This is a genomic window from Janthinobacterium sp. YR213, assembly GCF_900099875.1.
Classification (GTDB): Bacteria; Pseudomonadota; Gammaproteobacteria; order Burkholderiales; family Burkholderiaceae_D; genus Janthinobacterium; species Janthinobacterium lividum.
This window is the reverse complement of sequence record NZ_FNDA01000006.1, coordinates 168237-223154: the sequence shown is the minus strand read 5'-3', so window position 1 is coordinate 223154 and position 54918 is coordinate 168237. Positions and strand designations below refer to the sequence as shown.

Here is a 54918-nt window from a genome sequence, read left to right as displayed (position 1 = left end):
GCTGACGGTGGCGATGATGCCCAGCGCCATGCCACGCGCATTGACATGCAGCGGCAAACGCAAGGATGAGTCTGACTGCTCCGCGGGCGCGCCGGGAGGTGGCCCGGCAGGCTCGGTGGAGGCAGCCGCCACCGGCTCGGGCGGGGTATCTGTAGGCTGGATATGCATGCGATTCCCGCGACGGTCGGTGGAGGGCCGCAGGGCCAGCCCTGGGGCTGGCCCTGCGGCAGGTCAGGCCATTACTTGACGCGGATGTCGTTTTTCACGGACTTCACGCCCTTGACGCCACGGGTGATTTCACCCGCTTTGGCGGCATCGGCTGGCTGGGCCACGAAGCCGCTCAGCTGAACCACGCCCTTGAAGGTTTCAACGTTGATTTCCGTCGATTTCAGGGTAGGCTCGTTGAAGATGCTGGCTTTAACTTTGGTGGTGATGGCCGCGTCGTCGATGTACTCGCCCGTGCCTTCCTTGGTTGGGGTCGAAGCGCAACCTGCAACAGCGAACAGGGAAGCGACGAAAAGGCCAGTAGCGATAGATTTGGTGAATTTCATGGTTTTTTCCTTAGGAGTGGTCAATCAATGTGCTCACAATGAGCTTCTTATACCAGTTTGGTGACTGCGCGCCGGAGGGAGCTCAGTAACCGAACTGGGTTTTTGCAGCCTTGATACAGTCATCCTTGGCTGCGCCGGCTAATGCATCGCATTTTTCTGTCGCGACCTTGTACTCGGCTTTTCTTTTTGCTTCACGCGCATCGCTGCGCGCTTCGATGACTTTCTTGTCTGCCTTGGCATCGGCCAGGGCCGCCACCTTGGTGGACTTGGCCAGCTTGACGCAGACATCCTTGTCGTTGCCCGTCAGCGCATTACAGCGCGTCAGGTCGACGTCGTAATTGGCATCGGCAATCTTGATGCGCGCCTTGGTGTAGGCGCGCAGGGTATTCGTGTATTGCGCCTGGGCCACAGCTTCATCGTAGGTGCGCACGGCCTTTGCTTCGGCGATGCAGACATCCTTCGGGTTGCCCGTGATTTTTTCGCATTCGGCATGGGCCAGCTTGTAATTCAGGCCCGCCTGTTCATTGGCCGCCTTGTAGGCTGCTTTTGCTTCCGGCGTGGCAGCCACGGCCTGGCCGCCCCAGGCGGCGCACGCCAGGCTGACAACGATGGCGGTGAAAAGCTTATTCTTGTTCATGTATTTCTCCCTGGTAGTGACAAGCATGTCTGCTTGGCATGACTACCGTTTTACGTGGATCGCCGCCTCTCTTCTGTACGCTGCCGTACACAAGTAATTTATTTTGAAAGCGGAAGGCAGACAGGGATAAATAACAACGTTTTGCTGGATCGTCCCGGTAAAAAATACCATTTTCGGCACCAAATAAGTACGTGCGGCAGCGTACAGACCGGAAACAGGGGCATGACTAAGATGGCACTACACCCTCACCTCGTCAGGAGAATAAAATGAAAACCAACGCCACCTTGGCTGCACTGATGCTCGCCGCCACCGCCGCACTGAGCGGTTGCGCCACCGGTCCTTCCCAGTCACAACAATATTACCCGGCCAACCAGCCTGAATCCGCCATGTACGGCACCGTCGACTCCATCCAGATCGTGCAGGGCGGCGGACAAACCAGCGGCGCGGGCGCCGTGGTCGGCGGCATCGCCGGCGCACTGCTGGGCAATACCATCGGCTCGGGCGGCGGACGCACGGCCGCCACCGTGGCGGGCGCCGTCGCTGGCGGCGTCGTGGGCAATCAGGTGGAAGGCCGCAGGCAGCAAGCGCAGGCCTACCAGATCAGCGTACGTCTCGACAACGGCGAATACCGCACCGTGGTGCAGGACAACGCGAATGATTTGCGCCCGGGCAACCGAGTGCGCGTCGTTGACGGCCGCGTCTACCGCTATTAATTTTCGGCGGAGCTTGCCAACAGGCAGCCGCCATCCCGCATGAGTCGTACGATAACAAGGAGTTGCCATGGGCACCATCATTCTGATCATCTTGATCCTGGCCCTGGTCGGCGTCCTGCCTACCTGGCCGCATAGCCGCAACTGGGGTTACGGCCCCAGCGGCATCGCCGGCCTGGTCGTAGTGATACTGATCCTGCTATTACTGACGGGCAGGTTGTAAAAAAAGGCGCTGCGGCGCCTTTTTTATTTCAAGGAGGAACTATCATGACTATCCACAACACACTCTTGGCCACCCTGTTCGCCTGCAGCCTGGCGCCTTTGGCACTGGCCCAGACGGCCACGCCGCAACCGGGCGACCCGCAACGCTGGTACCAGGAAGACAGCACGGCGCAAGCCCAGCTGCGCACCCTGCGCAAGGAAATCGCCGCCGCCCTGGCCGAGGCCAAAAAAGCCTGCCGTTCGGAACCATCCGCCGCGCGCGCCACCTGCCTGAAGGATGCGCAGGACACGTATCGGCAAGACATGGCCAACGCGGAAAAACTGCGCGAAGCGGCCCATCCGCAGTAGTGAAGCGTACTCTTGCGACTCGGCCTGATCAGGCGGCGTCGCGCTCGTAGGGCGGCAGTTCGTGCACCACGAGTGGCGTATCTTCCGTGACAAAGGCCAGCCAGCCGGCCGCCTTGATCGCGCGCAAGCCATCCTGGTAGCCCTGCTCCCAGCGCCACTCGATGGAGCCCCGGGAAAAATTGATATCCTTGGCCGCCATGTGCCAGTCGCGCCCCGCATACGGCAGGCGCACGATGTGCATGGTGCTGTCGCAACCGAGCGCCACCAGCTCTTCCGTCTGCTGGCGGTTGTGCTTTGTATCGGGCAGGCCGGCGTACAGTTCGCGCAATTTGCGCTGCAAGGTATGCGTATTGACGTAATCGGCGATATGCCGCTTCGAGCGCGACGCGAAGGTCACGTCCTTTTGCCGCGTCTGCACTTCGTCGAGGGTGGTCGGTTCCGGTCCTTCCGAGCTCCACAGATCGACCATGAAGACCAGGGTGTCGACGTGGGGCGTATCGTCAAGCACGGTTTCCAGCGGCGTGTTCGAGTACAGGCCGCCATCCCAATATAAGTCGCCGTCGACGCGCACGCCGGCAAAGCCGGGCGGCAAGGCACCGCTGGCGCGGATATGGTCCGCCGTCAGGGGCTGCTGCTGGCTGTCGAAACTGGTGAGACTGCCGCATTTGACGCGCAGGGCGTTGACCGTCAGGCGCATGCCGCCGGGCTGGTTCAGGTAATCGAAATCGACCAGATCCTCGAGGGTGCCGGACAGCTCGCTGGTGTCATAAAAACTGGCCTCTTCCGGCTTGACGGCGATTCCGGCGGGAAACAGGCTGAAGGCGCGCGGCTTGAAGAAGCCCGGCACGCCGCGCAGCAGCGTATCGAGCGTGGCCAGCCAGATGTTCGAGCGGCGCTGCTGGTCCGATACCAGGTTCATGTCGATGCTGTCGCGGTGCGCCACGCGCTGCCAGAATTCCTTCAGACGCACGAGCCGGTCTTCGTGCTTGTTACCCGCCAGAATGGCGGCATTGATGGCGCCGATCGAGGTGCCCACCACCCAGTCGGGCGCCAGGCCATGTTCGTGCAGCGCGTGGTAGACGCCGGCCTGGTAGGCGCCCAGTGCGCCGCCGCCTTGCAGCACCAGCACGATGCGTAGGCGCGAAGGATTTAACTGATTGATCGGTGTCTTCGAATTCGTCATCAAGATAGCCCTCTGTCCGCCGCGCGGGTGCGGCGTGAATCATTGTAAGGGATTGCGCCTGCACGTGCCGGACGTTGGGTACGGGCAAAAAAAAACGCCGTCAATGACGGCGTTCCTGTGCAACACGGCTGGCGTTCAGCGCTTGCGGCGCAGCCAGCTGGCGGCGACGGCGGCCACGGCCACGAGAACCAGGGCCGGCTTGACCAGCTTCTTGCGTCCGATAAACGATAGCGCCGTCAGCACATAGGGCATGGCGCCTTGCAAACGCATGCCGCCCGGCGCCAGCAGGGATTCGACGCGGTGGCCGGCAAAGCCGACCGCCGTTTCGACCACGCCCTGCAGCATCGATTCCGGGCGCAGCGCATAGCCCACGTTGGCGCGCGCATGCACGATGCCCACGCGGTACATTTCGCCCTGGGCGATCAGCAGGCGCTTGCGGGCGGCTTGCGCCGCCAGTTTGTCGTTGTCCGACATGAATTCTCCTCGTAATGCAGCTTACATCAGCATGTCGCGGTCAGCCTTCAATTCCGCCATGGTGGCCGGCATGGACAGCTTTCCTTGACGCAGCATGGCGCGCGCATACATGACCAGGGCGATGGCCAGCAGTACGAACACGACCGTCATGATCGCCAGGATCTTCCAGCCCAGGCTATCCCAGGCCAGAAAGACGATCAGCACGCTGCCGTAAGCGATGGCAAACAAGCCCGCCACGGTCGCCAGCGCGAAAATGACAATCAGCTGCAGCATGTGATTGCGCACTTCCGACAGTTCGATGGTGGCCAGTTCCAGCCGCGACAACATCAGTCCGACGGCGTTTTTGGCCAGGCCGGCGACCGAGCCGATCAATCCCGGCCCCTGGTGAGACGAAGCAGACTTGTCCATATCGCTCCTGACAGTGGATTACTTGCGGCCCAGGATGAAGCCGACCAGTACGCCGACGCCAGCGGCGACGGCCACCGTGCGCCATGGGTTTTCCTTGACATAGCCGTCAGCCTGGGAGGCGAGCTGCTTGGTGGCAACGATGGCCGACGCCTGCGCTTCATGCGCCTTGGCCAGGGCGGCATCCAGGGTTTTCATGCCCTTGACGCGCACTTCATCGGCTTTTTCGCCGGTCAGGGCGGCAGCGGCGCTGAACAGGGCTTGCGCATCCTTGACCAAGGTTTTGACATCGTTATTGACGGTGGTGATATTGTTTTCCAACATGGTTTAGCTCCTTAGCTGTGGATGAATGTAGTTACTATACCTACTTTACTCAAAAACACTATTCCATTAGATCGCGCATATCATCGGCGTGCTCTTCCTCAACAGCCATGATCTTGATCAACAAATGGCGTGTGGTCGGGTCTTTGTCGCCGATTTTCACGATCATCTGGCGATACGACTCGATCGCTACCCGTTCCGCGATCAGATTGGCACGCACCATGCTCTGCACGTCTTCAGAGTCATCATACTCGGCATGGCTACGCGCAAGCAATGTTGCAGGATTAAAATCTGGCTTGCCATTCAATTGCACGATGCGTTCAGCCAGCCAGTCGGCGTGCTCCTGCTCCTGCTGCGCATGTTCAAGGAACTCGGCCTTGATGGTGCCGTTGTCGCGCCCGCTCACCGTGTAATAATGGCGCTTGTAGCGCGCAATACACACCAGTTCGGTGGCCAGCGCCCCATTCAACAGGGTAATCAACTCCTGGCGGTCGGCCTGGTAGCCGGCCGTCACGGCGCCATCATCCAGGTTTTTGGCGGCAGCGCGGATGGCTGCCGTATCGATGCCAGCTGGAATCTCAACAGATGTTTGGGTCATGATGTTTCCTTTCAAGTCTTGCATGGGTATCCACCGGCCAAGCTTCGGCCGGTGCTGCCTACTAACAAATCAAACACTAGGCAAAACCGTAGCGAGCGGCAGTGAATTGTGGCCGAGAAGCGGAGCTGTGCCAGAGCACAGTGAGCATCGGAGGCCGCAAGACGCGACGCGCAGCAGGTTTGGCCTGGTGTTTTAGCGGCGGGCGGGAATCGCCGTATTGTCCTCCGACAAGACGATTTCCACCCGGCGATTCAGCTGGCGGTTCGACGCCGTGTCGTTGCCGGCGGCCGGATAGGCGGCGCCATAGCCTTTCGTGGCGATGCGGTCACGGCTGATGCCTTGCTCCAGCAGCGCATTGCGCACGGATTCCGCGCGGCGTTGCGACAATTCCAGGTTATGCGCGGAGCCGCCCGTGCTATCCGTAAAGCCTTCGATCAGCACGGTGCGTTGCGGGTTGTTTTTCAGCACATCGGCCAGCTTGCGCGCCGTATTCGCGCCATCGGCCGTCAAGTTCGCCTTGTCCGTGCCGAACAGCACGTCACCCAGGGTGATCACCATGCCGCGTTCGGTTTTCTTGGCGGCCAGGTCGGCCAGCTGTGCTTCCAGTCCGGCGGCGCGCGCTTGCGCATCGCGGGCCGACGCTTCGGCCGCTTGCGCCTGGGCCTTGGCCGCTTCCGCATCCGCCTGCGCCGACTGGGCGCGGGCCGTGGCCTGGTCTGCCTGCTGCGTGCGCGCATCGAGGCGCAACTGGTCGCGCTGCTTGCCGGCGTTGGCGATATCGGCTTCAGCGGCCTTCTGCTTGGCGACTTCTTGCGCCGTGGCTATCTTTTGCTTGGCCAGGTAGGCCAGCTTGTCGACTTTTTCGCTATCTTCCTGGCGCGTGGCGGCCGCGTTTGCCGCTTCCAGCGCAGCGCTCGCTTCGCGGAATTCGCGTGGCGCATAGGTCGACACGATCGGGTTCGATTGCGCCGCCATGTAGTCGCCGCGGGTCTGGTCGAGCAGGCTGGTGGTGGTCGGTGCGGAGCTGCAGGCGGCAACCAGAGCGGCCATGGCCAGCAGGCCGGGAATGGTAGTGTAGGTAGCTTTTTTCATGATGGGGTCCTGTTATTAGTTATTGTTGTTGCTTATTGTTTTGGGGCTTGCTGATTGGCACGGTCGAGCTCTTCGCGCATGACGCGGATGTTCTCGTTGATTTCATCAGCGGCGCTGGTGGCCTTGGCCGAATTGGCCTTGCTTTGCGCCAGCTTGGCATCGGCTTGCGCCTGGTCCGCCAGATCGCGCGCCGTCTTGTAGTCGCGGTCTTTCAAGGCCTGGTTAGCCATGCGCATTTTTTCGCGGGCCGAACGCATTTCATCGGGCGCCAGGTCGGCGGCGCCAGCGCTGGCAGCGTTATCGACAGCGGCGCGCGACACGGCGACATCGGCCGTGGCCGGCGTTTTCAGGCTGGAGCAGCCCGTCATCAGGACGACAGCGGTGGCGCAGGCGGCCAAGGCGGCCAATGGGGACATCTTGAAATCTCGGTTTGTCATTTTTCTTCTCCTGGAGAATGTTAAGCAATAGGGTTCATACGTCGGTGCATCTGGAATCAGGAACTGCGTTTGATGTATGACGTTATAGGCTCCGGCTCCCCGCATATCCGTTCGGTGCCGCACATAGGGTAAGAAATCGACAATACTTGCATGGGCAACGTGCGCCAGCGCACGTGCCCGCCAGCAAAACCTGAAACAGGCCCGGCTTTGGAGCGATTCCTGTAGCATCGCAACTACTTGTCCAGAAAGAATCAGCTTATGCCGCTCTCCCGCCGTCAGAAAATCGCCCTCGCCAGCACCGCCGTGCTCATCGCCCTGCCCGTCACGGCTTCCATCATCGTGCTGAACATGGACTGGAACCGCGCCAAGCCCTGGCTCAATGCGCGCGTCAGCGATGCGTTGGGACGGCCGTTTGCCATCGAGGGCGACCTGGCGCTGACGTGGCAGCAGCCAACGGCTGGCGGGCAAAAAAGCTGGCGCGACTATCTGCCGTGGCCGCACCTGCAGGCAAAGGACGTGCGCCTGGGCAATCCGAGCGCCATGACGGACACGGATGGCCAGGCGCAGCTGGCCAGCGTCAGCCAGCTGGCGTTCTCGCTCAATCCGCTGGCCCTGCTCGACAAGAAAATCATCATTCCGCAATTGCGCTTCGACACGCCGCAGGTGCGCTTGCTGCGCAACAAGGATGGCAAGAACAACTGGACCTTCGACAAGCAGGACCAGCCATCGCCTTGGCAGCTGGAATTGCAAAGCGTGGTCTTCAGCAAGGGCACCGTGTACCTGGACGATGGCGTCAGCAAAACGGCGATGCGCGCCGATGTCGACACCATCGCGGACGATGCGCGCTACGGCATCGCCTGGACCTTGTCCGGCAAATACCATGGAGAAAGCATCAAGGGTGGCGGCAAGGCCGGCGGCGTACTGTCACTGCAGCAGCAAGGCACGCCCTTCCCCATCCAGGCCGACATGCGCGCGGGCGGCAGCAGCGTGGCCATCGAAGGCACCCTGACGCGCCCGGCCAACCTGGCCGCGCTGGATGTGCGCCTGAAGCTATCCGGACCCAGCATGGCCCGGCTGTATCCATTGACGGGCGTGCTGCTGCCGGAGACGCCGCACTTCAGCACGGAAGGCCATTTGACGGCGACCCTGGCGCCGCGCGGCGGCGAGTGGGTGTACGACAAGTTCAGCGGCAAGGTGGGCTCCAGCGACGTCCAAGGCAAGCTGGCCTTTTCCGCCAGCACGCCGCGCAAGCGCCTGACGGGGGAAGTCCACTCGCGCCTGCTGCAATTTTCCGACCTGGGTCCGCTGGTGGGCGCCGATTCCAGCGCCAGCAAGAAGGAACGGGGCGTGCCGTCGACGCAGCCGGCCGGCCGGGTCTTGCCGGTGGAAACCTTCAAGACGGAGCGCTGGACCAGCCTGGACGCCGACGTGCGCTACACAGCCGACAAGATCACGCGCGATGCCGAACTGCCGATCAGCAAGCTCGACACGCATGTCGTGCTGACGGACGGCGTGCTGTCCTTGACGCCGCTCAACTTCAACGTGGCGGGCGGCACCCTGACGTCACAAATCAAGCTCGACGGCAGCGGCAAAGTCATCGCCAATGGCATCGCGGCCGAGCTCAAGGCCAGCGCCCGCCATCTGCACATCCAGCAGCTGTTTCCCCGCCTGCCGGCCCTGCAGGCGAGCGTGGGCGAAATCAATGGCGACGCCTCGCTGTCGGCGACGGGCAATTCCGTCGCCACCCTGCTGGGCAGCTCGAACGGCGAAGTGCGCGCGCTGATCAACCGGGGCAGCATCAGCAAGCTGCTGCTGGAAGAAATGGGCTTGAATATCGGCAGCGTCGTGCTGGCCAAACTGGCGGGCGACAAACAGGTCAAGCTGAACTGCATGGCCGCCGATTTCGCCGTCACCAAGGGATTGATGCGCACGCGCCAGTTCATCGTGGACACGGATGACGCCGTCCTGAATATCGAAGGCACGGTGAACCTGGCCGATGAACGGCTGGACCTGACCCTGCGGCCGGACAGCAAGGGCTTGCGCATCTTTTCGCTGCGCTCGCCCCTGTATGTGCACGGCACCTTCAGCAAGCCCGACGTGAGCGTCGACAAGGGCGTGCTGGCCCTGCGCGCCGGTGGCGCCCTGGCGCTGGCCGTGGTGGCGCCCGTGGCGGCGCTGCTGCCGCTGGTCAATACCGGCCCCGTCGAAGATAGCGAATGCGCGGCACTGCTGGCCCAGGCGCGCGTGAAACCGGTGGCGCCGAAACCGGGCAAGGCGCCGCGCAAAAACCGCTAAGTCACACGTAGCCGTGCACGATTACAATTGTTACACCCCTATGTGCGTTGCCGAACAGACCCTGCCTTGCCACAATCCTATTCTGTAATCGTGCCTGAAACACCCAAGACGTGGCGATACGAAGTCTCACCGGCCCATACCATGCCGGCGCCACGAGGTCCGAATTCATAGGAGAACTATCATGCAAATCATTAAAAAAATCGCCGCTACCACTTCCGTTGCCGCCTTGCTGTTGAGCTTGACCGCTTGCGCCAACATGTCCGGCCAGGATAAAAACACCGCCATCGGCGCTGGCGTCGGCGCAGTTGCCGGCTCCGTGCTGACGGGCGGCAGCGCCATCGGCGCAGTCGGCGGCGCCGCAGTCGGCGGCGTGATCGGCAACCAGGTCAAGCCGAAGTAATTATTGATCGAGAAAGCGGGGTGGGTGCCCAGGCGCCCGCCCCGCTTTTTTGCGTCTGCGGCAGAAGGATGAACGCCAGCAGGAAGAATCAGACGAAGACGTTGGCCATGCCGATGGCGCCGCTATCCTTGACCAGCTCGTAGCAGCGGCAGGACACGGCTTCCAGCCCCGCCGAATCGAGGATCTCGATATTGCCGCGGCTGTAGGTGATGAGTTTTTGCTGTTGCAGCGCGCTGGCCGCCTTGGTCACGCCGACCCGCCGCACTCCCAGGGTGTGGGCAAGAAATTCATGCGTGAGGTGAAATTTTTCCGACTGCAGGCGGTCGCGCGTGATCAGCAGCGAACGGGCCAGGCGCGCCTCGAGCACGTGGAAGCGGCTGCACACGGCAATCTGGATGGCTTGCGCCAGCAGGGTGTCCGTATAGCGGTACAGCAAACGCTGCAGGGACTCGAGCTGGGCGAACTCGGCGCAGAACTCGGCCCGCCCGATGCGGCTGGCCGTACCGGAACGCTGCACCACGGCACGCACTTGCGCCAGGTCATGACCGAGCGCGACGGAAGCGCCCAGGACGCCTTCGCGGCCGACGGAGCCCACTTCCAAGGTCATCCGGCCTTCCGCCACGGCCAGCAGCGAGATCAGGCAATCGCCAGGGAAATAGATGTGGCCGATAGGCTGGCCCGGTTCGTACAGCACCTCGCCCACCTCGACCGTGACGGTATCGAACAGCGCCGTCAGGTGCCGCAAGTCGTGCTCGGGCAGGCTGGCCAGCAGGCGGTTGCCGGCGTCAAGCGCGCCCACGGGCGAACCCAGGCCGGATCGGCCTGCATCGCGGGACAGGGTCATGCTGGCAGTCGTTGGTGGCATTGCTTTTCCTTGGTGTCGTTACAACTCGACATAATTTTTACTTAGCCTACGGTGCAGTACCGGCCCTGTATGTACGGTGACGCACGGAAGCGGAGCAAGCGGCACAGCACACTGGCAATACACGCACAGAACAAGCATCAACCAACAGAACACGCAGCACCCTTTATTTAAAATAACCAAGGAGCCCTCCATGACTACCACCACCAAATCCCTCCATCCGCTGGTGCTTGCCGCCGCCGTCGCCGTCCTGCTGTTTTGCGGCGTCGGCACGGCTGCCCTGATGGGCTGGCTGCCTTCGTCCCAGGGCGATAGCCAGCCACTGGCGGCCAGCACCTCGGCCGAACAAATGGCCAACCTGCAGGCAAACCAGCCGCCAGCAAACTTGCAACCGGCCAGCGCGCAGCCGCTGGCCGTCCTGCCGCCACAGCAACCACAGCAACCACAGCAGCAACCAGTGCGCCAGCAGCAACCGCAGCAACAATACGCGGCAGCCCCGGCGCCGCAGGTGTGCGCTAATTGCGGCGTGATCGAAGCCATCCATGAAGTCAATACGCGCGCCGAAGGCAGCGGCGTGGGCGCGGCTGGCGGCGCCGTCGTCGGCGGCTTGCTGGGCAACCAGGTGGGCGGCGGCCACGGCAAGCAACTGGCCACCGTGCTGGGCGCCGTCGGCGGCGCCGTGGCCGGCAACCAGATCGAAGGCAGCGTGCGCGCCACGCGCAGCTACAACATCGTCGTGCGCCTCGATAACGGCAAGACGCGCACCGTGCACCAGAGCGCCGCGCCAAACTGGCGCCAGGGCGACCGCGTGCGCGTCGTCAACGGCGGCTTGCGCGCCATCGGCTAAGGCATAGGCCGCAGCGCTGCCGCCGCTGCAATAAGTTGCAAATTCAACACACGCCCGGCTTGTCCGGGCGTTTTCTTTTTAACAATGTTCGTTGGCGTACAGATGAGCTTGCCGTCCCGCGAGATGATGCATTCAGGAAAGTTCAACGAAACGTCATCAAGGAGTAGCCATGCAAGACGACAAGGCAGGCAGCAACAGGATCTGGCTGGGCTTTATTGGCGGCGGCTTGCTGGCCACCGCGCTGGGCTTTTGCGCGCTGGACTTGGCGCCCGAAGCGGGCGGCCCCGTGTTCGGCGTCATGCTGCTGCTGACGGGCGGCATGGTCAGCTGCCTGGCCGGCGCCGTCGGCATGGCCGGCATGCTGGCATGGGTGCCGGGCATGGCCGATGAACACGCCGACCGCTCACGATAGTTGAGTCTTGTGTACGACAGCGTACAGAACGCAAGGGAAACAAAGTAGACACTTAGTCATGGCATCAGCGTTCAGCGACCCAGTCGCCGCGCAATGACAAGAACCGATGACGGCGCCACACGCCAGCGCCTGCAAGGCCAAGGCCGTCGCCGTCATCCACACATTACTCTCGGAGGACACATCATGCTGTATACAATCGCCGTCGTACTCATCATTCTTTGGCTGCTGGGCCTGGTAACTTCCTATACCATTGGCGGCTTCATCCACATACTGCTGGTGGTCGCCGTGATCATGGTGCTGCTGCGCCTGATCAGCGGACGCGGTTTATAGAGGCCAATTTACTGGCCAGACGGGGCGGCGCGCGTGCGAACGGGCGCCGCCCTTTTGCCTGTAGTGCGCACACACTGGCACGCCGCGCCATTTTGCAGTAACGTGTGCAGGTAATTCCTGGGTATGTCCCAATAACAAAACAAGGAGAAAATCCATGAAAGAAGCATTCAAAAAAGGCCCTGGCGCCAAATCCCTGATCGGCATGCTGGTGATCGCATTGGCCGCCAGTGGCTGCGCGGACATGTCCGCCACGCAACGTGGCACGGCCACGGGCGCCGGCGTCGGCGCGGGCCTGGGCGCCTTAATCGGCGGCACCACCGGTGGCGGCAGCAGCGGCCGCACGGCCGGCGGCGCCCTGATCGGCGCGGCGGCGGGCGCAGTGATCGGCAATATCTGGTCGAACCGCATGGAAAACCAGAAGCGCGCGATGGAACAAGCGACACAGGGTACTGGTGTGCAAGTGACGCAAACGGCCGATAACCGCCTGAAAATGGAAATCCCCAGCGATATTTCCTTCGACACCAACCGCGCCGACATCAAGGGTAATTTCCGCCCCATCCTCGACCGCTTTGCCGCCACCCTGAACGAAAACCCGAACACCACGGTCAGCATCATCGGCCATACGGACAGCACGGGCAGCGCTTCCATCAACGAACCGCTGTCGGTGGAACGCGCGGCCCACACGCGCGACTACCTGTCCATGCGCGGCGTCTCGCCGACCCGCGTTGTCACGGAAGGCCGCGGCGCCCGCGAGCCGATCGCCTCGAATGCGGATGCATCGGGACGCGCACGCAACCGCCGCGTGGAAATCTACGTAGCAGAGCTCGCTCCCCGCTAAGGTCGGGAAATCGCCATAAAAAAAGCCCGCTGGCAAATAACTTGCCAGCGGGCTTTTTTATTTAAAACAGCTTATTTCGACGTCGTTGCCTTGGCGCCGCTTTCACCCTCTTTCGCCACCTTGGCAAAGTCGCCTGCCACCACCACCGAGACGGCCGATGGCTTCAGGTACTCGCGCAGGCCCTGGTTCACTTGCGCCAGGGTCAAGGCGGCCACTTTCGCTTCCAGGTCCTTGTCGTAAGCCATGGTACGCTCTTCGGCAAGGTAGCCGGCCAGTTCGCGCGCCAGGCCGCTGTCCTGCGTGCGGCCCACTTCCTGCGATTGCAGCCAGCCTTTCTTCGCTTCGGCCAATTCCTCTTGCGTGAAGCCATCGGCCAGCGCCTTGGCGATTTCCTCGCGCAGGGCCGCTTCCACCTTGACCGTGTTTTGCGGCGCGCTGATGGCATACGCCATCCAGTAACCGGCCGGTTCGCGCGACGGGATGCTCACTTGCGAACCGACGCCGTACGACAGGCCTTCCTTCTGGCGGATGCGGTCGGCCAGACGGCTGCGCAAGGCGCCGCCACCGAGCATGTGATTGGCGATCAGCAAGGCGGGATAGTTGGCGGCGTCATCCTTGAGGGGAATCGGCTGGATGGCGAACAGCACGCTGTTCGCCTTGTCCGGCGTTTCCAGGGTGACTTTTTCGCCGCTGACAGGCTTGACGGCATCCAGTATGCGCGCATACGGCTGCTGCGCCTTCCAGTTGCCGTACAGGCTGGCCACTTGCGCCTTCAGCGCGGCCGGGTCGAAGTCGCCCACGGCAGCGAAAGTCGCGTTCGCCGCGCCATAGTAGGCGCCATGGAAGGATTTCACATCGGCCACCTTGATGGCTTTCCATTGCACCAGTTCGGCCGGCAAGGTGGCCACGTGGCGCACATGGCCTTCCGGCGTGGCGTCGAGCAGGCGGCGGAAGGCGTTCACGGCCAGCGGCTGCGGCTCAGGCAACTCCTGCTCCGCGCGGCCGACGCGCTCGCGCTGCAATTCCAGGAATTCCGTCTCGTTCAAGGCCGGCTTTTGCAGCACTTGCGCCAGCAGGTCCATGGCGGCCGGCAAGTTCTCGCGCTTGCCATTCAGCATGGCGGTGACGCCCTCGGCGCCGCCCGTGATGGCGACCTGCATGCCCAGCTGGTCGAACTTGTCCTTCACTTCCTGGCGCGACAGTTTATCCGTGCCGCGCGACAGCAGATTGGCCGTGTAGACGCCCACTTGCGCCTTGCCGCGCAAGCTCTCTTCGCTGCCGATCTGCAATTTCAACACGACGCTGACCGTGCTGCCCTTGGTTTTCTTCGGCAGCAAGGCGCCCTTCAAGCCATTCGGCAAGGTGAAACGCTGGGTGCGCGCTTCGATATTGTCGGGGCTCGGGTCGAACGCTTCGCCCTGCGCCACCACGGCGCGGCCCGTGTAGCCGGCCAGTTGCGGCGCCACGTCGGCATAGGCCGGCACGACGGTGCGGTCCGGCGCATCGGTAGGAATGAAGCGGCCCAGGGTGCGGTTCGAGCTCTTCAGGTATTTCTCGGCAGCCGCCTGCACCTGCGCCGTCGTCAGCTTGTCGAGCTGGTCGCGCTGCAGGAAGAACAGACGCCAGTCGCCGGCCGCCAGGGACTCCGTCAGGGCGATCGTCATGCGCGCCGTGTTCGAGGTGATCAGTTCCACCTGCTTGTTCAGCTGCTGTTTCACGCGCGCCACTTCCGCATCCGTGATGGGCTGCGACTTCAAGTCTTCCAGCACTTTCAGCATGGCCGTCTGCGCCGCATCGAGGTTGCCATCGAGCGGCACCAGCGCGCCGAACAGGTTGTAGCCCGGCTCCAGGTTGCTCACGGAGTTGTATTCGATCTTGCTGGCCAGCTTGGTTTCCACCAGCGCCTTGTGCAGGCGGCCGGCCGGCGCGTCCGTCAGCACGTGACCGAGCACCTCGATGGCGACGGCGTCCGGGTTGCCGGACGGCGCCACGTGGTAGCCGGCGCCGACGAACTGCGTGCCGCCGCTGCGGCGCACCGTCACGGCGCGCTCGCCATCCTGCACGGGTTCGGCCGTGTAGGTCGGTTCGATCACGCGCGTGGGTTTCGGGATCTTGCCGAACAGTTCATTGATCTGTTTCAAGACCTTGGCTTCGTCGAAGCGGCCCGCCACCATCAGCACGGCATTATCGGGCTGATAATATTTGTGGTAAAACGCACGCAGACGGGGAATGTTCACCTGCTCGATGTCGGAACGGGCGCCGATGGTCGACTTGCCATAGTTGTGCCAGTCGTAGGCGATGGCCTGGATGCGCTCGCTCGTCACGCCGATCGGGTCGCTCTCGCCCATCTCGAACTCGTTGCGCACGACGGTCATTTCGCCCTTCTGCGTCTTCGGGTTCCACAGGTCGTTCTGGTCGATGGCCGCGTTGACCATGCGGTCCGCTTCCATGGCCAGCATCTGGCGCAGGTTGTCGTCGTTGGCGGGGAAGGTGGCGTAGTAATTGGTGCGGTCGTACCACGTGGTGCCGTTGAAATCAGCGCCCGTCGAGTTCAGTATCTCGACGGGCGTCTTGCTGCCCTTCTTGATGCCGAAGTTGGCGCTGGGCTTGAACAGCAAATGCTCGAGCAAGTGGGCCATGCCCGTTTCGCCATAGTTTTCATGGCGCGAACCGACCAGGTAGACGATATTGGTGGTCAGGGTCGGCTTGCTGGCGTCCGGGAACAGCAGCACGCGCAAGCCATTGGCCAGGCGGTATTCGGTGATGCCTTCGACGGACGTGACTTTGACGGCGGCGGTACGGCTGGGTGCAGCCTTGCCGGCTTTCTGGGTCGGCGCCGCTTCCACGGGGGTGGCGGCAAGGATGAACGATGGCGAGAGGATGCCGGCGGCAAGCAGGAGGGCGGTAATGGGTTTCAAGGCAGAGTCCTGGTAACACTACGTTATAGACGTGCGCAAGCAAACGGCGCAGGCGCAATGTGATACGAACGCAAGAATAGTCACGGGGCCCGCGCTGCGTCTTCGCCGCCACGTGAAATTATTGCTATTTCGTAATTTACGGCATACGTATCACTATTGCAAGCCTCTGTCATCAGGCTGCCATACAGGCGTGTTATACTCGACCGTTCCAGAACTATCTGCCTGTATATGAGACGAGCTCTCGTCCTGCTCTGCCTTTTTGTTTTCATCGCGTTACCCCAGGCGTTTGCCAGCATGGCTTACGCCAGCCCTTCCCCATTCCAGCATGCAATCGCGGCCGGCGCTAGCGCCACGCCCGCCTTCAGCATCGATTGTGCCGATGCCAGCCTCCATGCGGGCCTGCCTGGCGACAGCTGCGATAGCTGCAGTAGCGAAGAATGCGACAACGACCCCATCACGCTGTACCCGAGCTCGCGCCAAGCCGTGCCGTTTTACGCCATCATTTGGCAAGCGGGACCGGGCGCACTTGCCGAAGCGGACGTGCGGCTGGCCACCCGGCCGCCGCGCGTCCGCCCCTAAAGACATGCATGCAGCACCCACGCGCCCGGGGCTTTAGCCGCCAGGCACGCTTTACACTGATCGACTTTACAAGGTTACACACATGGAATGGTTATTTGACCCGACAATCTGGGTCGGCCTGCTGACGCTGGTCGTACTGGAAATCGTACTGGGTATCGACAACCTGATTTTCATCGCCATCCTGGCCGAGAAACTGCCGCCGCACCAGCGCGACAAGGCTAGAGTGCTGGGCCTGACCCTGGCCCTCGTCATGCGCCTGGGCCTGCTTTCCCTGATTTCCTGGCTGGTCACCCTGACCACGCCATTGTTTTCCATATGGACATTCTCGTTTTCAGGGCGCGACCTGATCCTGCTCCTCGGCGGCCTGTTCCTGCTGTTCAAGGCAACCAGCGAGCTGCACGAGCGCCTCGAAGGCATCACGCACGCCCAGACGGGCCCGAAGGTCTATGCCGGCTTCGGCCTGGTGGTGGCGCAGATCGTCGTGCTCGACGCCGTCTTTTCGCTCGACGCCGTCATCACGGCCGTCGGCATGGTGGAAAACCTGTACGTGATGATGGCCGCCGTCGTCATTTCCATCGTCGTCATGATGCTGGCGTCGAAGGTGCTGACGCGCTTCGTCAACGCCCACCCCACCGTCGTGGTGCTGTGCCTGAGCTTCCTACTGATGATCGGTCTCTCCCTGGTGGCCGAGGGCCTGGGCTTCCACATTCCGAAAGGATATCTGTACGCCGCTATCGGTTTCTCGATCGTCATCGAATTCTTCAATCAATTGGCGCGCCGCAACTTCCTCAAGCTGCAGTCGAACGCCCCCCTGCGCGACCGCACGGCGCAAGCCGTGCTGAGCCTGCTGGGCGGACGCAAGGGCCGCGAAGCCGTGGAAGAGCACGAAGTCAAGGAAATGCCCGATGTCTCCGCCTTCGGCGTGGAAGAGCGCAACATGGTCAGCGGCGTGCTGACCCTGGCCGAACGCTCGATCCGCTCCGTCATGACGCCGCGCGGCGACGTGTCGTGGGTCAACCTGAACGACAGCAGCGAAAAGATGCTGCAACTGCTGCGCGACACGCCGCATAGCATGATTCCTGTCTGCAATGATGACCTGGACAATGTGGTCGGCATCGCGCGCAGCAAGGACCTCATCGAGGATCTGGTCTCGCGCGGCAAGATCGACCCGGACAGCATGCGCGAAGCCGTCGTCGTGCCGGAAGCGGCCGGCGTGCTGAAAGCCATGGAAACGTTAAAGCGCTCGCGCGGCCAGCTGGTGCTGGTGGTCGACGAGTTCGGCACCGTGCAAGGCGTGCTGACGCCGATCGACATCCTGGAAGCCATCGCCGGCGAATTCCCCGACGAGGACGAGCAGCCCGACGTGGAAGTGCTGGGCCCCGGCCACTGGCGCATCGACGGCGCGACGGACCTGCATTATCTGGAGCAAGTTTTCGAAACGGAAACCCTGGTCAGCGAAGACGGCGAATACAACTCGCTGGCCGGCTTCCTGCTGGCGCATTTCGAAAACATGCCGGCCGTGGGCGAAGTACTGGAGCTCGATGACTTGCGCTATGAAATCATCGAGGCCGACGAGCGCCGCATCGCCTGCGTGGACGTGCGCCGCATCGAGCCCGATCACAGTTTGTAACACAATGGCAAGCGTGCCCCGCTTGCCATGCCGTATGCTGGGGTCTGCCCATACCGGAGACCCCACGATGAAAAAATCCCTGCTACGCCTGACCCTGCTGGCTTGCGCCGCCCTCGGCGCCCACGCCAATGCCATGGCCGCCTCGCAGTCCGCCACCATCAAGCCGGGCCTGTGGCAAGTCGACAGCAAGATGGCGTCGCCGGACGCCGCCACCGACAACGCCATGTCCATGGTGCTGCAGCAACTGGGCAACCTTCCTCCCGATCAACGCAAGCAGCTGGAAAGCATGGCGGCCAGCCGCGGCATGGCCATGCCCACCGTGGGCGCCGATGGCGCCGTGCGCGTGACGGCATGCGTGACGCCGGACATGGCGGCACGCAAGCAGATTCCCACGGGCCAGCCCGGTGACTGCAAATCGAAAAACACGGATATCGCGGGCGGCATGAATGTCTCGTTCACTTGCGCCAATCCGAAATCGAGCGGCGAAGGCAAGGTACTGTTTACGGGCGACCAGGCGTTCAGCATGCAACTGGCGGTGACCACCAGCGCGCGCGGCACGCCGGAACAGGTGAATGTGACGAGCAACGGCAAATGGCTGGGCGCAAGCTGCCCTGCCCCATCGGCGACCGCGGCTCAGAAACCGTGACGGAAGCCCAGATTAAACGCCGCATCGCCATGCCCCGAATCGCTGGCATTACCCACCGTGTAGCGGGCGCCGTTCTTGTTGTGAATCTTCGCGTAGGACGCATAGAAATCGCTGCGCTTTGACAGCGAGTACGTGAGGCCGACGGCCATCTGGCTGGCGTCGCGGTTGGCCAGGTCGCGGTCATCCTTGCGCACCCAGGACGCCAGCAGCTTGAAGCCGCCCACAGGCACGGACACGCCCAGCAAGGTGTCGCGGCTGTCCGAGGACGACATCGACAGGGCCAGCGCGCTGTAGGCATTGTTCGGGTCCCATGGCGAGCTGCCATAGCCCTTGTTGATGCCCACGGCGGCAAAGGCGGTGGCCACTTTCAGGTCGATATTCGCCGCGATCAGGGTGTTGCGGGCAGACATGTCGATGGCGGGCAAGGTGCCGGAAGCGAGGATGAGGTTATTCTTGCGCTGGTGCGACACGCTGACATTCACGGCGCCGGCCGAATAGCCGAGGGTGGCGCCATACGCGCGGTTGTTGGCGTTGCTGTACGGCGACTCGCCAAAGCTGTAGATGGCGCTGGCAGTCACGCCGCGCAAGGCGGGCGTCACGTATTTGACGGTGTTGTCGTAGCGTTTCACGCTGTAGCCGGCCAGGTTGCTGGCGCTGCCGGCCATGCCGCCCTTGAACGGGTCGGCCACATCGGTCAAGGTCAGGTATTGCAGGTTGTACTGGCGCCCCAGGGTCAGCGCGCCCAGGCGGCTGTCGAGGCCCACGTAGGCCTGGCGGCCGAACAGGCGGCCCTCTTCCGACTGGCCCGTGTCGTTCTGGATGCCTGCTTCCAGGGTAAACACGGCCGTGACATCATTACCCAGCGCCTCGCGGCCCTGCACGCCCAGACGCGAACCGGACGCGACGCCGCCGGACACCTTGGCGCCGGCGCAATTGGCGGCACAGCCCCGCTCGGCCACGATACCCGCGTCGAGCACGCCGTACACGGCAACGTTACTGGATGCGGCACTGCCTGCGCCATCGGCAGCCTGGGCCGTCGCGCCCAGCGCGAAAGGCCCCATCCCTATCACAGCAAGCGCAAAATACGAGGTCTTCATGATAAATATCTCGGTAACGTGAATTGAAACTTCCCGGTATTGATCAGGACATGCGCTGTGTGTCTGATCTCAGTGTTACCTTATCCCCGCTTTTTGTCCAGCGTCCGTGCGTTGTACAACAGAAACTTCAGCTTAGCCCAGGAAAAGAGTCGCACACTGACAACACGCAATATTGACCATGATTCAGCTAATTTGCGGCAAAATGGCGTTAAATGCAGGCCCTGCCGTAAAGCAATGTTCGGTGGCGAACGTTGCGCGATTTGACGCAGGCGGTACACTACTGGTTTTACCGACAGCGGCTCGCCCGTTTTTTCTGCATGCTAGCTATCCTCGAACGCATTGACCCCAACTCCAGCAATATCGACTTGCTGGTGGAATTATTCAACTCACTGCGTCCCAAGCGCTCCCACGACAGCGCGACCGCGATTGCCAACGTGCGCACCCTGCGCCAGCTTCTCAAAGGTAACCCCGCACAAGCGCGCGCCCTGCACGAATACGTGCTGCGCGTGCTGGCCGCGCGCCGCCACGCCAGCCTGTACACCGACATCGGCGTGCTGTCGAACAGCGGTTTCTTCACGGAATTGAAACGCCGCATCGCCTACCGCATGCTGCCACCCGCCCTCGGCGACGAGTACCTGAACGACGCGCTCGACCAGGTGCTGTACCTGAAAACCGATTATTTGTGGATCAGCAATGTGCCCGCCACGGACTGGCTGGAACTGTTCGACGTACTGACCAGCGACGAGATCGAACTGGCCGTCGGCGATGGCAATATCATGCTGCCGGGCATGCTCGACGCCATCCGCACCCTGTCCTACCGCGTCTGCGCCATGGGCCTGGAGCCGGAACTGACACGTTTCCACAGCGAAATCGAAGTGTTCCAGTCGCCATTCATGGTGCAGAACACGGAAGTGAACGCCTACCTGGACGCCTACACGAATCTGCTGCACGGCGATCTCGAGCACATCGAGGACGCGCGCCATTTGCTGGTGATGCTGGACCAGTGCGACGCCGTCATCGCCAAGATCCGCAAGAAGGCGCTGTACCAGGGCACCAGCATTCCCCTCACGTATTTATTGGTGGCCTTGGCGCAAAGCATCGAACGCCTGCGCAAGCTGCTGTTCCTCGTCGACACGAGCGGCGAGCTGCCTGCCTCCAACAACGTGGACATCGCCGCCATCACGGTCGATGCCACGCAAGACTTGCTGTACCCGCAGCCCGTCAGCCGCCGCCGCGCGGGCGCCGTCGGATTGGCGCTGGAACTGATACGCGCGCACAACCACAAGTACAAGGTCAGCGACCTGTTTTCCGACAATATCAACTTGCTGGCGCGTAATGTGACGGAAAACGCCAGCCGCACGGGCGAGCACTACATCGCGGAAAACCGCCGCGAAATGGGCGCCATGTTCCTCTCGTCCGCGGGCGCGGGCGTGATCATCGGCTTCATGGCCCTGTTCAAGATATTGATGTCCTACCTGCGCTCGGCGCCGCTGGTCGAAGCCTTCATGTTCAGCATGAATTACTCGATCGGCTTCATGTTCATCCACTTGCTGCATTTCACGGTGGCCACCAAGCAGCCGGCCATGACGGCGTCGCGCATCGCCGCCGGCCTGCACAGCAAGGATGGCAGGAATATCGACCTCGACAGCATGGCGGAACTGATCAACAAGGTCTTCCGCACGCAAAACATGGCCGTGCTGGGCAACCTGGCGACCGCCATTCCCACGGCCTGGCTGATCGCGCTCGGCTACAAGGCGATTACCGGGCACAACCTGGTGACGCCCGAGAAGGCCATGCATTTGCTGCACGATATCGACCCCATCGGCAGCCCCGCCATCTTCTACGCCATGATTGCCGGCGTATGCCTGTTCGTGGCCGGCCTGATTTCCGGCTACTATGACAACCAGGCCCTGTACACGCGCTGGGCGCAGCGCATCGCGCAATTGCGCGGCCTGGGCCGCGTGATTGGCCAGGAACGCCTGCAACGGCTGGGCATGTACCTGGAAAACAACCTGGGCGGGCTGATGGGTAACTTCTATTTCGGTATCTTGCTCGGTTCCATCGGCACCCTGGGCTTTTTGATCGGCTTGCCCATCGACATCCGCCACATCACCTTCTCGGCCGCCAACTTCGCCACGGCCCTGGTGGGCCTGGACCACAACATGAGCTGGCAACTGGCCGTCAAGTCGCTGTCGGGCATCTTCGCCATCGGCACAGCCAACCTGCTGGTCAGCTTCGGCCTGGCCCTGTGGGTGGCCCTGCGTTCGCGCCAGGTGCGCTTCAAGCACGGCATGCAGTTATTGAAGATACTGGGCAAGCGCTTCCTGAGGTCGCCCATCGTCTTCTTCTTCGGTTCGAAAAACCCGCCACCTTTGGCACTGGCCGATGAGTCGGCAAACCTGTCACCTACCACCAAGGCTCAAAAATGACCGCTCGGCGCATGCAACCCTGCCTCACCGCCCTACTGCTGTGCTGGACCCTGGCTGCATGCGCCTCGCTGCCCAATGTCAAGAACCTCAACACCACCCTGGAGCCGGTGGCCAAGCCCAAGGTGATCACGGGCAAGGGTGCCGTGCTGAACGTCAACAGCCGCGCCGCCCTGCTCAACAAGCGCTGGGCCAAGTCCGGCATGGACTTGAAAACCCAGGCGGCGCTGGAAGAGGCGGCCACGGGCGTGCCTTTGATCAAGGGCAACAAGGTGACCCTGCTGTTTGACGGCCCGCAAACCATGGCCGCCATGTTCCAGGCCATCAGCGAAGCAAAGAACAGCATCAACCTGGAAACGTATATCTTCGACCAGGATCCGCTGGGTCTCAAATTTGCCGACATGCTGATCGAAAAGCAGCAATCGGGCGTGACGGTCAACGTCATCTACGACAGCGTGGGCACCCTCGGCGTGCCGCAAGCGTTCTTTGACCGCATGCGCGCGGCCGGCGTGCACCTGGTGGCCTTCAACCCCGTCAATCCCGCCAAGCTCAAGGGCGACGACTGGAAGATCAATAACCGCGACCACCGCAAGGTGCTGATCGTCGACGGCAAGATGGCATTTACGGGCGGCATCAATATCAGCGATACCTATGCAAAAAGCTCGCTGTTCCGCTCGAAATCGAAACCCACCGACAAGAAGGACGTGGGCTGGCGCGATACCCATGTGAAAGTGGAAGGCCCGGCCGTGGCCGCCTTCCAGTGGCTGTTCATCCGCACCTGGGCCCAGCAAGACCAGGCCGACTTGCCGGACGCCAATTATTTCCCGACCTTGTCGGAAGTGGGCGACAAGCTGGTGCGCGTGGTGGCCAGCGAACCGGACGGCGGCTTCGAGATCTACAAGGCGTACATCCTGGCCATCCAGGAAGCCAAGAAATCCATCCACATCACGTCCGCCTATTTCGTGCCCGACCAGCAGACGGTCGACGCCCTGATCGCGGCCGCGAAACGTGGAGTGGACGTCACCGTCGTGCTACCGGGCGTGTCCGACAGCGGCCTCGTATTCCATGCGGGACACGCCCTGTACGACCAGCTGCTGGCCGGCGGCATCCGCATCTTCCACTTGAAACTGGCCGTGCTGCACGCCAAGACGGCCGTCATCGACGGCGCCTGGTCGACAGTGGGCTCGACCAACATCGACATGCGCAGCTTCCTGCATAACAGCGAACTGAACGTGATCGTGCTGGGCGACAGCTTCGGCAGGGAGATGGAAAACGCCTTCCAGGAAGACTTGCGCGACTCGGAAGAAATCACCAGGGCGAAATGGGAAACGCGGCCGATTGCCGACCGCATGAAGGAGTGGGCGGCGCGCTTCATGAACTACTGGCTCTAAGAGAGCCGCCGACAAACAGGCGTAGGTCGGATTAGCGCAGCGTAATCCGACATCACCACAGCTATTACCAAAGCCAACAATAGCGTCGGATTACGCGGGGTATTGCCCCGCCAATACGACCTACAGCGGCCGCAAGCTGGCCCACACCCCGCCCTGGCGCTCGAACGCTTCCGTGCTGACCTTTTCAAAGTCGGCGCTGTCCTCATTCCAGCTGTAGCGCTCGACGCGAATACAACTATTTTCCACGCGCAGCACGTTGAAGGAGTTCGACTCGCCCCGGCCCCGCGTGGACGTGGCCGTGCCCGCCTGCACCATCAGGGCAGCGTAGCCGGCGATCTTGTAGCGCTCGGCCGTGTTGCCCGCCACACTGGCGTGCAAGTGCCCGGCCAGCAGCAGATCCACGCCGCATTCGGAAAACATTTGCAGCGCCTGCGGGGCGCGGTCCACCAGATCATCCTCGTCGAAGTGCTCGGGCAAGTCAAATGGATGGTGCGTGACGATGATGCGCGTCAAACCGGGCGGCAAACTGCCCAGGCGTTCACGCAGGAAATCGATCTGCTCGTGGCTGATGCGGCCATCCTTGAACGTCATCGAGCGGGCCGTATTGATGCCCAGCACGGCGATTTCCTCATCCACATATTCGGGCGACAAATCGTCCGTGACATGGCGCCGGTACTTCACCAGCGGCGTCAGGAAGCGGGAAACGACGTTGTAGAGTGGCACGTCATGGTTGCCCGGCACCACGATCTGCGGCCCCGGCAAACTGTCGAGAAAATGCCGTGCTTCCTGGAACTGGGCGCTGCGGGCGCGCTGCGTGAGGTCGCCCGAGACCACCACCACGTCCGGTTCCAGGCGCTCGACGAGCGCGCGCAGGGGCGCCAGCAGGGCCGCATCGACCCTGCCAAAATGCAAGTCGGACAAATGCACGATGGTACGCATGGCGTTCTCCTAGCTGGCTGCGGGTACGGGCGCCGGCACGATCACATCGAGCGCGGCCGTGCGGATGCGGTAATGCAGCGGCGTATTCATGACGGTCACTTCGCCATCGGTGGCCACGCGCAGGCGGCGGTGTTGCGTGGCAATCTCCAGGTCGGTGGCCGTCAACACGTCGAAATCCTTGGCCTGCGACAACTTGCCAAACAGCGCGTGCAAGGCCAGCTTCAGCAAGCCCAGGCGGCCCGGACGCTGCGCCACGTACAAGCTCAGCTGGCCGCCATCGAGCCGCTCGCGCTCGCCGATATTCAAGCCTTCCATCAGGTATTCATTATTGCCGATGAAGACGAAAGGCGTGCGCCGCGCATGCACGGCGTCGTTGAGCTTCAATTGCACGCTGAGGAATGGGTAGCGGCGCAGCGCGGCCACCAGCGCCCAGCTGAAGGCCAGCCACTTGCCCCGTCCCAGCCGGCGCTGCTGCTTTTCGCGGTCGCGCACGATATCGGGATACAGGCCAAGGCTGGAATTGTTCAGGAAGATGCGGCCATTGACTTCGCCCACGTCGACCTGGTGCCGCACGCCCTGCGCTACATTGGCAATGGCCGCATCGAGGTCGAGCGGGATATTCAAATCCTTGGCGAAATGGTTCAGCGTGCCCAGCGGCAAGACACCAAACGGCGTGCCGCTGCCGACAACGACGGATGCGACGGCATTGATGGTGCCGTCGCCGCCACCGGCCACGACGATGGGCGCGCCATCGCGCAGGGCTTGCTCGGCCGTGGCGATCATGTCGGCGCCGCTTTGCGCCAGGGTGATGGCGGCGTCGAGTCCCACGGCGGCAAAAGCCGCTTCGAGCTGCTGCGCCCAGTCGGGCGCATAGCCGCAACCGGCGCCCGCATTGATGATGACTGCAATCTTGCTCAGGATCGTACCCCTTATTTGGTTTGCCGGATATGCCGGCGGCGGCGCAGGGTCGACACGCCGGCGATGCAGATGGCCAGCCAGCCATAGCTTTCCGCCATGGCCGCCAGCACATCGCTCAGGTAATGCGCGCCCAGGTAAATGCGGCTGAAGCCCACGAGTGACGCCATCAGGAAAGCGCCCAGCGCAATGGCGATGCGCTTGCCCCACGCGCCCGGCGCCGTCTGGCAAATCAGGTAGGCGGCCAGCAAGCCGTACAGGGCTGTCGAGGTGGCCGTATGGCCACTGGGAAAGCTGTACGTGCTCAGGGCCGTCTGCAAGATGGGCTCGTCAAAGCTGGGCCGCGCGCGCACAAAAATGTACTTTAGCAGCAGGTTCAAAAACATGACGCCCGGCATGGTGATGACCAGGGTAAACATCCAGTAATCGGCGCCCTTGCGGTGCAGATACCAGCCCAGCAAGGCGGCCAGGGTGATGGCGCCGATCACGCCATGCATGTGCGTGACGACCAGCAGGCAGCTGGTGATCCACGGCACGGCATGCTGGTTGAACCAGTGCGCCACCTGCAAGTCGATGACCGTGATCCGGGCCATGCCCATGACGGCTTCGGCGATTTCGTGAAACACCACGATAGCCACCAGCATCAGCGCCACGCCCACCGTCATATGCAGGCCCAGCTCGCCTTCGGGCGACAGGCGCGCCTCGACGAAGCGGCGCAGTTTCGTGGTCCAGCCCGTGGTCATGCCCATGTCATTTTTCTCTTGCAAACTCATCTCTCTTTCATGTTCCTGGTACTGATCAAAAAAACCACACCAGCAAAAAAATACTGTTTATTCATACAGTAGCTGTGCATTCATACAGTACTTATGCTATTCTGATGACTCGTTCAACACATCTCCCTCAAAGGAATTGTCATGGCAACATTGAATAGCGGTTTTGGCTCACGGTTCGGCCTGGAATACGCCCCAAGCTCTTTCCTCGTCCGCATGGGCAAGCGCGAAATCCTCGTCTGCCGCGACTTCCGCAAGCGCTACTACACCGTCAATCCCTTGATCGAGTGCGGTACGGGCATCGAGCCGGGCTATGTTGAAGTGCTGCTGATGCGCCGTTGGTTGCTTATTCTATCCAAGGCACATTAAGAATGACTTTAAAACAAGGTGTTCGCACCCTGTTATCAAGTCAGCTCCGTCCGGCCACGCCGGGAACGCCTCAGTACCGGCCAGCGGCACGCTGACCGACCCCTCACTACTGTGTGCGTTCCGGCGCGGCCGGGCTGGCAGGTGTTTCGGCAACTGTACCGGCAAGTGCGTCGGCACCTGCGTCGGCAGCTATGCTGGAAGGCATGTTGGCAGGCGGTACGCGGTCAGTCGCATTCGCTTCGTACCACAGTGTAACGAACAGCACCATCACGACGGGGCCGATGAACAGGCCCACGAGACCCAGGGTTTCCACGCCGCCCAGGATGCCGAACAGCACGGCCAGGAAGGGCAAGCGGGTAGCGTTGCCGATCATGCCGGGGCGCACGAAGTGGTCGGCCACAAACAGCACCACGGTGCCCCACGCGGCCACGCCGATGGCGGCGCCCACATTGCCCTGGAAGACCAGCAAGGCGGCCGCGCACAGGTAAGCGAGCGGCGCGCCGAACGGGATGATGGCCAGGATGCCCGTGGCAAAGGCCCACAGGGCCGGTGACGGCAAGCCGGCAATCGCATAGGCGATGCCGATCAGCACGCCTTCGGCCAGGCCCACCAGCACCAGGCCGTTGACGGTGGCGCGGATGGCCGTGGGGATCTTTTTCGCATACCGGCCCCACCGTTCGGGGCGCAGGAAATGGCTGCCGACGGCCGTGATCTGGCGCGTCAGCGCCTCCCCATCCTTGTAAAAGAAAAACAGGCATAAAAACGCCAGGCCGAAGTCGACCAGGCGATGGAACACGTCCGCCCCCAGCACCTTGAGCATGTCGCGCGCGGAATGAAAGCCGCCCACGGCGCTGCCCGCAAAGAAGTGGCCCAGGCCGTGCGGCTGGCTCAGGGTGGCCAGCCACCAGTCGCCGATGGCGCTGCCGGCCAGCGGAATATGCGCCACCCAGTGCGGCACGGGCAAGCCGTCGGCATTCGCATGCACGATGAAATTGGCCAGCACGGGTACTTCGCGCGCCGCCTGCGCCACGCCGAACAGCACGGGAATGATGAAGATGCAGGCGAACGCCAGGGTCAACGCGGCCGCCGTGATGATGGGGCGCTGCCCCAGCGCCGCGCGCACGCGCACATACAAGGGCCAGGTAGCCACGCACAGGATGCCGGCCCACACGAGCGGCAAAAAGAAACGCTGCATGACGAAGGCCGTCACGGCGATCAGGGCCAGGGAAAAGCCTGCGCTGACAATATCGCGCTGGGTATCGTTCATGCCACTCCATTCGTGCCCGGCGCCACAAGCCGCCGGTTTTCGCTACGCGCCAGTTGCGCAGGCGTAGCGTAACACGGTGGCATTCCGATTTACACGAGCCCCAGCTCCGCCGGTTTCACGCCGGCAAACACGTGATCGAGCTGCGCCGGGGTCAAGCCGAACGTGCGGCGCAGCAAGCCGCCCAGCACGGCCCGGTATTCGTTCAGCACGGGCATGTCGCGGTTCTGGAACAACGTCGCCTGCGCAATCGCCACTTGCTCGCCCGCCACCTGCTTGCCTTTGATGCCGCCGCCCAGCACCCAGAACACGCTGCCGTGGCCATGGTCCGTGCCGCGGTTGCCGTTTTCGCGGAAGGTGCGGCCAAATTCGCTGACCACCACCACCACGGTATGGCGCCAGGCGCCGCCCATTTCCTGCGAAAACGCGGCCAGGCCCCGTCCCAGCTCATCGAAGCGCCCCGCCAGGTAGCCGCTGGCGCCGCCCTGCCCCACGTGCGTATCCCAGCCGCCCACATCGACGAAGCCGATGTTGTATTTATCCTTCATCAAACGGGCGATGCGCTGCGCTTCCAGTTCAAAGCCCTTGGTACTGATGGCGTTGCGGTTGGCCGCCTGCATCTCCCCCGTCAACTCCTTCGTCACATCGTCGCGCACGACAAAGCCCGCGCTGACGGGTTGCTGCAGGGGCGTGCCCCGGTACATGGCGGCGATGATCTGGCTTTGACGCGCATCAATGCCGGACTTGCCCACGGAACGCAGCGCCATGTTCGGCACTTGCACGCCGCCCTGGAAGATCAGCGGCAGCTGGTCCGTGAAGGCGATGGCGGGATTGAGCGGATTGGCCTTGCTGCCATTCAAGGTCTGTACCAGGCGGTTCAGGAAACCCGAACGGAAGTCGCGGCGCGTGTTGATCTCTTGCCCCAGCTCGATCGTATCCTGCGTTTCGAAATGGCTGCGCGTCAAATCCGTCGTGCCCGCAAACGGGATGAAGGCCGCCTCGCCGCCCGTGAACATGGGGTAGATGGTCTCGCGCAAGGCTGGATGCAAGGCCCAGTCAGCGTTCAAGGCCAGCGCGCCGTTTTCCTCACCGGGTTTCGCGATGGCGATATTCGGCCGCGCCGCATAGTAAAAATCGCTGCCGACCGGCACCAGCAAGTTGTTCGCATCATAGCCGCCGCGCAAAAAGACGAACAGCAGCTTCGCATCGGTGGCGGGCGCCGCCAGCAGACTGCCCGCATGGGTCAGCAAGGGCGCGGCGGCCAGGGCTTTTAACAAGTCACGACGATTCATGGCAATCCTCCGGTTTCAACTTAGCGGTGCATCATTTCGGGTGACGAGAGCAGGAAGGTATTCCACTCCTGCGGCGAGGCGGCCTGCTCCAGGGCCAGGCGCGTGGCCGGACTCAAGGCTGGCTGCAGCGACTGGTAATACAGGGCGCTGGCCAGTTGCGGGAAGGCCACTTTTTCCTGCGGCTGCGGGCCATCCGTCTTGAACAGGCCGGCGCTGCCCGAGCCGATGGTGCGGGCGATGTCGAAGCGCGTCGTCATCTGGCCGGGGCTGGCCCAGGAGGCGTCCGCCAGCGGATAGCCATCGGGCGTCTGGCGTCCGTACAGGGGCTGGCCCATGCGCGAGAGCCAGCTCAGCATGGGGCCCGCGTTCAGGATGGGCTTGTCGTCATAGCTGAGGCGCACGGCCGACACCACATAATGCATGGGGTCCTTGAATTTCTTGCCCAGCGACTGCTTGAACTCCGGGCTGCTGAACATGGTTTGCAACACGTCGGCGATCATGCCATCGCTCTGCTGGAAGGTGGCGGCCATGCGCGCCACCAGCGGCGCGGGCGGATTATCGCCGACGAAATACTGGGCCAGCTTGCCGCTGATAAAGTGTGCGGTGGCCGGACTGCGGCTGAGGCGGTCCAGCGCTTCATCGAGCTCGGCCAATCCCCTGCCCTTCACCGTTTGTCCCAGGAATTGCTTATCGCCGTAATCGTGGCGGTTTGGATTGAACTCGAACAAGCCCCGGCGCACGTATTGCGATTGCAGCGCCGGTTTCACCTTCGGCGTGTCCGCTCCCAAATTCACGCCCACGCCCGTCAGAATGCGCGCCAGTTCCTGCACATCCGCCTGGCTGTAGCCGCCGTTGACGCCCAGGGTGTGCAGCTCCATCAGCTCGCGCGCATAGTTTTCATTGATGCGCTTGGCGGCATTGGCTTCATTGTCCAGGTAGCGCAGCATGGCCGGATGGTGGACGGTGGCGCCCAGCAAGTCGCGAAATTTCCCCAGCGCGTGCGGCGCGATGGCGTTCGCCTCGTAATCGCCCACCATGGCGCGCAAGTTGTGCTTGCCCTGGTGCACGCTGAAATGGTTGAGCCAAAACCAGCTCAGCTGCTGCTGCAACTGGTTCGGCGAATACACATCGAGCAACAGCGAACGCGTGGCCGCTTCGCGCGCCAGGCGGTTCAGTTCCTGCTGGTACTCCTTTTGCGCCTGCTGCTTCGCCATGTCGTCCATGACACCGGCCGACTCCTTGCGCTTTTGCTCGATAGAAAACACCAACTGATCGAGCGGCACCTGGCTGATGGTCATGGCGTCGATTTGCGCGGCGATGGCTGGCGGCAAGGCCGCTTTTCCTGGATGCAACTGCGCCTGCAAGTAGGCATTCCAGCCTTGCACCTGCACCTGGCGCACGCTGCCCCCGCTCACGCCCCAGCTGACCCGTTCCAGCATGGCGATGTCCTGCGCGGAACTGGTTTGCGCGCGATGACCGGCCTGCACGGCAGGTTCGGTTGCGGCGCAGCCGGCCAGCAAGAGCAGGGAAATCAAGGTCGTCGGCAACAGTCGGTTCGGAGTCATGGCAGTCCTTCAAGCGGTTTCATGCAGAATGCCTGAGGGTACGCCCAGGTTGACCTGCGCATGATTGCCATTTGCAACGAGTTGTAATCCAGCGCGATAGTTTTCCGGCCAACCTTTCGCCGGCAAGAGTGCCGCGCGTACCATTACGAATGAATAATCTCGGATAAAATATTATCGGGAGAATGGCGTATTGCAATGGCAGCTGCGTATTTTCTCTCGAACCAGACATTATCCATACAAAAGTCATATTGAAAATAGATGAAAATATTGTTTATCGCTGCATTCGGAATGTTATCGCTGATTCAAACACCATCCTCCTTCGCGGAAAATCTCAACGGGAAAACGCTGTATGTACAGAGATGCGCCGTGTGCCATGGGGCAGAGATCAAGGGAACCGGGCCATTGGCGAATAAAAGCAATCCTCCCACGCCGGACCTGACCACCGCCGCTTTCAAAAAACGCCTGAAGGATTATCCGGGCGTGATTGTATCGTCGGTCATACTGCGTCCGAATGGCGATTTGATCCCAAAGACCTTGAAAGAGAATGGCGTCAAGATCGCGCCATATGCCTGGCGGGTAAAGGATTTTCGCGATTTGAATCAATACATGAGTGACGTGATTTTAAAAAATCGCCGATATTAAATAAGCAACGCTCTCCGGTCAATTCTGCTGTTTTAATAACTGCGCACATTTGTCGCGCAGGAAATCGCGCAGCTGCAGCACCAGCGGCGTCACCTGCGCCCGGTGCGTGCAGACCAGGTGCAAGGGCGTGGCTTCGCCCGCCACGCCGGGCAACAGCGCTTGCAGGCGGCCGGCGGCCAGGTCGCCAGCCACGTCGAGCCGTGATTTGTAGGCGATGCCCAGCCCCGCCACGGCCCAGCGCCGCACCAGGTCGGCGTCGTCGGCGCTGCGGTTGCCACTCACGGACACCGTCACTTGCTCGCGCTGGGGCAGGCGGTAAAAGGTCCAGCGGTCGTGCAAGCCGTCTTCCAGCGCAAAGCGCAGGCAATTGCGTTGCGACAAATCTTCCAGCGCCAGCAGGGGGCCATGTTCGCGCAGGTAGGCGGGCGACGCCACCAGCACCCGGTCGTTGGCGGGCGCGATCGGCATGGCGACCATGCTCGAATCGTCTTGCTGGCCATAGCGGATGGCCACGTCGACTTGCTGGCGCACCATGTCGGCCACCCGGTCGCTGACGCTGAGCTGGTAGTGCAGTTTCGGATGGCGCGACTGGAATTCGTCCAGCCAGCCCAGCATCAGGTTGCGGCCCAGGTCGGAGGGCATGGCAATTTTCAAGGTTCCGCCGAAACTGTCCTTGCCGGCCAGTAGCGCATCGTGGCCTGCGCGCAGCAGGCGCAAGGCTTCCCGCGCGTGTTCCAGGTATTGCGTGCCTTCCGCCGTCAGGCTCAGCGAACGCGTCGTGCGGGCCAGCAAACGCAAGCCCAGCTCCCCTTCCAGGCGCTTGACGGCGGCGCTGGCCAACGCGGGCGAAATGCCGATCTCGCGCGCGGCCGCCGACAAACTGCCCCGGTCGGCCGTGCGCACAAATACCTGCAAGTCATCGAGTCGCAGCAATTTTCAGCATTCCTTTGAAAGTGTTTCGGTACGTACCCCCTGTTTCCAGGACGGCATTGCCACCATCATACGGTATCCACCCAACGAGGAAGCACATGAAAGCCATCGCCTACCACCACAGCCTGCCCATCACGGATGCCGACGCCCTGCTCGACATCGAGCTGCCCGTGCCCGTCGCCACGGGGCGCGACCTGCTCGTCGCCGTCAAGGCCATTTCCGTCAATCCCGTCGACACCAAGGTGCGCAAGAACCGCGCCCCGAAAGAGGACCAGCCGGAAGTGCTGGGCTGGGATGCGGCCGGCGTCGTCACCGCCGTCGGCCCCGACGTGACCCTGTTCCAGGTGGGAGATAAAGTCTGGTACGCGGGCGCCATCAACCGCCCCGGCAGCAACAGCGAATTCCAGCTGGTCGATGAGCGCATCGTCGGCCACATGCCCGCCAGCCTGGACTTTGCCCCGGCCGCCGCCCTGCCGCTCACGGCCATTACAGCCTGGGAACTGCTGTTCGACCGCCTGCAGCTCAGCCGCGACAGGAATCTGACGGGCAAGTCGCTGCTGGTAATCGGCGCGGCCGGCGGCGTCGGTTCCGTGCTGGTGCAACTGGCGCGGCAATTGACGGGCGTCACCATCATCGGCACGGCATCGCGCGCGGAAACGGCCGACTGGGTGAAGGAACTGGGCGCCCACCACGTGATCGACCACAGCCTGCCGCTGGCGGGGGAAATCACGCGCCTGGGCTTGCCGCCCGTCGATTATGTGATCAGCCTGAACCAGACCGACAAGCATTTCGAGCAGATCGTGGAACTGATCGCGCCGCAGGGCAAGTTCGCCCTGATCGACGACCCCGAGCACATCGACGTGCGCAAGTTCAAGGGCAAGAGCGTGTCGCTGCACTGGGAACTGATGTTTACCCGTTCGCTGTTCCAGACGGCTGACATGGTCAAACAGCATGATCTACTGGAAGAGCTGGCGCAGCTGGTCGATGCGGGCACCATCAAGACGACCCTGGCCGAACGCTTCGGCACGATCAATGCGGCGAATTTGAAGCGCGCACATGCCCTGCTGGAAAGCAATACGGCAAAAGGGAAGATTGTGCTGGAAGGTTTCCAGTAATCAGGTAATCAGGATAGCCCTGAAATCATTGACGTTCGTCAATGTCGGGCCCGTGACCACGGAGTCCCCCAGCGCCTGGAAAAAGCCGTGGCCATCGTTGTCGTCCAGGCTGTCGCGCGGTTTGATACCCTGGGCCCAGGCCCGTTGCAGGGTGTCGGGCGCCAGCACCGCGCCGGCGATGTCTTCCTGGCCGTCGACGCCATCCGTGTCGCCGGCCAGCGCGTGGATACCCTCGTGCCCATCGAGCGCGATGCCCAGCGCCAGCAGGAATTCCACGTTGCGCCCGCCACGGCCGTTGCCGCGCACGGTGACGGTCGTTTCGCCGCCCGACAGCAGCACGCACGGGGCGGGAAACGGCTGGCCCCGCACGGCCGTTTGCAGCGCGATGCCGGCCATCACCTTGCCCACGTCGCGCGCCTCGCCTTCCAGGCTGTCGCCCAATATATACGGCGTGACGCCGGCCGCGCGCGCCACGGCGGCTGCCGCTTCGAGCGCCATCTGCGGCGTGGCGATCAGGGTGGTGTGCGTGCGCGCCAGGCGTGGATCGTCGGGCTTCACGGATTCGCCGCGCCCGCTTTCCAGCACTTTGCGTATGCTTTCCGGCAAGTCCATGCCATAGCGGCGCACGATGGCCAGCGCGTCCTCGCACGTGGTGGCGTCGCCCACCGTGGGGCCGGACGCGATATCGCCCAGCTTGTCGCCGGGCACGTCGGAAATCGCCAACGTCACCACTTGCGCCGGATGGCAGGCGGCTGCCAGGCGCCCGCCCTTGATGGCGGACAAATGCCGGCGCACGCAATTCATTTCGCCGATGGTGGCGCCCGACGCCAGCAGCGCGCGGTTCAGCGCCTGCTTGTCTTCCAGGCTGATGCCCTCCAGCGGCAAGGCCAGCAGGGACGAGCCGCCGCCCGAAATCAGGCATAGCACCGTGTCGTCGGCCTGCAAGTTGCCGACCAGGCCGAGCATGCGCCGGGCCGCCTCCATGCCGGCCGCATCCGGCACGGGATGCGACGCTTCGACGATCTCGATGCGCTCACACGGCACGGCATAGCCATAGCGCGTGACGACGAGGCCCGACAGCGGCCCCGGCCAGTGCCGTTCCACGGCTTGCGCCATGGCGGCCGACGCCTTGCCGGCGCCAATGACGATCAAACGCCCCTCGGGCGCGGGCGGCAGATGGGGCGGTATGCAGTGCGATGGCTGGGCCGCTTCGATGGCGGCCTGGAACATGGCTTGCAGCAAGGCGCGTGGCGCTGGGGTGGTCGTCATTTTGTTTCCTCCGGGATCCGGTCCCGATCATAGCAGGGCCGGCAGCCTGGCAGCTACAATGGCTGCTTGACGGTAAAAACAGGAATGCAATGAACGAGGCAATTGAATGGACTGGACTGGCCCGCACCTTCGGGCTGTTTACCGTCACGGCCTTGGCCGAACTGCTGGGCTGCTACCTGCCCATGCTATGGCTGAGCAACAAGGGCAGCGCCTGGCTGCTGTTGCCGGCCGCCATCAGCCTCTTGATCTTCGTCTGGCTGCTGACCTTGCACCCGGCCGCCAGCGGCAGGGTGTACGCCACGTATGGCGCCATCTATATCGCCACGGCCCTGGGATGGCTGTGGCTGGTGGACGGCGTCACGCCGGCCTGGACGGACATCGCCGGCGTGGGCCTGGCCCTGGCCGGCGCCGCCGTCATTGCGATGGGACACAAGACGGCTTGATGTGCATCAGGCGGCATGCGCGCGGAAGTTCGTTTCCGCCGACCATGCCGCGCTGGCGCGGGCCAGCAAGACGGCTTCGCCATCGGCCAGCCAGTCGTCCGCATCGGCGATCTTCCACATGGCTTGCAACAGCTTGCGGCGCAAGTCCGGGTCATCGATTTCATCGAGCAGGCTGTCAATCACGCCATTGGCCAGCTGCACGGCGCCATGCACGGTCGACGTCAGCATGTCGTCGCACAAGTCTTGCAGCAGTTGCTGGAAGGCGGCCGGCGCCAGGTCGATATGCTCGAGGATCTTGCTGCGGTGCATGGCTTGCAGCTCGGCGCTGGCCAGGTTGCCGTCGACCACCATCATCAGGGCCAGGATACGTCCCGCTGCCTGGGGACTGTTTACTTCATACGTACGCATAATCTCTTTTCCATTGTGAGGTTAAAAAGCGCGCCACCGCCGTGCGGGGCGCGCCGTACTGCTGTTTTACTGTTTGTCGCTGCGGGTGATGAACACGCTGGCCACGCAGCTCGACACGATCAGGACTGCCACCACCAGCAACGATGCTTCCACCGGCACGTGGTACCACGGCATGATCAGCATCTTTGCGCCGATGAACACCAGCACCATCGCCAGGCCATACTTGAGCATGTGGAAGCGGTCAGCCACGTCCACCAGCAGGAAGTACAGGGCCCGCAAGCCCATGATGGCGAACAGGTTCGACGTGAAGACGATGAACGGGTCCGTCGTGATGGCGAAAATCGCCGGGATCGAGTCAACCGCGAATACCAGGTCCGTCACCTCGATCAGGATCAGCACCAGGAACAGCGGCGTGACATAACGCAAGCCACCCTTTGCCACGAAGAAACGCTCGCCATGGTCGCCATCGGCCACCCGCAAGTGGCGGCGGGCAAAGCGCAGCACCGGGTTGTTCGCCACGTCCGGTTCCGCATCGGCCGCCACCAGCATGCGCATGCCTGTAATCAACAGGAAGGCGCCGAACAGGTATAGCACCCAGCTGAACTCGCTCACCACCCATGCACCGGCCATGATCATCACGGCGCGCATGACGATCGCGCCCAGCACGCCATAGATCAGCACGCGGCGCTGGTACTGGATCGGTACCTGGAAGGCGCTGAAGATCAGCAGGAAGACGAACACGTTATCGACCGACAATGCTTTTTCGATCAGGTAGCCGGAGAAAAATTCCAGCGCCTTCTGGTTGGCGATCTCGGGACCGGCCGTGCCGTTCAGATACCACCACAGGCCGCCGTTGAACAGCAGGGCCAGGCTGACCCACACGAGCGACCATGTCGCCGCTTCCTTGACACTGACCTTGTGCGCCTTGTTGCCGCCAAAGACGAACAAGTCCAGCGCCAGCATCACCAGGACAAAGGCGATGAAGCCGGCCCACATGGGGGCCGTAGCAATACTTTCCAGGCCGTTCATCGGCGGCCTCCGCAATGCTCTGTTTGTATCCTGAAGTCCATGGCACTCTCCTTGCATGAATTGAGCAGCCATCATAGTCCGAATATAAACATCGAACAAATCGAATATAATTTAACAATACATCGAAAAGCTCGATGTATTTATTTACCGGGAAACACCATGTCGACACTCAACTTCAAGCACTTGCGCTATTTCTGGATGGTGGCCAAGACGGGCAGTATCGCCCGCGCGGCCGAGCAGCTGCACCTGACGCCGCAATCGATTTCCGGCCAGCTCAGCGAGTTTGCCGAGACCCTGGGCGTGGAACTGTTCCGCCGCAGCGGGCGCCAGCTGGAATTGACGGACACGGGCAGGCGCATCCTCAGCCATGCCGAAAGCATTTTCAGCACGGGCGATGAATTGCTGGAAATCGTGCGCGACCAGTCGCGCACCACGACGACGACCTTCCGCGTCGGCTGCGCCGATTCCGTCTCAAAACTGATCGCCTGCCGCCTCGTCGCGCCGGCGCTGGGACTGGCCGAACCGCTGCGCATCATTTGCCGCGAAGGCCGGCTGGCCAGCCTGCTGGCGGACCTGGCCGTGCACCGGCTCGACCTGATCATGGCGGACCGTCCCATGCCGGCCCACTTGAGCGTGCGCGGCTTTAACCATTTGCTGGGCGAAAGCGGCATGACCCTGTTCGGCACGCCAGCGCTGGCCGTCACCCTGACGGGGAGCTTCCCGCAATGCCTCGATGGCGCGCCGCTGCTGCTGCCCGGAGAAGACTTCGCCATTTACGGACGCTTGCTGCAGTGGCTGGGCGACAACAACCTGCACCCGCGCATCGTCGGCGAGTTCGACGACAGCGCCATGATGAAAGCCTTCGGCCAGTCCGGCGCCGGCCTGTTCTTTGCGCCCACCGTCATCGCACCCCAGGTCTGCGAACAGTACGCCGTGGTGGCGCTGGGCCGGGTCGACAGCCTCGTCGAGCAAGTGTATGCGATCACCACGGAACGGCGCCTGAGCCACCCGGCAACCATCGCCATCAGCCAGAGCGCGCGGCAGGAGCTGTTCGTGTAAGCCAGATTCAATCGCTGACGACGATCTTGCCCGGCTGCCCGCCCCGCTCCAGCAGGGCATGCGCGCGCAACACGGTGGCGGCATCCATCGGCGACAGGCGCTGTCCTCTTGATCTGCAACACCATACTTGCCTGCACTACCGCTTCCGCCACAGCGGCAAGATCGAACAATGGCAGCTGCGCCAGGAAGCCGAGGCGCCGGTACCGGACTTGCCTTTGTCGATGGTGTGCAACAACGTGGAAGCACGCCTGCACTTCGCCCGGCAAGGCCTGGGCATCGCCTGGCTGCCCGACTTTCATGTGCGCAGCGCCATCGATGACGGCAGCCTGGTCGAAGTGCTGAGGGACTACGCGATCGCCGGCCATCCAGCCCACAGTTGCTGGCTGCTGTGGCCGTCAGGACCGCACCTGGCGCCGAAAGTGCGGGCCCTCGTCGATTTCCTGGCCGAGGCGAAGCTGTTGTCGCCTCTTGCCCACAAATAAGGCACAGGAAATACATTTGAACAAATACATCTATATAATGGCAAGTCTCCCCGACGCCCTGCGCGCCCCTTCCTGGACTTGCCGCAATGAAGCACTTGCACGATATTCCCTCTGCCTTCAAGCATGAATTTGCCAACCCGCGCCTGTGGTGGTCGCGCGCCGTCGTCGTCGGCATGGCCGCCATCGCGGGCCTCGTCGTCGTGGGCTTTACGTGGCTGGCGGAAGAAGCGCTGGACCTGTTTCTCTTTTTTAACGGCAAGGCCTGGTGGTTCGCCCTGCTGTGGACGCCTGTCTGCGCCGCCCTGCTGGTCTGGCTGACGCGCCGCTACGCGATGGGCGCGGCCGGCTCCGGCATCCCGCAAGTGATGGCCACCCTGGACCCTGCCGTGGCGCCGGAACAGCGCTCCTTGTTTGTCTCGTTGAAACTCAGTGCCGCGAAAATCTGCCTGACGGCGGGCGGCTTGCTGGGGGGATTGTCCCTGGGGCGCGAAGGGCCGTCCGTGCAGATCGCGGCCGGCGTGATGCTGGCCGCACGCCGCTGGCTGCCCCGTCACTCGCAGGTGAGCGCCCATTCCCTGCTGGTGGCCGGTGGCGCGGCCGGCATCGCGGCCGCCTTCAACACGCCGCTGGCGGGCGTCATGTTTGCCATCGAGGAACTGTCACGCTCGCCGGAGCAGCGCAACAGCGGCCTCATCGTCGCCGGCATCGTGCTGGCCGGCATGATGGCCGTGTCGATCCACGGCAACGCCACCCACTTCGGCATCATCCACCCCGGCCCCATTGGCCTGGCGCTGGCCTTGCCAGGCTTGCTCGTGACCCTGGTCGCGGGCGTGGCGGGCGGCCTGTTCGCCCGGCTGCTGCTGGCCTCCGCCCGGGGCAATCCACTGGGAAAATTGTCTGCGTGGAGAACAGGCCGTCCCGTGCTGTTCGCCGCCGTGTGCGGCGTGCTGGTGGCGGCCATCGGCATCGCCAGCCACGGCGCCACGTTCGGCAGCGGCACCGTGGCCACGCGCGCCATGCTGGAAGGCGCCAGTGATGCCTCCCCCGCCTTTGTTGCCTTCAAGTATGTGGCGACGTGGCTGACCGTCTGGTCGGGCGTGCCGGCCGGCATCTTCGCGCCGTCCCTGGCCATCGGCGCCGGCATTGGCCACGATATCGCCGTGCTGCTGCACTACCCGCACGCGCCGGCCCTGATCGCGCTGGGCATGGTGGGCTTCCTGGCCGCCGCCACGCAGGCGCCGCTGACAGCCTTCATCATTGTCATGGAAATGGTCGACGGCCACGGCATGGTGCTGAGCCTGATGGCCTGCGCCGTCGTCGCCAGCACGGTGTCGCGCGTACTCAGCGAACCGCTGTACGGGGCGCTGGCGCAGCTGCAATTGCAACGGTTGCCAGCGGCAGCAAGCTAGAAATTGCGGCAGGCACGCAGCAAGCGGCCATCCTGCCACTCGCAGATGGTGCGCGTGCCGTCGCCGGCCCAGGCCCGTTCCAGGCCCTGCTTGCGCCCGTGCACGTAGTCCACGGCATGGCGGGGCGAGCCGTCCGCATGCCACTCCCGCCACGCGCCATGCGGCACGTCATCATGGTAGGCAACGAGCCGGGCCAGCTTGCCGTTCGCATGCCATTGCCTGTCCTCGCCCTGCGCGCGGCCCTGCTCATCCTGCTGGCGCTGGCGCAGCGGCGTGCCATCGTCGCGCCAGCTTTGCGTGCTCAGCATGACGCCATCCTCGAACAGGTTTTTCTGGTCCAGCTGGCCATTCGCGAAATACAGCAGCGACCAGCCCTGCGGCTTGCCATGCAAGAAATTGAGGCGCGACATTTCACGGCCGTCCGGCCACCAAGCCTGGTGCAGGCCGTTGCGCTGGCCGTCCAGATACGGTCCCCGCTCGGCCAGCCTGCCATCCGGATGAAACGCCGTCACTTCACCGGTCAGCACGCCATCGGCAAAATGCGCGCGGTTGCTGACCTGGCCATGCTCGTCAAAGCTCAGGAATTCGCCATCGGCGGGCTGGCCCGCGTGATACAGCAATGCATGCCTCAGCTGGCCATTCGCATGATAGTGGCTATGCAAGCCTTCGTACTCGCCTGCGCGGTAAGCCTTGCGGCTTTTCACCGTGCCGTCCGCATAGTACGCGACGGTCACGCCATCGAAGTCTCCCTCCCCATTGCGCTCTTCCAGCAAGCCCAGCTGGCCATCGGCGAAATACACGCTGCGCTGGTAGACGTAACCGGGCGACGCCAGGTCCGTGCTGCGCAGCCAGGCATCCATGTGCAGCTTGCCTGGCGGCTGCGCGAAATGCAGCTGCCAATGCCATGCCTGGCGGGACGCATCGTGGTGCAACGGTGCGCGCTGCTCGTACATGGCCGCAGCGGGCGCAGCGGGCTGGTAATCCGCGTCGAAATAGAGGGAGGCCGGCGATTGCCCGGAAGGCAAAGCCGGGATGACCAACTCATGGGCCATGCAAATGGTGGAAGAACCGGCCAGGACGGTGGCCAGCAAAACGGAAGTGAATATCTTCAATGCGTGCTTTCATCAACGGTGCGACAGCGCCGATGATAATGGCAAGCGCGGCGGTCCAGCCGCACGCTTGCCAGTGATTACATGGTGAACGGAAACGGTTGCATGCCCGCCTGCCTGTCATCGGGAGCGACGACGGCCAGCAAGGCGCTCAAGCCCTGGTTCAGGTGCGCCAGGCTGTCGGCATCGAGCTGGCTCAGCGCGCTGGGCAGCAAGCCGCGCGCCGGCTGCGGCGCGCCAGCGATCACGGCCTGCCCTTCCGCCGTCAGGGTCAGGGTCACCACGCGCTGGTCGGGCTGGTCGCGCGCCTTGCGCACATAGGCTTTTTTGACCAGCGCCTCAACCAGGTTGCTGGCCGTCGTCTGGTGGATCGACATCTTGCTGGCCAGCTCGCCCATGCGCAAGCCCGGCCGCTCCAGCAATTCCTGCATCACCCACAATTGCGCGCCCGATACGCCGCATTGCTTCTCGATCTGCGCCGAGTGGCGCTGCGCCGCGCGCATCACGACGCGCATGTTTTGCAAGGCCATGCCTTGTGCCCTGGCCATCGCCGATACTTCCGCTTCCACCACCATTGCCTCCAGTTATCCCGCCGGCTTCACGCCTGCTGGCGGGCCGGAATTCCTGCATGATACCTGCAAAGGCGGACGACTCCTAGCGCATGGAAACTGGCTCTCCGGCTTGCCATGCCTGTTCCAGCACCAGCTTGCCGGCCTTGTCCCATTGGCGCTCGATGCCGTGCTTCTTGCCGTGTTCGTACGGCACGATCTGCCGCAGGCTGCCGTCGTCGTACCACGTCTGCAGCAAGCCGTGGCGCTGGCCTTCGACAAACGGGGTCACGCTGGCGCGCGCGCCGTTGGCATGCCAATCCGTCGTGTCGCCGTGGTCGCGCCCCTGCGCGTCTTTTTGCCAGGCAAACACGGGCCGGCCACTCGGGGCCCACGTTTGCAAGCTGAGCACGGCACCCTTCTGGTACAGCGTCTTGTTCGACACGACGCCATTGCCATGGCTTTCAAACGACCAGCCGTCGGGTTGGCCGTGCACCCAGACGGTCCGGGCCAGCACCTTGCCATCCTGCGCGTACATGACGAACTCGCCCTCGCGCTGGCCATTGACGTACCGCCCCTTCCGGAACAGCTTGCCATCGGCATAAAACGATTCCTCCACACCATCCATCTGGCCATGGCGTCGATACGAGCGGTTGCTGACGGCCCCGTTCGCGCCATACGACACTTGCTCGCCATCGGCCATCTCGTCGCCGTGATACAGCGTGCGGCTCATCAGCTGGCCATTCTGGTGATACGTTTCCGAAATGCTGTCGCGCCCGTTCGGCAAGGCGGTCACCCGCTGCTGGACCTGGCCATTCTCGAAGTACACACTGCCGCCGAGCAGCTCCTCGCCCTGGGCATTGAAATAGGTTTCGCGCAGCATCTGGCCATTCTCGTGGTAGTACTTGCGAAACTTCACGAACTTGACCTGGCTCAAGTCCAGATCCGTGGCATAGGTTTCAAAGGCGAGCACGCCCGGCGTGTCGGGAAATTCGAGCCGTACATGCCAGGCGCCCAGCGCCTCGTCGCGCACGGGTGGCGTGCGCAGCGCATACACGGCGCGGCGCTCGTTGCTCGGCATGAAATTTTCATCCAGATACATGGTCCTGTCCTCTTCTTGCGCGTGATGGGAAGCCGTTGCCGGCGACGGCGTATCTTCCTGTGCCGCCAGCGGCAAGGCCGTACTCATACCCAGCGCGGCGGCCAGCAGCCAGCGCATTGTCTGTTGATTCTTCATGTTGCTCCATTGTTCATGTTGCTTTGCGGCTGCCATCATAAAGGCAAGCGCCGGTCGCCACAGGCACGATTGCCGCCCCATGAAAAAAGGCCGGGACGGACCTGCTGGTCCGGCTCCGGCCTGGCGCATGGGCAGGATGGGCCAGGCGTCAGCCCAGGGCATCCTTGACGGGCGACAACTGGCTCGCATGCAGGCGCGCATACGCGCCGCCCTGCTGCAGCAAGTCCGCATGGCTGCCCGATTCCACCAGGCGCCCGCCCTGCATGACGACGATGCGGTCGGCGCTTTCGATGGTGGACAGGCGGTGGGCGATGACGATGGTGGTGCGGTTGCGCATCAGCACTTCCAGCGCGGCCTGCACGGAGCGCTCCGACTCCGTGTCCAGCGCGCTGGTCGCTTCGTCGAGCAGCAAAATCGGCGCATCCTTGTACAGGGCGCGGGCGATGGCCAGGCGTTGGCGTTGTCCGCCCGACAGGCGCGAACCGTTCTGCCCAGCCTGGGTGTCGTAGCCTTGCGGCAACTGCATGATGAAGTCGTGGGCGTAGGCGGCGCGCGCCGATGCTTCGATGCGGTCCTGGTCCGGGGCCGGGTCGCCATACGCGATATTCGCCGCCATCGTGTCGTTGAACAGGATCACATCCTGGCTGACGAGGGCAAACTGGCGCCGCAGGGCCAGCAAGGCGTAGTCGCGCACGTCGACGCCGTCGAGCAGGATCTGGCCGCCGCTGACGTCATAGAAGCGCGGCAGCAAGCCCAGCAAGGTTGTCTTGCCTCCGCCGGAGCCGCCCACCAGGGCCACCGTCTCACCGGCGCGGATATCGAGCGTGATATTGCTCAAGGCCGTGGGTGCATCGGGATCGTCGCTGTTGTAGCGGAAATGCACGTTCTGCAAGGACAAATTGCCCTGCACCGCGGCCGGGGCCACTGTGCCCGGGTCCGGCTCCAGCGGCGTGTCGATCAAACCAAAAACGGACTCGGCCGCAGCCAGGCCCCGCTGCAGCGGCTCATTGATCTTCGTCAAATTCTTGATCGGCGACTGCATGGCCATCAGCGCGCCCATGAACGCGACGAAAGCGCCCGGCGTGATGGCGCCGCTTTGCGCGCGCAGCATGGCGAAGTAAATCACGGACGACAGGGTAATGCCGACGAGCATCATGATGAAGCCGGAATTCATGGCCGAGGTAGCCGCGTGCTTGACAGCCAGCTGGCGGTTGCGCTTGACCACGTCGACGAAGCGCGCCTGTTCATAATCCTGGCCGCCAAAGATTTTCACGACGCGCTGGCCGGCTATGCTTTCGTCCAGCACGGACGTCAACTCGCCCACGGCTTGCTGCGAACTCTTGCTCAGGTGGCGCATGCGGCGTCCCGCCAGGGTCACGACGATGGCCACGATGGGCATCGACGCCATGCAGAACAGGGCCAGTTTCACGTCGATGCTGAACAATAAAATCAAGTAGCCGACGGTGGCGACGGAATCGCGCACCATCACGTTGAGCACGTTCAAGCCCGCCTGCGACACCTGGCTGGCGTCGAACGCCACGCGCGACTGCGTCAGGCTGGTGGTGGTGGTATCGAAAAAGCGGCTGGGCAGACGCATGATGGTGGCGAACATCTTTTCGCGCAGGTCGGCCTGCACCCGGCTCGATAGCCAGACGGAACCATAATCGCCGGCAAAGCTCGACACCATGCGCAACACGGCCAGGCCCAGGATAGTGGCGGGAATCACCCACAGGTCCACCTGCCCCGCCTGTGCAGGCAAGAAACGGTCGACCCAGCCCTGCAGCATGCCCATCACGCCGGACACGGGCGCGACCTGCGTGCTGGCCGTCGCGCGCATGGCATCGACGACGTTTTGCAACTGGCGGATTAACAACACATCGGTGGCGGACGCCACGCCCACGGCCAGCAAGGTGGCGACAACGATGGCGCCATAGCGGCGAAACTGGCCGGCCAGGCGGAAAAACAGGAGGCGACTTTGCTGCATGCAGGTGAGAAAAGTGAGGGTAAAGCGTGATTCTAACCGCTGCAACACTTACTTATGAGAAAGTCGCACCTTGCCGGTGCAGAACCGGCAAGGGAAATGCACGGGCAATCAGCTCTTCGCCACTTTCCACGCGGCCGCGCCGGCCTTGCAGACCTTCAGCTTGAGGGTCTGTTCCTGGCCCTTGGCGTTCAAGGCAACCTGCACCTTGCGGCATGTTTGCGCATCCGTCTTTTCCGTGTCGCTGGCCGTGATCTCGGCGGCGATGCGCACGGAATTGCGCAAGCCTTCATTGCTCCATTGCACGGTTTCGCCATCCTTCTTGTCATTGAGCACGTCGGTGACGGCCTTCACGAAGACGGGCTTGTCGTTCTTGTTCAGGTAAGCCATGGGCGTATCGGCCAGGAAACCCAGGCCGACGGCGGAAGCGGAAGCGCTGAAGACGACGCTGCCGAAGATCAGGGCGGACAGCAATGTGGCGGGACGAATACGCATGGAAAACTCCTTTAAAGTAAAAATAGGGACCGCCGGGACGGCCCTCAGCCGGGATCCGCCGGCGAAATACCCACGGCCAGCAAGGCATCGATGCTGGGCACAAAATAGATCGCCGACGACAGCGCCGTGGAAAAATCCAGCAGCCGGTCCGTCTTGGTGACGCCATCATAGCCTACGCCGTACATTTGCCGCAGCATGCCCATGGTCACCGTGATGTCCTTGCAGAAACCGACAAACATGACGCCCGCCTCGCTGGCATTGGCGTAATTGGCATTGCGGCGCACGATATCGACTTCCTCGCCATCGCGGATGAACTGGTTACGGCCCACATGGGAATCGACGGGCAGCGGCGACAATTCATGGCTGCCGGCCTTGGTGCGGCCCCACACCTGCTCCGCCGCGTGCACGGGCAAGGCGCGCAGGCGTTCCACATCCATACGCCATTTTTGCAGCAGCACGGTGGAGCCGCCCGCGCCCGCTTCACCGTCCGGAATGATGGCCACGCCGTTGGCGCGAAACGGATTCGGGTTGGCGACGCCGTCGGCAAAGCCGTCAAACGTCACGTTATTGTGATACGGAAAACACACCTGCTCGCTGGCCAGCTCGGCGAAAGGACTCAGCAAAGTGAGCGTCGTGCGCATGCTGTCGTACAGGGTGGCCGCGTTCGACTGCGTGATCCAGACCCAGAAATCGTGCTGGGTGGCCGGCGCCATCTTGCCGTTGGCGCCCACCAGGTCTTGGCCGAACGACGCCATATTGTCCGGCACGCAACCCGGGCAAGCGGCGCGCCACAGCTCGGGCTTGAATCCCAGTACCACGTTGGCCGTGCCGCCCGTCAACTGATGGTGGCGGTTCAGGGTGGGGTCCAGGATGCCCGTGACCTCGGACTCCCACAGCTTGCCCAGCACCCTGAACAACTGCTCCGGTTCAACGCCGGCCTTCACATTGAACTGCAAATGCACTTCGTCGCGCGCGACGACGGACAGCATGCTTTGTGGAATTGCCATGACCAATATTCCTTTTTTCATTTTCTATGTGGATGGTAAACCAGAAGTACGGGATGACAGTTTCATTTCGACAACATGCGTTCATTGCAAGCATACCTCCCCCATGAATTGGAAGATAATGCAATGACGTAGAGCAAGAATCAAAGAATGGATACCATTGCATGAAATTGTATGAAAAGCTCGTCAGCGACATCGAGCAACTGGTGGCCAAGGGCGTGCTCTTGCCCGGCGAACGCATTCCATCCGTGCGCCAGACCAGCCAGCAGCACAAGCTGAGCATCACCACGGTGCTGCGCGCCTACGTCAAGCTGGAAAGCATGGGCGTGATAGAAAGCCGGCCCCAGTCCGGCTACTTCGTGCGCCCGCGCGCCAGCGACACGGCCGCGCCCGCCATGTGCATGCAGGCGTCGCATCCCAGCCCCGTGCCGGCGGAAGTGCACGTCAGCCGCCTGGTGCTGTCGACCCTGCGCTCGATCGGCTTGCACGACGCCATCCCGCTGGGCTCGCCCTACCCCGATCCGTCGCTGTTTCCCTGGGAACGCATCAACCAGTATGCGGGCGCCGTGGCGCGCCGCAACCGCGCGTGGAACGTGACGGACGACCTGCCGCCGGGTAACCCACAGCTGATCCGCGAAATCGCCCGCCGCTACATGGAGAACGGCCTGGCCGTCGATCCCGACGAAATCATCGTCACCGTGGGCGCCACGGAAGCCATCAACCTGTGCCTGCAAGCCGTGGCCAAGCCGGGCGACACCATCGCCGTCGAGTCGCCCACCTTCTATGCCATGCTGATGGCCGTCGAACGGCTGGGCATGAAGGTGGTGGAAGTATCCACCGATCCGTACGACGGCATCAGCATCGAGGCGCTGGCCGACATCATGGCCCGCCAGCCCATCGCCGCCGTCATGGTGATGCCGAACTTCCAGAATCCGCTGGGCTTCCAGATGTCCGACCAGCGCAAGCGGGCCCTGTACCAGCTGCTGGAGCAGCACGACGTGCCCGCCATCGAAAACGGCGTCTACAACGAACTGTATTACGGCGATGCCCATCCGTCCTCGCTCAAATCGTACGACCGCAAGGGCCTGGTGCTGCACTGCTCCTCGTTTTCCAAGAGCCTCAGTTCGGCGCAGCGCGTGGGCTGGGCCCTGGCCGGACGCTACCGGGGCAAGGTGGAAGAGCTCAAATTCCTCAATACCCTGGCCACGTCCTCGTTTCCCCAGCTGGCCATCGCCGAATACCTGCAAAACGACGGCTACGAACAGCATCTGCGCCGCACCCGCAAGGCATATGCCCAGCAAGCGCGCATCATGGCGGCCGCCGTGCTGCGCTTCTTTCCTGCCGGCACGAAAATCTCGCACCCGCAGGGCGGCTACGTGCTGTGGGTGGAGCTGCCCGGCAATATAGATTCCATGCAGCTGTACCGGCGCGCGCTGGAATGCAAGATCACGGTGGGTCCGGGCCGCATGTTTTCCGTCAGCCAGGCTTACAAGCATTGCATCCGCCTCAACTACAGTTATCCGTGGAGCGTGGGCGTCGAGCAAGCCATTATTCTGCTCGGTAAGCTCATCACCGAATTCCTGTAGGCATTTCACGCAGTCCCGTCACCCGCCCACCAGCGACATGCGCACGGTGGGATACTGCTTGCGCCCGCCAACCTGGGCCAGCGCGCCGCGCACTTCCGAGTAGCGGTCGCCACGTCGCTGCCAGTGCTGGCGCAGCAGGGCTTCCAGTCCTTTCACCGAGTCAAGCCGGGGCCGCAGGTCGAGGCCGTCGTGGGCAAACAGGCAGGTAAACAGTTTGCCGTCCGACGACACGCGCACGCGGCTGCAGTCGCCGCAGAACGGCTGCGACACGCTGGAAATGAAACCCACTTCGCCGCCGCCATCAAGGTAGCGGTAGCGGCTGGCCGTTTCGTGCAGGACAGGCTTGCCTTCGCCCAGCGGCACGAGGGGGAATGCGGCAGCGATCAGCGCGCGCGCCGCCTCGGACGTGACGACGTGCGTGCGCGACCAGGCGCCGATGCCGCCCACGTCCATGAATTCGATCAGGCGCAGGATCACCCCCGTGTGGCGGAAGTGGCGCGCCAGCGGGACGATCTGGCTATCGTTGACGCCTTTCTGCACGACCATGTTGACCTTCACGGGAGTCAAGCCCACGGCTTGCGCCACCTCGATACCGTGCAGCACTTTCTCGACAGGAAAATCGACGCCATTCATGCGCTGGAAAATACCGTTGTCAAGACTGTCGAGGCTGACGGTGACCCGCTCCAGGCCCGCATCCTTCAGCGAACGCGCCTTGGCCGCCAGCAAGCTGCCATTCGTCGTCAGCGCGATGCTCACGGCGCGCCCGTCCGGCGTGGTGAGACGCGCCAGCATTTCGATCAGCCGTTCGAGGTTCTTGCGCAGCAGCGGCTCGCCGCCAGTGATGCGGATCTTGTCGACACCGAGGCGCACGAAGGCGCGCGCCATGGTTTCGATCTGCTCGAAGGACAGGCGCTCGCTGGAGGGAAGAAACGGGTAATCGCTGGGGTACAGTTCGGCCGGCATGCAATAGGTGCAGCGGAAATTGCACTGGTCGATGACGGAAATGCGCAAGTCCGTCAGGGGGCGGCCCAGCATGTCCACGCATGGCTCACTATAGTCTGGCTGCCGGAGCGCTGGCTGCGGATACATGATGGTATTCATTGTGCTTCCCCTTGATGTGCATTCGTCTGTGTCCAGCATAGGACGAATGGGAGCAGGCAAAGAGGTACAGTCCGGCGCCAGCCGATAGAGTACAGACGCGATCTATTCCGCTGGCGGTGCAGTAAAGACGCTGGCGCACAGTTCCTCGCCCGCCGCGCTGAGTAGCGCGCTGCCGCCGCCGCTCTCCGCCGTGGCGACCACCACCAGTCCCGCGCTGGACAGCGCATTGAGCTGGCGCAGCAAAGTGCTCATCTGTACTCCCGCCCGCTTGGCCAGCTTGGCCAGCGACCATGGTTTCACCGGCGCCTCCTGGCGCGCTTGCCACAGCAGCGCCAGCAGCGCGATCAGCGCCGCATCGATTCCTTCTTCCTTTTGCATGTTTTTTCTCCTTGTCCACATCATAGATCACGGCCGGCGCCGGCGCGACCGGCATCGTCATCTTGCCATCTGTACTCTGTTTTTTTGTCCGGAACTGTGCGCCTACGGGGCAGTCCGCCGCCCCTACCATGTGATTGTCCCATCGCACATCACCAGGAGAGTCATCATGAGCAAGCCAAAGTCCGACGCGCGCATCGCGCCCTACACCCATGCCGCGGCCGGTTGGGGGGCCCTCAAGTATGTGGCCATCAATCTGTTCAAGGAAAAAGTCAGCGCAGGCAATTACCGCTCCCTGTTCGAGCAAAACCAGCCCGACGGTTTCGACTGTCCCGGCTGCGCCTGGCCCGACCGCGAACACGCGTCGACGTTTGAATTCTGCGAAAACGGCGTCAAGGCCGTGGCCGCCGAATCGACGAGCAAGCGCGTGCGCCCGGAATTTTTCGAAGAGCACACGGTCACCGAACTGATGGAGCAGTCGGACTATGATCTGGAGCAACATGGCCGCTTGACGGACCCCATGGTGTACGACGCCGCCAGCGACAAATACCAGGCCATTTCCTGGGACGACGCCTTCGCCCTCGTGGCGCACCACCTGCACGCGCTGGACGACCCGAACCAGGCCGCCTTCTATACGTCTGGCCGCGCCAGCAACGAAGCGGCCTTTTTGTATCAACTGTTCGTGCGCGCCTACGGCACCAATAACTTCCCCGATTGCTCCAACCTGTGCCACGAAGCCACCAGCCGCGGCTTGCCGGAAACGGTCGGCATCGGCAAGGGCACGGTGCTGCTGGACGACTTCGAGCATGCGGACACCCTGCTGCTGTTCGGCCAGAATCCCGCCACCAACCACCCGCGCATGCTGGGCGAATTGCGCGAAGCGTCGCGCCGCGGCGCCACCATCGTTTCCATCAACCCATTGCACGAACGGGGCCTGGAGCGCTTCACCAGCCCGCAGCATCCACTGGAAATGCTGACGGGCGGCAGCACGAACATCTGTTCGCTGTTCATCTGCCCGACATTGGGCGGCGACTTCGCGCTGATCAAGGCCATGGCCAAGCGCGTCGTCGAGCTCGATGACGAGGCCATCGCCCACGGCCAGGAGCGCGTGCTCGACTGCGATTTCATCGCCGAACACACGACGGGCTTCGACGCCTTCGCCGCCGACCTGCGCGCCGAAAGCTGGGACTTGCTGATTGCCGAATCGGGCGTGGCGCGCGACAAGATCGAAGAGCTCACGCAAATCTATGTGAAGGGCAAGGCCGTCATCGCCACCTGGGGCATGGGCGTGACGCAGCACAAGAATTCGCTGGCCACCGTGCAAATCCTGTCGAACTTGATGATGATGCGCGGCAATATCGGCAAACGGGGCGCGGGCCTGTGCCCCGTGCGCGGCCACTCGAACGTGCAGGGCGACCGCACCATGGGCATCGAGGAACAGCCGACCAAGGAATTCCTCGACCGCCTGGGCCTGGTCTTCAACTTCGAGCCGCCGCGCCACCACGGCTACGATGCCGTCGGCACCATCGCAGCGATGCTGGAGAAAAAGGTCAAAGTGTTTGTCGCGCTCGGCGGCAATTTCTCGATGGCCACGCCGGACACGCCGCGCACGTGGGATGCGCTGCGTTCGTGCGACCTGACCGTGCATATCGCCACCAAGCTCAACCGCAGCCATCTGGTGCACGGCAAGGATGCGCTGATCCTGCCCACCCTGGGACGCACGGAGATCGACGTGCAGGCGGGCGTGGCGCAAGGCGTGACGGTGGAAGACTCGATGAGCATGGTGCATATCTCGTTCGGCATGAACCAGCCCGCCTCACCCAATCTGCGCTCGGAAATCGCCATCGTGGCCGGCATGGCGCAAGCGACCCTCGGCAGCGAAAAGATCGACTGGCTGCGCTATGCCGGTAACTATGCGCTGCTGCGCGATTCCATCGAGCAAGTGTTCGACGACTTTTTCGACTACAACTTGCGCGTGGCCAAACCGGGCGGCTTCCATCTGGAAATTGCCTCGCGCGAACGCGTGTGGAAGACGCAAAGCGGCAAGGCGCAATTCCTCGTCAACGCCATCGAACTCGATACGCCGATCCACCGTGCGCGCCAGCAATATGGCGAGCGCCTGATGGTGCTGATGACCACGCGTTCGCACGACCAATACAACACGACCATCTACGCCATGGACGACCGCTACCGTGGCGTGTTCGGCCAGCGCCGGGTCGTCTTCATCAACAAGGACGACCTGGCCATGCTAGGCTTTGCGGCCGGCGACTGGGTCGACCTGATCGGCGTGTGGGATGACGGCATAGCCCGCCGCGCCGACCGTTTCCTGCTGGTCGAGTACGACATCCCGCGCGGCTGCATCGGCGCCTACTACCCGGAAACCAATCCGCTGGTGCCGCTCGACAGCGTGGGCGAAGGCTCGCGCACACCGACCTTCAAATCCATTCCCGTGCTGCTGTCGCCTTCGGCCGCAGTCAGCTGAACAGGAGAACGCCATGTTCGGTTTCGATACCCTGGACCTGTCGCGCGCGCAATTTGCGATGACGGCCATCTTCCACATCCTGTGGCCCATCTTGACGATCAGCCTGTCGCTGTTCCTGTTTGTTGTCGAGGCGCTGTGGCTGCGCACCAGCGACCCAGTCTACTACCGCCACGCGCGCTTCTGGAGCAAGCTGCTGGTACTGAACTTTGCCGTCGGCGTCGTCAGCGGGATTCCCCTGGAATTCCAGTTCGGCACCAACTGGGCGCCGTTTTCGCACCATTCCGGCCAGTTCATCGGCAACATCCTCGGCTTCGAGGGCGCCATGGCCTTCATGCTGGAAGCGGGCTTCATCGGCATCATGATGTTCGGCTGGGGCCGCGTACCGAAGGGCGTGCACCTGTTTGCCACCGGCATGGTGGCGCTCGGGTCCAGCATATCCTCGTTCTGGATCATGGTCGCCAATTCCTGGATGCAGACGCCGGCCGGCGTGCGCGTGGCGGACGGCAAGATCATCGTCACCGATTACGTGGCCGCCATCTTCAATCCCGACATGGCCTGGGCCGTGGGCCACATGTGGGTGGCCGCCGTGGAAACGGGCTTGTTCGTCATCGCCGGCATTTCCGCCTGGTATATGTTCAAGCGCCGCGAACCGGCCTTCTTCGCCCGCTCGTTCAAGCTGGCGCTGATGTTGCTGCTGATCATCGCACCCTTGCAAGTGTGGCTCGGCGATTCGAGCGGTGTCGACGTCTTCAAGACCCAGCCAGCCAAGGGCGCGGCCATCGAAGGCCACTGGCACACGAATCCCGATGGCGAAGGGGCGGCCTGGTCCCTGCTGGCCTGGCCCAACCAGGCGGAGCAAAAGAATGACTGGTCCATCGAAGTGCCCGGCATGCTGAGCGTGATTGCCACGCATAGCGCCACGGGCAAGATCACGGGCCTGGCCGACATCGCCCGCGAAGACCAGCCGCCCATGCTGCCGCTGCTGTACTACGCCTTCCGCGCCATGGCCGGCATCGGCATGTGGTTCGTGCTGCTGTCGTTCTGGACCTTCGTGGCCTGGCGCAAGGTGGGCGGGCGCGTGGAAGAGTTCGTGCGCAAGCGCACACTGCTGCTGGCCTGGGTGCTGACGATACCGCTGCCGTATATCGCCGTCGAGTGCGGCTGGATCGTGCGCGAAGTGGGACGCCAGCCGTGGGTCGTGTATGGCCTGCTGCGTACGCGCGACGCCGTCTCCGACGTGGCGGCCCACGCCGTGGCCGGCAGCATGCTGATGTTCTTCGTGTTTTACATCGTGCTGTTCGTCACCTTCTTTGTGTTTGCCAAGAAATGGCTGCAACAAGGCCCGGACGTGGCGCTGCCGCTGCCGGGCGCCGCCCATGCCGCGGGGTATTGAAATGCGCCGCTATCTGACGAGGAGTGTGTAATGGATATGAATTCGCATGCCATGCTGGGCAATGCCTGGTTCGGCTTGATCGGCCTGATGCTGATCTTTTACGTGGTCACGGACGGCTTCGACCTGGGCGTGGGCATCCTCAGCCTGTTCACCCGCCGCGAACAGGAACGCAACCTGATCTTTCAATCGATCGCCCATGTGTGGGACGCCAACGAAACCTGGCTGGTGGTGGTGGGCGGCGCCCTGTTCGGCGCCTTTCCCAGCGCCTATGCCACCTTGCTGGAACAGCTGTACATTCCCATCATGCTGCTGATCGCCAGCCTGATCATGCGCGGCGCCTCGATCGAGTTCCGCCATGCGGCCGGCAACAAGCGCCTGTGGGATGTGATCTTCGGCGTGGGCAGCCTGCTGGCCGCCGTGGCGCAAGGCGTGGTGCTGGGCGAGGTCATCACGGGCTTGCAGCCGGGCTGGCTGAGCGGTATTTTCACGGCCTGCACGGCGCTGGGCGTGGTGGCCGGTTATTGCCTCCTGGGCAGCACTTATCTGATCAAGAAGACGGGCGGCCAGCTGGAAGCGGCGGCGCGCCGCTATGCCACGGCCAGCGTGCTGGCGACGGTCGCGGCCGCCATCGTGCTGTCGGCCGGCACCATGGTCTTCAGCGCCATCGGCCACGACCGCTGGGCGCAGCCGGGCGTGTTCGGCGTGCTGCTGGCCCTGGCCGCCATCGCCGCCAGCGCCTTCATCTACATACTGTGGGCCGTGCATGTGAACGGCGTGCGCGGACCGTTCCGCGGTGCCATCGTGCTGTTCCTGGCCTCGTTCGCGGGCCTGGCCATCAGCTTTTTCCCCGACCTCGTGCCGGGCAAGCTGAGCATCTCGGCGGCCGCATCCGATGAGCCGACCCTGATCTTCATGCTGATCGGCATGGGTTCCATGCTGCCGATCATGATCGGCTACAACCTGTTCCAATACTACGTCTTCGAGGGCAAAGTCGTGCCCCGGAAACATTAACCGGCATCACGGCATGCGCATTCCATCATGATTATCCGCCCCACCACCAACTGGTTTCGCATGCTGTTCGTCTGGGATGGCTCGGTGCTGCAAGCCATCATCCCGCAATTGCTGCTGATGCTGGTCGTCAGTTCGCTGGCCTTGCTGACGGATGGCCGTATCTTCGGCGTCAAGATTCCGCTCGATACGGCGCCGTTTCCCATGGTCGGCATCAGTCTGGCGATCTTTCTCGGCTTTCGCAACAACGCCAGCTATGCGCGCTTTGTCGAGGCGCGGCATATCTGGGGGCAATTACTGATCGCCGCGCGGGCCCTGGCTTCGCAGGCGATCACGTATCTGCCACGGGAAACGAGCGGCCTGGACCATGAGTTGCTGATGAACCGGCTGATCGCCTTCGTCTACGCGCTCAAGCACCAGTTGCGCCAGACGGACCCGCAGGAAGACCTGGCGCGCTACCTGCCGGCCGAAGAAGTGCAGCGCTTGCAGGGCATCGCCTTCAAGCCCGTCGCCGTGCTGCACACGGTGCGGGCGATGCTGCACGACGCCGTGCAACGTCAGCCGGGCCAGACGCAGCTGCTGTGGATGCTAGACACCCAGCTCAACGACCTGGCCGCCACCGTGGCCGGTTGCGAGCGCATCAAGAACACGCCAATTCCATATCCATACGGCGTGCTGGTGCACCGCACCGTCTACATGTACTGTTTTTTACTGCCGCTGGGTCTGGTGGACGCCATCGGCGTGGCCACGCCCCTCATTTCCGTCTTTGTCGCCTACACCCTGTTTGCGCTGGAAGCCATCGCGCAGCAGATCGCCGAACCGTTCGGCCTGGCGCCCAACTGCCTGGCCCTGAACGCCATGACGCGGGAAACGGAACGCTCGCTGCTGGAATTGCATGGCGACCCGCTGCCACCGTCGATACGGCCCTGCCCGCGCTATCAGATCAATTAACCGGAGGAAAAAATCATGGAATGCGATATCGGCATCACCACCATCGAACGCGACGGTTACCTGGACGTCCCCATGGTGCGCCACCAGGGGGGCGTGGCC

At 62.9% G+C, this 54918-nt stretch carries 58 protein-coding genes (2 of these 58 running past the window's edge); 27 read left to right on the top strand and 31 right to left on the bottom strand.

The features are described from left to right. From BLT98_RS24775 to BLT98_RS24765, 3 genes are all read right to left on the bottom strand, one after another. On the bottom strand, window positions 1-63 hold the start of the coding sequence (locus tag BLT98_RS24775) for an AI-2E family transporter (protein ID WP_092612479.1). It extends 1029 nt beyond the left edge of the window; only the first 63 of its 1092 coding nucleotides appear in the window; it begins with the start codon at window positions 61-63; its stop codon lies beyond the left edge, outside the window. Window positions 64-239: 176 nt separating this feature from the next. Beyond that, window positions 240-551: a BON domain-containing protein gene (locus BLT98_RS24770; protein ID WP_034786324.1), complete on the bottom strand. Its 312-nt coding sequence runs from the start codon at window positions 549-551 to the stop codon at window positions 240-242. Window positions 552-633: 82 nt separating this feature from the next. Beyond that, on the bottom strand, window positions 634-1188 hold the full coding sequence (locus BLT98_RS24765) for a hypothetical protein (RefSeq protein ID WP_034786326.1): 555 nt from the start codon (window positions 1186-1188) through the stop codon (window positions 634-636). Between the two features lie 266 nt (window positions 1189-1454). On the opposite strand from BLT98_RS24765, the gene BLT98_RS24760 reads away from it, so the two are divergent. The 3 genes from BLT98_RS24760 to BLT98_RS24750 all read left to right on the top strand — a co-directional run bounded on the left by BLT98_RS24760 (window position 1455) and on the right by BLT98_RS24750 (window position 2468). Beyond that, on the top strand, window positions 1455-1901 hold the full coding sequence (locus BLT98_RS24760; RefSeq protein ID WP_034786328.1) for an outer membrane lipoprotein: 447 nt from the start codon (window positions 1455-1457) through the stop codon (window positions 1899-1901). Window positions 1902-1968: 67 nt separating this feature from the next. Further along, complete coding sequence (locus tag BLT98_RS24755; protein WP_010396415.1) at window positions 1969-2121, top strand: DUF3309 family protein; 153 nt, start codon at window positions 1969-1971, stop codon at window positions 2119-2121. A gap of 44 nt (window positions 2122-2165) precedes the next feature. Further along, on the top strand, window positions 2166-2468 hold the full coding sequence (locus BLT98_RS24750) for a hypothetical protein (RefSeq protein WP_034786329.1): 303 nt from the start codon (window positions 2166-2168) through the stop codon (window positions 2466-2468). A gap of 28 nt (window positions 2469-2496) precedes the next feature. Here the strand turns inward: BLT98_RS24750 and BLT98_RS24745 are convergent, their stop codons facing one another. The 7 genes from BLT98_RS24745 to BLT98_RS24715 all read right to left on the bottom strand — a co-directional run bounded on the left by BLT98_RS24745 (window position 2497) and on the right by BLT98_RS24715 (window position 6978). Then, window positions 2497-3651 (bottom strand): patatin-like phospholipase family protein, encoded by a 1155-nt coding sequence (locus BLT98_RS24745; protein WP_092612665.1) that lies wholly within the window; start codon window positions 3649-3651, stop codon window positions 2497-2499. 135 nt (window positions 3652-3786) lie between these two features. Further along, window positions 3787-4125 (bottom strand): hypothetical protein, encoded by a 339-nt coding sequence (locus BLT98_RS24740; RefSeq protein ID WP_034786335.1) that lies wholly within the window; start codon window positions 4123-4125, stop codon window positions 3787-3789. A 21-nt stretch (window positions 4126-4146) separates the two neighbouring features. Further along, the gene (locus tag BLT98_RS24735; RefSeq protein ID WP_034758936.1) at window positions 4147-4533 is read right to left on the bottom strand and encodes a phage holin family protein; all 387 of its coding nucleotides are present in this window, start codon (window positions 4531-4533) and stop codon (window positions 4147-4149) included. A gap of 18 nt (window positions 4534-4551) precedes the next feature. Then, complete coding sequence (locus tag BLT98_RS24730; protein ID WP_034786336.1) at window positions 4552-4854, bottom strand: ElaB/YgaM/YqjD family protein; 303 nt, start codon at window positions 4852-4854, stop codon at window positions 4552-4554. 58 nt (window positions 4855-4912) lie between these two features. Beyond that, entirely contained in the window at window positions 4913-5449 is a 537-nt protein-coding gene (locus BLT98_RS24725; protein WP_034786338.1) for a ferritin-like domain-containing protein, read from the bottom strand. Window positions 5450-5641: 192 nt separating this feature from the next. After that, window positions 5642-6541 (bottom strand): OmpA family protein, encoded by a 900-nt coding sequence (locus tag BLT98_RS24720; RefSeq protein ID WP_034786341.1) that lies wholly within the window; start codon window positions 6539-6541, stop codon window positions 5642-5644. Between the two features lie 32 nt (window positions 6542-6573). Further along, window positions 6574-6978, bottom strand: a complete 405-nt coding sequence (locus BLT98_RS24715) for a DUF4398 domain-containing protein (protein WP_051992010.1) — start codon at window positions 6976-6978, stop codon at window positions 6574-6576. A 258-nt stretch (window positions 6979-7236) separates the two neighbouring features. Here BLT98_RS24715 and BLT98_RS24710 point away from each other — a divergent pair, with 258 nt between their 5' ends. Further along, window positions 7237-9273, top strand: coding sequence for an AsmA family protein (locus BLT98_RS24710; RefSeq protein WP_092612476.1), 2037 nt, complete (start codon window positions 7237-7239; stop codon window positions 9271-9273). Window positions 9274-9454: 181 nt separating this feature from the next. After that, window positions 9455-9673, top strand: a complete 219-nt coding sequence (locus tag BLT98_RS24705) for a glycine zipper 2TM domain-containing protein (protein WP_077401543.1) — start codon at window positions 9455-9457, stop codon at window positions 9671-9673. A gap of 88 nt (window positions 9674-9761) precedes the next feature. Here BLT98_RS24705 and BLT98_RS24700 read toward each other — a convergent pair whose 3' ends face one another. Beyond that, window positions 9762-10538: a Crp/Fnr family transcriptional regulator gene (locus BLT98_RS24700; protein WP_092612473.1), complete on the bottom strand. Its 777-nt coding sequence runs from the start codon at window positions 10536-10538 to the stop codon at window positions 9762-9764. A gap of 190 nt (window positions 10539-10728) precedes the next feature. On the opposite strand from BLT98_RS24700, the gene BLT98_RS24695 reads away from it, so the two are divergent. The 4 genes from BLT98_RS24695 (at window position 10729) to BLT98_RS24685 (ending at window position 12962) form a co-directional block, all read left to right on the top strand. Beyond that, window positions 10729-11382 (top strand): outer membrane lipoprotein, encoded by a 654-nt coding sequence (locus BLT98_RS24695; protein ID WP_092612467.1) that lies wholly within the window; start codon window positions 10729-10731, stop codon window positions 11380-11382. Between the two features lie 169 nt (window positions 11383-11551). Beyond that, window positions 11552-11794, top strand: coding sequence for a hypothetical protein (locus BLT98_RS24690; protein ID WP_034786348.1), 243 nt, complete (start codon window positions 11552-11554; stop codon window positions 11792-11794). Between the two features lie 183 nt (window positions 11795-11977). After that, window positions 11978-12124, top strand: coding sequence for a lmo0937 family membrane protein (locus tag BLT98_RS28965; protein ID WP_010396376.1), 147 nt, complete (start codon window positions 11978-11980; stop codon window positions 12122-12124). A 202-nt stretch (window positions 12125-12326) separates the two neighbouring features. After that, on the top strand, window positions 12327-12962 hold the full coding sequence (locus BLT98_RS24685; RefSeq protein ID WP_034786394.1) for a YiaD family glycine zipper/OmpA-like lipoprotein: 636 nt from the start codon (window positions 12327-12329) through the stop codon (window positions 12960-12962). Between the two features lie 71 nt (window positions 12963-13033). On the opposite strand, the gene BLT98_RS24680 is transcribed toward BLT98_RS24685, so the two are convergent. Beyond that, a complete protein-coding gene (locus BLT98_RS24680; RefSeq protein WP_092612464.1) occupies window positions 13034-15880 on the bottom strand; it encodes a M16 family metallopeptidase in 2847 nt (948 codons plus the stop codon). Between the two features lie 294 nt (window positions 15881-16174). Between BLT98_RS24680 and BLT98_RS24675 the strand changes: the two genes are divergently transcribed. The 3 genes from BLT98_RS24675 to BLT98_RS24665 all read left to right on the top strand — a co-directional run bounded on the left by BLT98_RS24675 (window position 16175) and on the right by BLT98_RS24665 (window position 18735). Further along, window positions 16175-16459, top strand: coding sequence for a hypothetical protein (locus BLT98_RS24675; protein WP_070278575.1), 285 nt, complete (start codon window positions 16175-16177; stop codon window positions 16457-16459). A gap of 82 nt (window positions 16460-16541) precedes the next feature. Continuing rightward, the gene (locus BLT98_RS24670) at window positions 16542-18089 is read left to right on the top strand and encodes a TerC family protein (protein ID WP_034786355.1); all 1548 of its coding nucleotides are present in this window, start codon (window positions 16542-16544) and stop codon (window positions 18087-18089) included. 67 nt (window positions 18090-18156) lie between these two features. Beyond that, complete coding sequence (locus tag BLT98_RS24665; RefSeq protein ID WP_034786358.1) at window positions 18157-18735, top strand: DUF3617 domain-containing protein; 579 nt, start codon at window positions 18157-18159, stop codon at window positions 18733-18735. Here the strand turns inward: BLT98_RS24665 and BLT98_RS24660 are convergent. Then, a complete protein-coding gene (locus tag BLT98_RS24660; RefSeq protein WP_092612461.1) occupies window positions 18723-19832 on the bottom strand; it encodes a porin in 1110 nt (369 codons plus the stop codon). The genes BLT98_RS24665 and BLT98_RS24660 overlap by 13 nt on opposite strands. Window positions 19833-20149: 317 nt before the next feature. On the opposite strand from BLT98_RS24660, the gene BLT98_RS24655 reads away from it, so the two are divergent. After that, window positions 20150-22261, top strand: a complete 2112-nt coding sequence (locus BLT98_RS24655) for a site-specific recombinase (protein WP_092612662.1) — start codon at window positions 20150-20152, stop codon at window positions 22259-22261. After that, the gene (cls, locus tag BLT98_RS24650; RefSeq protein ID WP_092612458.1) at window positions 22258-23649 is read left to right on the top strand and encodes a cardiolipin synthase; all 1392 of its coding nucleotides are present in this window, start codon (window positions 22258-22260) and stop codon (window positions 23647-23649) included. Before BLT98_RS24655 ends, cls begins: the two co-directional genes overlap by 4 nt. A 120-nt stretch (window positions 23650-23769) precedes the next feature. Here cls and BLT98_RS24645 read toward each other — a convergent pair whose 3' ends face one another. Genes BLT98_RS24645 through BLT98_RS24635 form a run of 3 tightly spaced genes read right to left on the bottom strand, consistent with a single transcriptional unit; the run spans window position 23770 to window position 26276 of the window. Beyond that, window positions 23770-24588 carry a metallophosphoesterase family protein gene (locus BLT98_RS24645; RefSeq protein WP_092612455.1) on the bottom strand — a complete coding sequence of 273 codons (819 nt, stop codon included), beginning with the start codon at window positions 24586-24588 and terminating at the stop codon, window positions 23770-23772. A gap of 9 nt (window positions 24589-24597) precedes the next feature. Continuing rightward, the gene (locus BLT98_RS24640) at window positions 24598-25506 is read right to left on the bottom strand and encodes a diacylglycerol/lipid kinase family protein (RefSeq protein ID WP_092612656.1); all 909 of its coding nucleotides are present in this window, start codon (window positions 25504-25506) and stop codon (window positions 24598-24600) included. Between the two features lie 11 nt (window positions 25507-25517). Then, window positions 25518-26276 carry a phosphatase PAP2 family protein gene (locus BLT98_RS24635; RefSeq protein ID WP_244517681.1) on the bottom strand — a complete coding sequence of 253 codons (759 nt, stop codon included), beginning with the start codon at window positions 26274-26276 and terminating at the stop codon, window positions 25518-25520. A gap of 141 nt (window positions 26277-26417) precedes the next feature. Here BLT98_RS24635 and BLT98_RS24630 point away from each other — a divergent pair, with 141 nt between their 5' ends. Beyond that, the gene (locus BLT98_RS24630; protein ID WP_010396348.1) at window positions 26418-26642 is read left to right on the top strand and encodes a hypothetical protein; all 225 of its coding nucleotides are present in this window, start codon (window positions 26418-26420) and stop codon (window positions 26640-26642) included. A 106-nt stretch (window positions 26643-26748) separates the two neighbouring features. Here the strand turns inward: BLT98_RS24630 and BLT98_RS24625 are convergent, their stop codons facing one another. The 3 genes from BLT98_RS24625 to BLT98_RS24615 all read right to left on the bottom strand — a co-directional run bounded on the left by BLT98_RS24625 (window position 26749) and on the right by BLT98_RS24615 (window position 30763). After that, on the bottom strand, window positions 26749-27909 hold the full coding sequence (locus BLT98_RS24625) for an AI-2E family transporter (RefSeq protein ID WP_092612453.1): 1161 nt from the start codon (window positions 27907-27909) through the stop codon (window positions 26749-26751). Between the two features lie 89 nt (window positions 27910-27998). Then, window positions 27999-29198 carry a DUF1501 domain-containing protein gene (locus BLT98_RS24620; RefSeq protein WP_092612450.1) on the bottom strand — a complete coding sequence of 400 codons (1200 nt, stop codon included), beginning with the start codon at window positions 29196-29198 and terminating at the stop codon, window positions 27999-28001. Window positions 29199-29218: 20 nt separating this feature from the next. Continuing rightward, window positions 29219-30763 (bottom strand): DUF1800 domain-containing protein, encoded by a 1545-nt coding sequence (locus BLT98_RS24615; protein WP_092612447.1) that lies wholly within the window; start codon window positions 30761-30763, stop codon window positions 29219-29221. Window positions 30764-31021: 258 nt separating this feature from the next. Here BLT98_RS24615 and BLT98_RS24610 point away from each other — a divergent pair, with 258 nt between their 5' ends. Beyond that, window positions 31022-31405 carry a c-type cytochrome gene (locus BLT98_RS24610; RefSeq protein ID WP_092612444.1) on the top strand — a complete coding sequence of 128 codons (384 nt, stop codon included), beginning with the start codon at window positions 31022-31024 and terminating at the stop codon, window positions 31403-31405. Between the two features lie 18 nt (window positions 31406-31423). On the opposite strand, the gene BLT98_RS24605 is transcribed toward BLT98_RS24610, so the two are convergent. Next, window positions 31424-32338 carry a LysR family transcriptional regulator gene (locus tag BLT98_RS24605; RefSeq protein ID WP_092612441.1) on the bottom strand — a complete coding sequence of 305 codons (915 nt, stop codon included), beginning with the start codon at window positions 32336-32338 and terminating at the stop codon, window positions 31424-31426. A 95-nt stretch (window positions 32339-32433) separates the two neighbouring features. On the opposite strand from BLT98_RS24605, the gene BLT98_RS24600 reads away from it, so the two are divergent. Continuing rightward, window positions 32434-33450 (top strand): zinc-binding alcohol dehydrogenase family protein, encoded by a 1017-nt coding sequence (locus BLT98_RS24600; RefSeq protein ID WP_092612438.1) that lies wholly within the window; start codon window positions 32434-32436, stop codon window positions 33448-33450. On the opposite strand, the gene BLT98_RS24595 is transcribed toward BLT98_RS24600, so the two are convergent. Further along, a complete protein-coding gene (locus BLT98_RS24595; RefSeq protein WP_092612435.1) occupies window positions 33451-34719 on the bottom strand; it encodes a glycerate kinase type-2 family protein in 1269 nt (422 codons plus the stop codon). Between the two features lie 89 nt (window positions 34720-34808). On the opposite strand from BLT98_RS24595, the gene BLT98_RS24590 reads away from it, so the two are divergent. Then, window positions 34809-35162: a YnfA family protein gene (locus BLT98_RS24590; RefSeq protein ID WP_092612432.1), complete on the top strand. Its 354-nt coding sequence runs from the start codon at window positions 34809-34811 to the stop codon at window positions 35160-35162. Between the two features lie 6 nt (window positions 35163-35168). Here the strand turns inward: BLT98_RS24590 and BLT98_RS24585 are convergent, their stop codons facing one another. Beyond that, the gene (locus tag BLT98_RS24585) at window positions 35169-35570 is read right to left on the bottom strand and encodes a tellurite resistance TerB family protein (RefSeq protein WP_034786369.1); all 402 of its coding nucleotides are present in this window, start codon (window positions 35568-35570) and stop codon (window positions 35169-35171) included. 66 nt (window positions 35571-35636) lie between these two features. Then, the gene (locus BLT98_RS24580; RefSeq protein ID WP_034786370.1) at window positions 35637-36599 is read right to left on the bottom strand and encodes a TerC family protein; all 963 of its coding nucleotides are present in this window, start codon (window positions 36597-36599) and stop codon (window positions 35637-35639) included. A 159-nt stretch (window positions 36600-36758) separates the two neighbouring features. Here BLT98_RS24580 and nhaR point away from each other — a divergent pair, with 159 nt between their 5' ends. From nhaR to BLT98_RS24565, 3 genes are all read left to right on the top strand, one after another. After that, window positions 36759-37658: a transcriptional activator NhaR gene (nhaR, locus tag BLT98_RS24575; RefSeq protein ID WP_092612429.1), complete on the top strand. Its 900-nt coding sequence runs from the start codon at window positions 36759-36761 to the stop codon at window positions 37656-37658. Between the two features lie 26 nt (window positions 37659-37684). After that, window positions 37685-38140, top strand: a complete 456-nt coding sequence (locus BLT98_RS29290; protein WP_170846488.1) for a LysR substrate-binding domain-containing protein — start codon at window positions 37685-37687, stop codon at window positions 38138-38140. 86 nt (window positions 38141-38226) lie between these two features. Continuing rightward, window positions 38227-39549: a chloride channel protein gene (locus BLT98_RS24565; protein WP_092612426.1), complete on the top strand. Its 1323-nt coding sequence runs from the start codon at window positions 38227-38229 to the stop codon at window positions 39547-39549. Here BLT98_RS24565 and BLT98_RS24560 read toward each other — a convergent pair. The 6 genes from BLT98_RS24560 to BLT98_RS24535 all read right to left on the bottom strand — a co-directional run bounded on the left by BLT98_RS24560 (window position 39546) and on the right by BLT98_RS24535 (window position 45926). After that, window positions 39546-40661 (bottom strand): toxin-antitoxin system YwqK family antitoxin, encoded by a 1116-nt coding sequence (locus BLT98_RS24560; protein WP_092612423.1) that lies wholly within the window; start codon window positions 40659-40661, stop codon window positions 39546-39548. The two genes, BLT98_RS24565 and BLT98_RS24560, sit on opposite strands and share 4 nt — an antisense overlap. A gap of 77 nt (window positions 40662-40738) precedes the next feature. Beyond that, complete coding sequence (locus BLT98_RS24555) at window positions 40739-41233, bottom strand: MarR family winged helix-turn-helix transcriptional regulator (RefSeq protein ID WP_034786664.1); 495 nt, start codon at window positions 41231-41233, stop codon at window positions 40739-40741. Between the two features lie 79 nt (window positions 41234-41312). Then, complete coding sequence (locus tag BLT98_RS24550) at window positions 41313-42443, bottom strand: toxin-antitoxin system YwqK family antitoxin (protein WP_170846487.1); 1131 nt, start codon at window positions 42441-42443, stop codon at window positions 41313-41315. Window positions 42444-42591: 148 nt separating this feature from the next. Continuing rightward, window positions 42592-44427 (bottom strand): lipid A export permease/ATP-binding protein MsbA, encoded by a 1836-nt coding sequence (msbA, locus tag BLT98_RS24545; RefSeq protein WP_092612417.1) that lies wholly within the window; start codon window positions 44425-44427, stop codon window positions 42592-42594. A gap of 108 nt (window positions 44428-44535) precedes the next feature. After that, window positions 44536-44919 carry a hypothetical protein gene (locus tag BLT98_RS24540; RefSeq protein WP_139179371.1) on the bottom strand — a complete coding sequence of 128 codons (384 nt, stop codon included), beginning with the start codon at window positions 44917-44919 and terminating at the stop codon, window positions 44536-44538. Between the two features lie 44 nt (window positions 44920-44963). Then, complete coding sequence (locus BLT98_RS24535; protein WP_170846486.1) at window positions 44964-45926, bottom strand: Dyp-type peroxidase; 963 nt, start codon at window positions 45924-45926, stop codon at window positions 44964-44966. A gap of 161 nt (window positions 45927-46087) precedes the next feature. On the opposite strand from BLT98_RS24535, the gene BLT98_RS24530 reads away from it, so the two are divergent. Then, entirely contained in the window at window positions 46088-47509 is a 1422-nt protein-coding gene (locus BLT98_RS24530; RefSeq protein WP_070278540.1) for an aminotransferase-like domain-containing protein, read from the top strand. An 18-nt stretch (window positions 47510-47527) separates the two neighbouring features. Here BLT98_RS24530 and moaA read toward each other — a convergent pair whose 3' ends face one another. Further along, entirely contained in the window at window positions 47528-48598 is a 1071-nt protein-coding gene (gene moaA, locus BLT98_RS24525; RefSeq protein ID WP_244517697.1) for a GTP 3',8-cyclase MoaA, read from the bottom strand. A 114-nt stretch (window positions 48599-48712) separates the two neighbouring features. After that, window positions 48713-48988, bottom strand: coding sequence for a helix-turn-helix domain-containing protein (locus BLT98_RS24520; RefSeq protein WP_092612406.1), 276 nt, complete (start codon window positions 48986-48988; stop codon window positions 48713-48715). Between the two features lie 166 nt (window positions 48989-49154). Between BLT98_RS24520 and BLT98_RS24515 the strand changes: the two genes are divergently transcribed. From BLT98_RS24515 to fdhD, 5 genes are all read left to right on the top strand, one after another. After that, entirely contained in the window at window positions 49155-51467 is a 2313-nt protein-coding gene (locus tag BLT98_RS24515) for an FdhF/YdeP family oxidoreductase (RefSeq protein WP_092612403.1), read from the top strand. A 13-nt stretch (window positions 51468-51480) separates the two neighbouring features. Beyond that, window positions 51481-52860 (top strand): cytochrome ubiquinol oxidase subunit I, encoded by a 1380-nt coding sequence (locus BLT98_RS24510; protein WP_092612400.1) that lies wholly within the window; start codon window positions 51481-51483, stop codon window positions 52858-52860. 30 nt (window positions 52861-52890) lie between these two features. Beyond that, window positions 52891-53871, top strand: a complete 981-nt coding sequence (locus BLT98_RS24505) for a cytochrome d ubiquinol oxidase subunit II (RefSeq protein WP_092612397.1) — start codon at window positions 52891-52893, stop codon at window positions 53869-53871. A gap of 27 nt (window positions 53872-53898) precedes the next feature. Continuing rightward, window positions 53899-54819, top strand: coding sequence for a bestrophin family protein (locus BLT98_RS24500; protein WP_092612394.1), 921 nt, complete (start codon window positions 53899-53901; stop codon window positions 54817-54819). A gap of 72 nt (window positions 54820-54891) precedes the next feature. Further along, a protein-coding gene (gene fdhD / locus BLT98_RS24495; protein ID WP_244517695.1) for a formate dehydrogenase accessory sulfurtransferase FdhD crosses the window boundary here: on the top strand, window positions 54892-54918 show its beginning. The gene runs 768 nt beyond the window's last position; only the first 27 of its 795 coding nucleotides appear in the window; the start codon lies at window positions 54892-54894; its stop codon lies beyond the right edge, outside the window.

Excerpts from the sequence above, each read along its gene's own strand:
- BLT98_RS24655 (WP_092612662.1), top strand. The coding sequence starts at position 20,150 with ATGCTAGCTATCCTCGAACGCATTGACCCCAACTCCAGCAATATCGAC.
- BLT98_RS24675 (WP_070278575.1), top strand. The coding sequence starts at position 16,175 with ATGGCTTACGCCAGCCCTTCCCCATTCCAGCATGCAATCGCGGCCGGC.
- BLT98_RS24715 (WP_051992010.1), bottom strand. The coding sequence starts at position 6,978 with ATGACAAACCGAGATTTCAAGATGTCCCCATTGGCCGCCTTGGCCGCC.
- BLT98_RS24645 (WP_092612455.1), bottom strand. The coding sequence starts at position 24,588 with ATGCGTACCATCGTGCATTTGTCCGACTTGCATTTTGGCAGGGTCGAT.
- BLT98_RS24670 (WP_034786355.1), top strand. The coding sequence starts at position 16,542 with ATGGAATGGTTATTTGACCCGACAATCTGGGTCGGCCTGCTGACGCTG.
- BLT98_RS24720 (WP_034786341.1), bottom strand. The coding sequence starts at position 6,541 with ATGAAAAAAGCTACCTACACTACCATTCCCGGCCTGCTGGCCATGGCC.
- BLT98_RS24760 (WP_034786328.1), top strand. The coding sequence starts at position 1,455 with ATGAAAACCAACGCCACCTTGGCTGCACTGATGCTCGCCGCCACCGCC.
- BLT98_RS24765 (WP_034786326.1), bottom strand. The coding sequence starts at position 1,188 with ATGAACAAGAATAAGCTTTTCACCGCCATCGTTGTCAGCCTGGCGTGC.
- BLT98_RS24665 (WP_034786358.1), top strand. The coding sequence starts at position 18,157 with ATGAAAAAATCCCTGCTACGCCTGACCCTGCTGGCTTGCGCCGCCCTC.
- BLT98_RS24745 (WP_092612665.1), bottom strand. The coding sequence starts at position 3,651 with ATGACGAATTCGAAGACACCGATCAATCAGTTAAATCCTTCGCGCCTA.
- BLT98_RS24770 (WP_034786324.1), bottom strand. The coding sequence starts at position 551 with ATGAAATTCACCAAATCTATCGCTACTGGCCTTTTCGTCGCTTCCCTG.
- BLT98_RS24740 (WP_034786335.1), bottom strand. The coding sequence starts at position 4,125 with ATGTCGGACAACGACAAACTGGCGGCGCAAGCCGCCCGCAAGCGCCTG.
- BLT98_RS24600 (WP_092612438.1), top strand. The coding sequence starts at position 32,434 with ATGAAAGCCATCGCCTACCACCACAGCCTGCCCATCACGGATGCCGAC.
- BLT98_RS24610 (WP_092612444.1), top strand. The coding sequence starts at position 31,022 with ATGAAAATATTGTTTATCGCTGCATTCGGAATGTTATCGCTGATTCAA.
- BLT98_RS24630 (WP_010396348.1), top strand. The coding sequence starts at position 26,418 with ATGGCAACATTGAATAGCGGTTTTGGCTCACGGTTCGGCCTGGAATAC.
- BLT98_RS24580 (WP_034786370.1), bottom strand. The coding sequence starts at position 36,599 with ATGAACGGCCTGGAAAGTATTGCTACGGCCCCCATGTGGGCCGGCTTC.
- BLT98_RS24685 (WP_034786394.1), top strand. The coding sequence starts at position 12,327 with ATGCTGGTGATCGCATTGGCCGCCAGTGGCTGCGCGGACATGTCCGCC.
- BLT98_RS24500 (WP_092612394.1), top strand. The coding sequence starts at position 53,899 with ATGATTATCCGCCCCACCACCAACTGGTTTCGCATGCTGTTCGTCTGG.
- moaA (WP_244517697.1), bottom strand. The coding sequence starts at position 48,598 with ATGTATCCGCAGCCAGCGCTCCGGCAGCCAGACTATAGTGAGCCATGC.
- BLT98_RS24750 (WP_034786329.1), top strand. The coding sequence starts at position 2,166 with ATGACTATCCACAACACACTCTTGGCCACCCTGTTCGCCTGCAGCCTG.
- msbA (WP_092612417.1), bottom strand. The coding sequence starts at position 44,427 with ATGCAGCAAAGTCGCCTCCTGTTTTTCCGCCTGGCCGGCCAGTTTCGC.
- BLT98_RS24705 (WP_077401543.1), top strand. The coding sequence starts at position 9,455 with ATGCAAATCATTAAAAAAATCGCCGCTACCACTTCCGTTGCCGCCTTG.
- nhaR (WP_092612429.1), top strand. The coding sequence starts at position 36,759 with ATGTCGACACTCAACTTCAAGCACTTGCGCTATTTCTGGATGGTGGCC.
- BLT98_RS24635 (WP_244517681.1), bottom strand. The coding sequence starts at position 26,276 with ATGAGTTTGCAAGAGAAAAATGACATGGGCATGACCACGGGCTGGACC.
- BLT98_RS24530 (WP_070278540.1), top strand. The coding sequence starts at position 46,088 with ATGAAATTGTATGAAAAGCTCGTCAGCGACATCGAGCAACTGGTGGCC.
- BLT98_RS24690 (WP_034786348.1), top strand. The coding sequence starts at position 11,552 with ATGCAAGACGACAAGGCAGGCAGCAACAGGATCTGGCTGGGCTTTATT.
- BLT98_RS24585 (WP_034786369.1), bottom strand. The coding sequence starts at position 35,570 with ATGCGTACGTATGAAGTAAACAGTCCCCAGGCAGCGGGACGTATCCTG.
- cls (WP_092612458.1), top strand. The coding sequence starts at position 22,258 with ATGACCGCTCGGCGCATGCAACCCTGCCTCACCGCCCTACTGCTGTGC.
- BLT98_RS24725 (WP_034786338.1), bottom strand. The coding sequence starts at position 5,449 with ATGACCCAAACATCTGTTGAGATTCCAGCTGGCATCGATACGGCAGCC.
- BLT98_RS24710 (WP_092612476.1), top strand. The coding sequence starts at position 7,237 with ATGCCGCTCTCCCGCCGTCAGAAAATCGCCCTCGCCAGCACCGCCGTG.
- BLT98_RS24755 (WP_010396415.1), top strand. The coding sequence starts at position 1,969 with ATGGGCACCATCATTCTGATCATCTTGATCCTGGCCCTGGTCGGCGTC.
- BLT98_RS24510 (WP_092612400.1), top strand. The coding sequence starts at position 51,481 with ATGTTCGGTTTCGATACCCTGGACCTGTCGCGCGCGCAATTTGCGATG.
- BLT98_RS24620 (WP_092612450.1), bottom strand. The coding sequence starts at position 29,198 with ATGAATCGTCGTGACTTGTTAAAAGCCCTGGCCGCCGCGCCCTTGCTG.
- BLT98_RS24520 (WP_092612406.1), bottom strand. The coding sequence starts at position 48,988 with ATGCAAAAGGAAGAAGGAATCGATGCGGCGCTGATCGCGCTGCTGGCG.
- BLT98_RS24550 (WP_170846487.1), bottom strand. The coding sequence starts at position 42,443 with ATGAAGAATCAACAGACAATGCGCTGGCTGCTGGCCGCCGCGCTGGGT.
- BLT98_RS24730 (WP_034786336.1), bottom strand. The coding sequence starts at position 4,854 with ATGTTGGAAAACAATATCACCACCGTCAATAACGATGTCAAAACCTTG.
- BLT98_RS24595 (WP_092612435.1), bottom strand. The coding sequence starts at position 34,719 with ATGACGACCACCCCAGCGCCACGCGCCTTGCTGCAAGCCATGTTCCAG.
- BLT98_RS24565 (WP_092612426.1), top strand. The coding sequence starts at position 38,227 with ATGAAGCACTTGCACGATATTCCCTCTGCCTTCAAGCATGAATTTGCC.
- BLT98_RS24535 (WP_170846486.1), bottom strand. The coding sequence starts at position 45,926 with ATGGCAATTCCACAAAGCATGCTGTCCGTCGTCGCGCGCGACGAAGTG.
- BLT98_RS24590 (WP_092612432.1), top strand. The coding sequence starts at position 34,809 with ATGAACGAGGCAATTGAATGGACTGGACTGGCCCGCACCTTCGGGCTG.
- BLT98_RS24505 (WP_092612397.1), top strand. The coding sequence starts at position 52,891 with ATGGATATGAATTCGCATGCCATGCTGGGCAATGCCTGGTTCGGCTTG.
- BLT98_RS24625 (WP_092612453.1), bottom strand. The coding sequence starts at position 27,909 with ATGAACGATACCCAGCGCGATATTGTCAGCGCAGGCTTTTCCCTGGCC.
- BLT98_RS24735 (WP_034758936.1), bottom strand. The coding sequence starts at position 4,533 with ATGGACAAGTCTGCTTCGTCTCACCAGGGGCCGGGATTGATCGGCTCG.
- BLT98_RS24555 (WP_034786664.1), bottom strand. The coding sequence starts at position 41,233 with ATGGTGGTGGAAGCGGAAGTATCGGCGATGGCCAGGGCACAAGGCATG.
- BLT98_RS24695 (WP_092612467.1), top strand. The coding sequence starts at position 10,729 with ATGACTACCACCACCAAATCCCTCCATCCGCTGGTGCTTGCCGCCGCC.
- BLT98_RS24660 (WP_092612461.1), bottom strand. The coding sequence starts at position 19,832 with ATGAAGACCTCGTATTTTGCGCTTGCTGTGATAGGGATGGGGCCTTTC.
- BLT98_RS24700 (WP_092612473.1), bottom strand. The coding sequence starts at position 10,538 with ATGCCACCAACGACTGCCAGCATGACCCTGTCCCGCGATGCAGGCCGA.
- BLT98_RS24540 (WP_139179371.1), bottom strand. The coding sequence starts at position 44,919 with ATGCGTATTCGTCCCGCCACATTGCTGTCCGCCCTGATCTTCGGCAGC.
- BLT98_RS28965 (WP_010396376.1), top strand. The coding sequence starts at position 11,978 with ATGCTGTATACAATCGCCGTCGTACTCATCATTCTTTGGCTGCTGGGC.
- BLT98_RS24615 (WP_092612447.1), bottom strand. The coding sequence starts at position 30,763 with ATGACTCCGAACCGACTGTTGCCGACGACCTTGATTTCCCTGCTCTTG.
- BLT98_RS24515 (WP_092612403.1), top strand. The coding sequence starts at position 49,155 with ATGAGCAAGCCAAAGTCCGACGCGCGCATCGCGCCCTACACCCATGCC.